Below are 57538 nucleotides of genomic sequence, written 5' to 3' on the forward strand. Positions count from 1 at the left end.
GGCCGGGATAGCCGCGCAGTCAACGGCCAATCCATCAACGCCCAGTAACACTCAATTTTTAAGCAAAAAAAAACGCAGCTTCAAAAGCTGCGTTGACGATTAACGATCAGATCGTTTCGGCCCTACCGAGCGGCGTGTTTTCTGACGCTTAACACGCCGTTCAGCCACCTCCTGCTCTTTCACCGATAACGGCTTATTTCGCTTCTGCTTCATATCCATCATACTGGACAGCATATTAATCTCTTTCTGAGTCAACTCTTTCCAATGCCCCGCCTTCACCTCACTCGGCAAGAAGAACGGTCCATAGCGCACCCGTTTCAAGCGGCTCACTTGCACCTCTTGAGACTCCCACAGACGCCGCACCTCGCGGTTACGACCTTCCATGATGCAGACGTGGTACCACTTGTTAGCCCCTTCACCGTTAAAGAACTGAACATCAGTGAAGCGCGCCATACCATCATCGAGCAGCACACCTTTTTTGAGTCGACCAATCATCGCTTCGTCAACATCGCCCAAAATACGTACCGCATATTCACGGTCGATATTAGCCGAAGGGTGCATCAAGTTATTAGCCAGATCTCCATCGGTGGTAAATAGCAGCAAGCCCGAGGTATTAATGTCCAAACGACCAACCGCAATCCAACGCCCTTGTTTCAACGGCGGCAGGTGATCAAAAACCGTTGAACGACCCTCTGGGTCATGCCGAGTCGCCACTTCACCGAGAGGCTTGTTATAAATAAGCACACGGCGTTCGCTATCACGATCGAACACCATTTTCTTAGCTTCGCCGTCAACCTCTACCTCATCCCGAATCGAGATTCTGTCGCCGAGCGTTGCAACCTGACCATTAACACTAATACGGCCAGCTTCAATCCAACGTTCCATCTCACGACGTGAACCTAATCCGGAACGCGCCAAAACTTTCTGAAGTTTTTCGTCTATCACCGACGCATCCTCTTATCGTTTGTAATAATTAACCTCAACAAGGCTAATTTAAAAATAGTTAATCTCAACATAAACAAAAAAGCTCTTCGACGCGCGCCGAAGAGCTTTTTTAATAATAGCGGAAAGTGCTTATTAAATTAAGCAATCTTCCTTTGTTTTACCTTGAGCAAATGCAGCTTGGAAAGCAGCAGGGGTACGACCACGGCCAGACCACTGATGTACTTCACCGTTTTCATCTGTCACTTGATACTTAGGAGCAACTTTTTTCTTAACCGGCGCATCAACCAGCGTCATTAGATCATCCAGACCAATACCAGCTTCTTGCATGCTCTGCTTAATCGCTTCGATCTTTTCAGTACGCTCACGTTCTTCGGCCTGTCTTTCTTCTTCATACGCTTGCTTCTCTTCCAGTATTTCAGTCAGATCAGCAATTGCCTTTTCAATATCAGAACTTGAAAGCTCGTGACACTGTTTACGCAGTGAGTTTTTGCGGGTAAGAAGTTTTACAAAGTCGGTCATTATAAATCACCAATGAAAAGAAAGTTTAGGAATAAAGGAATTATTGATTAAGTAATACGGTTTTTCAATAAAAAAACCAATTAATTATAATCATTCAAAATCTGATACATCACCAGCACCTTTACGAATAATAACAGGTACATCATCCACTAGGTTAATAACAGAGGTTGCTTCCATGCCGCAATAGCCCCCATCAATCACAAGATCCACATCATGCTGCAGCAGATCGCGTATTTCATAAGGGTCAATCAAAGGTAACTCTTCGCCAGGCATAATAAGCGAAGTACTCATAATAGGCTCACCTAATGCTTCCATTAACTGTAGCGCAATATTATTTTGCGGAATTCTAAGACCAATAGTCCGGCGTTTAGGGTGTAATAAACGTCGCGGCACTTCCGTGGTCGCATTAAGAATAAAAGTATAAGCACCGGGCGTCATTGCTTTAAGCAAACGATAAATTGAATTATCTACTTTTGCATAGGTGCCGATTTCAGATAGATCTCGACATACCAAAGTAAAGTTATGCTTATCGTCTAATTTACGGATCCGCTTAATTTTCTCCACCGCCCCCTTATCACCGAGGCGGCACCCGAGTGCATAGGCACTATCGGTAGGATACACAATAACACCGCCTTTATTGATGATCTCAACCGCCTGACTAATCAGACGCTGTTGAGGGTTATCGGGATGGATCTGAAAAAGCTGGCTCACAAGAAACCCTTCTAGGTAAAGTTATTTAATCTATTCTACTAAAAACGCGGTTAATGCTGAAGCAATTTAGAAAGCACATGGTGATTTACACTGCTGTAACGCGGATATTTCCCAATATCCGTCCAATGAAACTGCCTTTTATGAAAATCACTGCCCGCCGAAACCATTATATTAAATTTTGAGGCGAGTTTATCAAGTTGTAATTGATGACCGGATTCAATCCCGGGGTAACTTATTTCAATCGCATCGCCACCCTGTTCACAAAAACCACCGGTCAATATCCGCACCTTAGTAAACGTCATATTATATTTGGTCGGATGGGCTAATACCGCAATACCACCCGCCTGATGGATTATATCAATCGCTTCTTCCATCGTCGGCCATTCCGCTTTCACATCTCCGACTTTGCCCGCACCAAGATAACGATTGAATGCCTGCACTTCATTTTTGACCACACCCGCCTCAACCATCGCTTGCGCAAAGTGCGGCCGACCAACCTGACCTGTACCGGATAATTCCAACACTCGTGGTAGCAAATCAGGCATATTGCGTTTCATTAGCTTTTCATTAATAAGTCCGGCACGTTGCAGACGCAATTGGTCGATTTTACGTAAATAATCACATAATGCCGGATGATGCTCATCAAAACCTAAACCGACAATATGTACCATATTACGACCCCATTCAGAGGTTAGCTCGATACCGGACAGCACCTTAACGTCATAATCAGCCGCAGCAGTCCGCAGTTCACCAATACCGGCGACCGTATCATGATCTGTAATAGCAAATACGGCTACCCCCCGCTCATGAGCCCCCTGCAACAGTTCTGCCGGGGTCAACTCACCATCGGAGTAACAGGAATGACAATGAAGATCGCTAAAAGGCAATTCATCACCGGTTTCGGGTTTATAACTTAACTGGCTCACTCTATAATCACCCTACTTCCTAAACAAAAAAATGTTGTTATGAAACTACTTTTAGATTTTCTACCGGTCATTATCTTCTTTATTGTCTACAAAAGCACCGATGATATTATTCTAGCCACAGCTGTGCTCATTCCAGCCACTCTATTGCAGATGCTCTATACCTGGCTAAAAACCCATAAAATAGAGACGATTCAACTAGTGACCCTAGCGTTAGTGGTAGTACTCGGGGGCGCAACCGTGATGTTTCAGGATAAAACCTTTATCCAATGGAAACCTACCGTCGTCACTTGGCTATTCGCCGCAGCCTTCTTGGGCAGCCAGTTTATCGGCAAAAAGACCATCATACAGCGTCTCATGAACGGCACCATCGAGCTGCCCGCTTATGCTTGGAAGCAATTAAACATCGCTTGGATCATTTTTTATATTATTCTTGGCGCAATTAACCTGTATGTCGCCTACACTATGAGCGAAGAAACATGGGTTAACTTCAAGCTGTTCGGCATGCTCGGCCTAACAATGGTGTTTATTTTGCTACAGGGCTTTTATATATCGAAGCACATGACCCCTGATAACAACAGTAACCAAAGCGACAACTAAGGATTATAGAATGTTTTACGCCATTATTAGCGAAGACAAGCCTAACTCACTTGAACGAAGACTGGCCGCCCGCGCTGAGCATCTTGCCCGACTCGAAGCATTACGTGACCAAGGCCGGTTATTAGTGGCTGGTCCACACCCAGCGATCGACAGTGAAGACCCAGGCCCAGCAGGATTTACCGGCAGCTTGGTGATCGCTGAGTTCAGCTCACTCGAACAAGCTCAGGCTTGGGCAGATCAAGATCCCTATATAGATGCAGGTGTTTATCAGCAAGTGATAGTAAAGCCATATAAAAAAGTTTTACCATAATGTCGCTTTTTAAGCTTAAATACCCATTATCAGCACACTCTGTTTAACTTAGGTTCAGGTTGAACTGGTATAAATAGATCAAAATTAAAACATAAGGATGTTTACGATGAAGAAATTAGCACTTACAACCGCTCTAGCTCTGGCAATGGGTGTTTCTGCTGTAGCCAATGCTCACCCTAACCATGAGGGTTATGCAACGGATACTGGTGACACTGTTTGGAAAACCAGCTACGGTGAATGCTGGCAGCACGGCTACTGGCTGGAAGAAGACAAAACGGTTGACTGTGGCGCTGAAGCCGCTGCACCTGCTCCAGCACCCGCGCCTGCTCCAGCACCCGCGCCTAAAATGGTCATGAAAATGGTCGATGCTGAAGAAAGCCATATCGTTTATTTCGATTTTGACAGCAGCAAAGTAACAGATGTTAGCGCTATCGTTAACTATGTTGGTACTCTGTCTAAACTGAACAGCATTGAACTGAAAGGCTACACTGACTCTATCGGTACTAACGCTTACAACGATGCGCTGTCTCAGCGTCGTGTTGAAGCGGTTGATGCAGCACTGGCCGCATCCGGTATTGATACTGCGAAAGTTGTTACTTACTCTTTCGGTGAAGCGAACCCTGTTAAAGTTTGTACTGAAACAGGTGCATCACTTAAGTCTTGTTTAGCTGAAAACCGTCGCGTAGAAGTTAACATCGACGGCCAGAAGCAAGTTAAAGTACAACAGTAATACAACCCAAGCTTTATGGTTCTAAACAGCCATAAAGCCTGACATAAACCGGCAATCGCACTAAAGTTAGTGAGAGCGCCGGTTTTTTTATGTCCGTTAATACTCATAACAGAGCCAAAGCATCCACCCACAAGCACCCTAAAACAGCTTACACTATTAAACAAACCTGACTATTTCACGATTATTGAACAACGGCTTTCAGGCAAACAACAAAACGCTTTAGCTATCGCTAAACCACTGAGTAAGATGACCGATGACTCACCATAACGTTTTACCCAACTGGCTCAGCTGGTTACCTTTTGGTACCGTTCCGTGCATAACGCCCACGCTGGCTGCTCAGCACCTTCAGGACTATCTGATTATCGATGTGCGTACCTCACAGGAATACCAGAAAAGCCACGTTCCCGGTGCGATCTCAATACCGCTACACGCACTATCCCAGCAGCGAATAAGGACTCTTCCCAACGACAAACCTATTATCTGTATCTGCTTATCAGCCCATCGAAGCAAACCAGCTACCCGCAAATTAATCAAAGCAGGCTTTAACGTCCAAGAACTCAAGGGCGGCATGCTGGCCTGGTGGAAACAATCACTGCCGCTAGAACACTAACCGCTCATCCCCGCCTTACACTACTTTTCACAACCGTCAGGCAATAAAAAAGCGCCCGCAGGCGCTTTAAAGTAACAATATTGCTATATCGCCAAAGAGTCGCAGAGCAACCCCTAGGCTTGTTTAACCTTTAGTTAACCCAAACTCGGGCATTGCGGAACATTCGCATCCAAGCGCCATCTTCATCCCACTCTTCTGGTGCCCAGCTATTGGTTACCGCACGGAACACACGCTCAGGGTGAGGCATCATAATAGTCACTCGGCCATCGGTGGTAGTGACACCACTGATACCTTTTGGAGAACCGTTCGGATTCGCAGGATAACTTTCTGTTACCTTGCCATAGTTATCCACATAGCGAAGGGCCACGCTGTTAGACGCTTGCAAATTAGCCAGATGGGTTTGATCGGCAAATTCAGCCCGTCCCTCACCGTGAGCCACGGCGATCGGCATCCGCGAACCCGCCATGCCTTGCAAGAACACAGATTGACTCTGCTGCACTTCAACCATCGCCACCCGTGCTTCAAATTGCTCCGACATGTTGCGCACAAAATGCGGCCACAGATCAGCACCTGGAATCAGCTCATGTAAGTTAGACAGCATCTGACAACCGTTACAGATACCTAACGAGAAAGTATCGTCGCGATTAAAGAAGGCCTCAAACTGATCACGAGCACGACCATTAAACAGTATTGATTTCGCCCAACCTTCACCAGCGCCCAAAACATCACCGTAAGAGAAACCACCACAGGCAACCAGACCTTTAAAGCGGTCTAACTCAACCCGTCCAGCGAGAATATCACTCATGTGCACATCAACCGCCGCGAAACCAGCCCGGTCAAAGGCCGCCCCCATCTCAATTTGGCCGTTAACACCCTGTTCACGAATGATCGCCATCTCAGGGCGGCTACCCGTCTGAATGTATGGCGCAGCGATGTTGTCATTCACATCAAAGGTCAGTTCAGCATTCAGGCCTGGGTTTTCTTTATCCAACAGCGCATCAAACTCTTGTTGCGCACAGACGGAGTTATCCCGCAGTGATTGCATCCGATAAGACGTTTCAGCCCAAATACGCTGTAAGGTGGTACGCGATTCCGTGTAGATCTCTTCATCATCGAAATGTACACGCAATTCATCATCCAGATTAACCGAACCGATCACCTTAGTGACTTCAGCAAGGCCTGCGGCATTAAGCTCGGTCAGTACCTGCTGAATATCAGCTCGTTTAACTTGAATAACTGCACCCAGTTCTTCAGCAAACAGCGCCGCTGCAAACTCAGTGCGACCGGTCGCCAACATATCCAGATTAATATCCACACCGGTATGTCCGGCAAAGGCCATCTCTGCAACCGTGGTCAACAAACCACCATCGGAACGGTCATGGTATGCCAGCAGCAGACCTTGCTCGTTAAGCTCTTGAATCGCAGTGAAGAAAGCCACCAACTGATCGGCATCATCAACATCAGGGACATCTTGACCCACTTCGTTATAGACCTGCGCCAATGCAGACAGACCCAGACGATTTTTACCGTTACCCAGATCCAACAGGATCAGGTCGGTTTCGCCAGCGTCAGTACGCAGTTGCGGCGTCAGTGTTTTACGCACATCTTTAACTGCCGCAAAACCGGTGATAATCAGCGAAGTCGGCGCGGTAACCGATTTTTCATCACCGTCATTCCAGACCGTACGCATCGACATTGAATCTTTGCCCACCGGAATCGTAATACCCAGTTTTGGACAAAGATCCATACCGACCGCTTGAACCGTATCGTAAAGTTTTTCATCTTCGCCCGGATGGCCAGCAGCACACATCCAGTTAGCCGAGAGTTTAATATCGATAATATCGCCGATCCGCGCCGCCGCTAGGTTGGTCACGGTTTCACCGACCGCCATCCGACCGGAAGCGGGGGAATCAACCAGTGCCAGCGGTGTACGCTCGCCCATCGCCATCGCTTCACCCGCATTGGTGTCAAAAGAGGCGGTGGTTACCGCACAGTCAGCCACCGGCACTTGCCATGGACCAACCATCTGATCACGAACAACCTGACCGGTAATTGAGCGATCACCAATGGTAATAAGGAAGGACTTAGAAGCCACTGCCGGCAATGTCAGAACCCGCTTCACGGCATCTTTCAGTTCAATAGCAGAGGCATCAAAGGCAGGCACTTCATAGCTAATACGTTCAACTGAACGGTGCATTTTAGGTGGCTTACCAAACAACACGCTCATCGGTAGATCAACAGGTTTGTTGCCAAAGTGAGCATCACTCAGAATCAGGTGTTTCTCATCAGTAGCCGTACCCACGATGGCATAAGGGCAGCGCTCACGAGCACAGATTGCCTCAAAACGCGGCATATCTTCCGGCTGAACCGCCAACACATAACGCTCTTGTGCTTCGTTACACCAGATTGCCAGCGGCGACATACCTGGCTCATCATTATTGATATTACGCAGTTCGAAATCACCACCACAACCGCCATCTTTGACCAGCTCAGGGAAAGCATTGGACAGACCACCGGCCCCCACATCGTGGATAAAGGCGATAGGGTTGGTATCCCCTTGCTGCCAGCACTGATCAATCACTTCCTGACAACGACGCTCCATCTCTGGGTTGTCGCGCTGTACTGACGCAAAATCCAGATCCGCCGATGAACTACCGGACGACATAGAAGAAGCGGCACCGCCACCCAAACCAATCTGCATGGCTGGCCCACCGAGGCAGATCAGCTTAGCACCGACCTCGATTTCGCCTTTATCCACATGGTCGGTACGAATGTTACCGTAACCTCCGGCGATCATAATCGGCTTATGGTAACCACGCATCTCTTCACCGGCAGCCCCGTTAACCTTCTGCTCAAAGGTACGGAAATAACCGTTCAAAGCAGGACGACCAAACTCATTATTGAAAGCCGCACCACCGATTGGGCCATCAAGCATGATGTCTAATGCGGATACGATACGCTCTGGCTTGCCGTAATCAGATTCCCATGGCTGAACAAAGCCGGGGATTTTCAGATCAGAAACCGTGAAACCAGTCAAACCCGCTTTCGGCTTAGACCCTTTACCGGTCGCACCTTCATCACGAATCTCACCACCGGACCCAGTCGCCGCACCAGAATGAGGAGCAATTGCGGTCGGATGGTTATGGGTTTCCACTTTCATCAGGATCTCAATACTCTCCTGATGATAGCTATATTCTTTGGTCTCAGGGTTAGGGAAGAAACGCCCCGCTTCTGACCCCACCATCACAGCGGCGTTATCTGAATAAGCCGATAAGATATTCTCGCCACCCAACTCATTGGTATTACGGATCATCGCGAACAGTGATTTATCCTGCGCTTCACCATCAATATCCCATGAGGCATTGAAGATTTTATGACGACAGTGCTCTGAGTTTGCCTGAGCAAACATCATCAGCTCGACATCCGCTGGGTTACGCCCCAGCTCGGTGAAGCTGCTAACGAGATAATCAATCTCATCATCAGCCAAGGCCAAGCCTAAATCGATATTTGCTTTTGCCAACGCCTCGCGTCCACCGGATAGCACATCTACCAGCGTTAACGGAGCAGGAAGGTCGGTACGGAATAGCTGTGCAGCGTCATCGACACTCTCAAATGTCGCCTCAACCATGCGGTCATGCAGCTCTGCACGTACGGTTTCTAGCTCAACTTCCGTCAAGGGCTGGTCAGAATACACAAAATAGGCAGTCCCGCGTTCCAGTCGCTTAATGCTCTGCAGGCCGCAGTTTCTAGCGATATCAGTCGCCTTAGACGACCACGGTGAGATCGTTCCCGGCCGGGGAACGACTAAAACCAATTGACCTGATGGCTCTTCCGCTTTAGCTTTAGGGCCGTAGCAAAGGATACGCTCCAGCGTGTTACGTTCCTGATCAGACAGGTTTTTTTCCAAATCAGCGAAGTGCATATACTCACCATAAACGCCGGTGATATGAGCAATTCGAGATTTCAGGACAGATAGCAGCTTTTCGTGTCGAAAAGCAGAAAGAGCAGGCGCTCCACGCAGTACCAGCATGTTAGTTTCAAGCCTCTTGAGTCTGTCTAACAGATAGGTTGTATGTAGGAGAAAATTAAGGCCGAATTTTACTGAAATAGCGGAATAGTTACCAGAAAAAGCCCACCATCTTATGCGAATAAATTCATTTCACGTTAAAGAGCTCGTTTTCCTGCTGATTTCAGTGTCCCTGTTTTTGGCTTTATTCCTATTTGATCAGAGCCATCGCACCCAAGTTGAAGCCATTCAGAAGACCGGCACACTGCGAGTGGCTACCCGTAACACCCCGACAACCTATTATCAGGACAACAACGGTAAAGCCACCGGATTTGAATATGAGCTGTTAAATGCCTTTGCTGACTACCTCGGCGTCGAACTCGAACTCATCATCCCAGACAGTTTCGGCGACATTTTCACCTTAGTCAAAAATCGCAGCGCTCATGTTGCCGCAGCAGGATTAACAGTTACCGAAGAACGTAAACAATATTTCCGCTTCTCTCCGGCCTATGCCTACTCCACACCGACACTGATTTACCGTGAAACCCAGGGCAAATCGATCCCGAAAACACTGGCTGATTTAGCAGACAAAAGTATTAAAGTCATTGCGAATAGTAGTCATGCCGAACTCTTACGCAGCTTAAAAGAAACCCATGAGTTTCTTAAATGGCAGGAAACCTCCACCAGCGGCGTGACAGAACTGCTTGAAGATGTTTACGAACAAGAGATCGACTACACCATCAGCGATGACTTTGTGTTTGATGCGCAAAAGTCGTATTTCCCCGGCCTAAAAAAATCGCTGGTGCTCAGCGAACCGAAACCGGTCGCATGGTTGTTAATCAAACAAAACGATCAAAGCCTGCAACGGGCAATGAAACGCTTCTTTGACCGTCCTGACACTCAAGACCTTCTGGTTAAGCTAAAAAAGAAATACCTTACTCGCCAAACCCGTCTTGGTTATGTTGATATTCAAACTTTTCGCCGTGATCTAGATGAGCGCTTCAGCCAACTAGAACAATACTTCATGATGGCCGAACAGGAAACTGATATCGATTGGCGACTACTGGCCTCAATCGCCTATCAAGAGTCTCACTGGAATCCAGAGGCGGTCTCCCCTACAGGCGTTAAAGGCATCATGATGCTCACGAAAGCCGCCGCCAAAGAAGTTGGGGTCGTCAACCGAACCGATCCGGTTAAAAGCGTAATGGGCGGGGCCCGCTATCTTAAAAAAGTGATGGCTAAAATACCGGAACGAATCCAAGGCAAAGAACGCATCTGGTTTGCCCTTGCCTCCTATAATATCGGTTATGGGCATCTTGAAGATGCACGGGTATTAACCGCCCGCGCTAACCGGGATCCTGATAAGTGGAGTGATGTAAAAGAGTTTTTACCCCTGTTAACACAACCTAAGCACTTTTCCACCGTGCGTCATGGCTATGCTCGCGGCTATGAACCAGTGCTCTATGTAAAGAATATCCGCAACTACTATGACCTGCTCGACTGGGAATTACAGAAAGCGCGGATTGAAGCGGCCAAGCCACCGCTTAGTCCAGCCGCAAACGAAGGCGAAATTGTCATCCCCGGCAACGCCTTAGATAACGGTGAAGCAGCGGTTCAAGAGGTTATCGATTCCATCCCTTCAACCCTATAGAAAGCATCGACGCTATATTATATTTCGATGACAAATGCTGATTTTTTCATCAATTACGATGCCAGATCTCCACATCTACAAAAAAGCGCTTTACAATGACTGACTAAATTATCGGCGGGGTGAGTCTGGTCCAATGTTGCGACGCGTTGCTTTTATCTATCTATCCGGACTCAGTCTGTGTATCTCGCTGCCGGTACTCGGTGAACCCGAAGATCCGCTAAGCTACTATTCCAGTGAGCCAAATAGCACCGAAAACCAAGCGATTACCACCCAGCCCGAAGTCGATACAACTTCTCAGGCAAGCACAACCTCACCACTGGATACCCCTAGTCAGCCACTGCCGGAAAAAGCCGTGCCGGTTGTTATCCTTAGCGAGCCTCAATCCGCCAAACCAAGCGATAACGAAACTGATACTACACCGCAAGGCGATACAGCAACCGCGCTCATTGATCTTGAACCTAAGACAAACAACACAGAATCCGTTGTCGATAGCGTAAAATCACAAACAGAGAAAACAAACTCTACCATCGACGAAAAACCCAAGACAGACAACGTCGCTACTGACAGCGTAAAATCACAAACCGTAAAAGCAACCGCGACAACAAGTATCAAACCCGCAGCCGCCCCCGAGTCTAATAAAACAGCTCCCGTGGTAACCCATGTTCAACCACAGTCTGACAACGCCACTAAAACAGCCACCCGCAGTAAACCTCAGATAGAATCCACGCCCACTAAAACAGCCAAAGCACCCAATCAAGAGATCGTGACCATCTGTCATGAAATTGGTAATAAACTCGGCAGCGTTTCCAGTAAAGATTGTCTCGATGCCGCCTTTGATGCCCCTCGCTTCTACTCAAACAAACATCGCCCACTGCTAGAAAAACATTTCCACGCCAATCCAGGGCTAGAAAATGCGCCCCGCATTCTCTTTTTAGGCGGCATCCACGGCGATGAATACTCCAGTGTTAGCCTGTCATTTAAGTGGCTAAAAATACTCGAACAGCATCACAGCGGTATTTATGACTGGCACTTCATGCCACTCACGAACCCTGATGGTCTTTTGCAGAAGAAATCGACTCGGGTCAACGCCAACAACGTCGACCTGAACCGTAACTTTATTCCATCAGAAACATCCGTCGATCCCATTAAGCACTGGCAAACCTATGCCAAAAAGCGCGCCCGCTATTACCCCGGCACCAAACCACTTAGCGAACCCGAAACTCGGGCTATTCATGGGCTGATCAATGAACTTAAACCCGACATTATCGTCTCGGTTCATGCCCCTCACGGCATTCTTGATTATGACGGCAGCATCACACCGCCACAAAAGCTCGGCCCACTGCATCTAAAGCAGCTCGGCACCTACCCCGGATCTTTGGGTAATTATGGCTGGTTTGTGAAGCAAACCCCGGTGATGACCATCGAATTGAAACATGCGGGTATTATGCCGTCGAAAAAAGATATTGATCATATGTGGGCCGATCTTATCCACTGGATCAAACTGCGCACCGAAGGTGACGGCACCCTGCTAGCGCGAAAAGCGAGCAATGAGTAAAGGCCAAAAATAACTCATCGCCAAACAGACGTTTAAGACTCTGGTGCTACAGCCGCTTTCGCGGCTAATTTTTGTGCTTTTTTCTCCGCCCGCCGCCGTCTAAAAAATTGGCTAATCGCATCGCTACACGGCTCTGCCATTACCCCCGCCGTAAATTCGGGCCAATGATTCAGCCAAGACTGATCAAATAGCTGATTATTGCTGACCACCGCGCCCGCCTTTGGCTCAACGGCACCGAACACAACCCGCTTAATTCGTGCATGCACTATGGCCCCGGCACACATAGTACAAGGCTCAATAGTGACATAGAGGGTTGCCCCCGCCAGACGATAATTTTCAGTTTTTGCCGCCGCATCACGCAGGGCCATAATTTCAGCATGGGCAGTAGGGTCATGACCTGAGATCGGCTGGTTCCAGCCCTCACCTATCAATTGACCATCGAGTACCACCACGGCACCTACCGGTACTTCATTCAGCGCCGCCGCCCGCTCTGCTAGCAGCAACGCCTGAGTCATCCACTGTATATCATCATTTTCATTCATAGGATGGAAATATACCAAAAGCCGAACAGAACAAGGAGATTTATCACAGGATAAAGTCGTCACCGCTAAGCCTTTGCGATATCACTCGCCGCTACTTCCATAATGCTTGCACACTGCTTGCTTTTTCTCCAGTTAAGCTAAGTTTAAAATCGATCGGTAATCTAATGTCGAAGACCTAACATCCGTCATAACCGTTTATTGGAGTCATCATATGAAACATCTCCCTCTCACAGTAGCAGCGCTGGGATTACTTTTAACCACCGCCGCCATGGCGGCACCTGAACGTCGCGGCCCACCAAAAGAAGCGATTGAAGCGTGCGCATCGATAAACCAAGGGGATAGCTGTCGTTTTAAGGGGCGACAGGGTGAAACACTCACTGGCGTCTGTGAAAGTAAACGTGATGATAAGCTGATCTGCGCCCCCGAAAACCTTCCGCCACGGGACTAAGCAGGTAAGGCTCAGTAGATAAAGCCCTGACCTTATATCGCCAGACAACGCTACTAATATACCCCATAGAACAAAACTCCCAGAAACAACGTTTTCTGGGAGTTTTTGCTTGCATTCTATACAACCCATTTGGTATCAACTCACCCGAATCACAAAGGTAAAACTTGGTTTAATTAGCACTAATACGGGTTGCAATACAGATCGACATCAAGCCGTTGGATCATATTTATAACCGACCCCATAGACCGACTGAATCACATCCTGCCCCGGCAACAAGCCTTCTAACTTACGCCGCAGTTTTTTGATATGGCTATCGATCGTCCGTTCGCTCACGATACGACGGTCAGCATAAATACGATCCATTAACTGGTCACGGGAATAAATTCGCCCGACGGACTGACTAAGGGTCTGTAATAGATGAAATTCCACCGCAGTTAGCTCTATCGATTGCTGACCAACCACCACCAGTAATTGATCTTCGTGCAGCTGTAGCTGGGGAGTGCTCACCGCAGTTAAAGCGGTTTGCTGCACTCGGCGCAGCACCGCTCGTACCCGGGCAACCACTTCACGGGGACTGTAGGGTTTACAGATGTAATCATCAGCCCCCAACTCCAAACCTAATAGTCGATCAATCTCTTCTACCCGCGCCGTCACCATAATAATCGGCACATTGCTAAAGGCACGTACATGACGACAGATATCCAGCCCATCCATCCCCGGCAACATCAGATCTAACAGAACCAGATCCGGTTTATGTTGCCGAATCCACGGCGACGCCTCGAGGCCATTATGCAACTGCTGCACCTTAAAGCCGCCCTGCTCCAGATAACTGGCCAACAAGCGTGCCAGCTTGGCTTCATCTTCGACAATCAGTATGGTTTCGTTCATGCCGATTCTTCCATGATAAGAGGTAATTCGAGAGTAAAACACAGGCCGCCGAGAGGTGATAGCGTGACCGTTAAAGAGCCACTGTGGGCTTCGGTAATATTCTGACAAATAGCTAGCCCCAGCCCGGTGCCGCCGGTGTTACGATTCCGTGACGTTTCAGCACGATAGAGACGATCAAACAACTTCGCCAATTCCGACTCACTCACTCCCGGTGCCGAATCTTCCAAGGTTAAATAAGCCCGACCGCCCTGTCGTTGCAAACACATGCGCGCGCTCCCATTCGCATCGGTGTAGCGCAGCGTATTCTGCAGCAGATTCGTTAATAATTGATCGATGCGGTCCGGATCGGCAAACACAATTGCACTGACATCATCCAGCCCCGTCGTTGTCATCTGGATCGATTTTTCAGCTAACGCCGGGGCAAACCCCTCCAACGCATCCCGCACCGCCGCACCAAGATCAACCGGAACTTTGTGATAGTCGAGGGCACCAATATCAGACATCGACAACTCATAAAGATCATTAATCAACCGCGCCATCAATTGGGCCTCCTGATGTAACGAATTTAACGAATAAGTATCGAGCGCATAGATACCATCGCGCATGGCATCGATTTCACCGAGCAAGATCGATAAAGGAGTACGCAACTCATGGGATATATCCGCTACCCATCGACGTCTAAGCGTCTCATTCTGACTCAGCGTCAGTGCTAGTTCATTAAAATCCTGAGCTAACTGGCCCAACTCATCATGATTTTTATGGATAATACGTGGGCTATAATCACCCGAGGCTAAACGTCGAGTGGCGAGTGTTAACGCCTTAATCGGCCCCACTAAATGATGCGCCAATGGCAGCGCCACCCCGGCCGACAACAGCAACATAACCAAGGCGATAATAAAATATGCTTTAGTTTGCTGTTGAGAAAACTGAACATCCCGCGCCGCTAAAAAACCACTATTGTCTTTTTGCATACCGAGATAACCAACAAGATCCCCTTGGCGAGTTTGAATAGGATGAAGCTCAAAATCAGTCAATGGCTCATTCGCAGCTCCATAGATCATCCGCTGCTGCTGATCCAATAACCGAATACGCCACTCCAGTGGTCGAGGCATCCCAGCCGGCGGCTGCATCAATTTGCCCGGTGGCCAACCTTCGCGTCTCACCTGCTCCACATGATCCTGCAAACGCTTGCCCTTCATCGGCAGCGCTACAACGGAGGTAATCAGCTGCAACCAACGTGTGGGGGAATCGGCCAAAGCATCCCACCCCTCGTCCACCTCATAAACGGCGGCTAACTCATCGACCAGACGTTCAGTCACCTGATTCTCACGCTCTTCAACATAGCGAATAAAACCCGCATCGAAAGACCATTGCACGAACAGATACATCCCCCCCACCAGCAACAACGCAATCGATAACTGCGCAACAAAAATCTTTCGGGTAATGGTCATATTCAATCATCTAGGCTTGGCGAAAAAGTTAATCACTAGTATGCATTGAAATGGGCAAAAAAAAGGAAGCAGCCACGAGAGCTTAGCATCAATCTACGAATTTTAAGGCAGCGTAAAATCCTGGTCAGATCTACTCAGCCAACCTTTTGCCCATGCCCTGTGTCCACCTCAATCAAAAGATACCTCCCTAATAAATTATCTAGGAAATACTAAACAAACCACCCTGCAAGCTTGCAAGGCATAACAGCCACCATTATAGTTGTCAGTAACAACATAAATCATCGAGGTTTACCTCTATGCCCGCTAATTTAGAGCGTGCTGAAGCGCTATATGAAGCCGTCAACCAGCTTATCCGGGTTCACCAATTCCGTGACCGGGATTACATCTGTTCCCACGATGTATCAGTAGCACAGTGTTATGCACTTGAAACCTTATTCAAACGTGGCCCTTTAAGGCTGCAGGCACTCGCCGATGAGATGTATCTAGACAAAAGCACCACTAGTCGTGTGGTCGATTCGTTATTGCGTAAAAAGTATGTGCTCAAGCTGTTAGATCCATTAGACCAGCGGGCGGTCCAATTATCTCTAACATCGACGGGGGAAGCGCTCTACCATACCATTCACCAAGACTTGATCCTGGAAGAGGCCTCGCTAATTAAAGATATTTCGCCAGAGGTTGTTGATGGAACCCTAACCCTTATTCGACAGCTAACCAAAGCGGCACGCGCGCGCCTGGGTTCATAGCTTAGTTTTTTTAACTTATTAGTTGTTACTAACAACATAAATCATGGAGGACAGACTTATGCACGATCAGTTAACCCATCTCCCAGTGGCCATTATTGGCGCAGGCCCCATAGGCTTGAGTGCCGCCGCCCAACTACTCAAGCGAGGCTTCACTCCCACCCTGTTTGAAGCGGGTAATCAAGCAGGCGCCAACATCGCTCGCTGGGGACATGTGCGGATTTTTTCCCCTTGGTCTTACAACATTGATGACGCCGCTGCCACATTGTTAAAGCAGCAGAACTGGCCTCAACCCGCAGCCCATGAGTTTCCCACCGGCAGCGAACTACTTGAGCAATATGTGACGCCATTAGCCGCTCACCCTGAGATCAACCCTCATCTGCATCTTAATACGCAAGTTCAATATGTAAGTCGACTCAACCATGATCTGTTACGCACCGAAGGTCGAGATCAAGCGCCGTTCGTGCTGCGAGTATCAAGCCCTGAAGGTGAGCAGGATATAATTGCCCAGGCTGTTATCGATGCCTCCGGCACCTATCAAACGCCTAATTGGTTGGGTACACACGGCGTCCCAGCGTTAGGTGAAAGCGAGTCTACCGAGGCCATTGCCTACGGCGTTCCCAATATTCTCGGATCGGCGCGGGCACAATATATAAACCGCTCGGTACTGGTCGTCGGTGGCGGTCATTCCGCTTTTAACGCACTACAGGATTTAGTTAAGCTCGCCGATGAGCATCAAGATATGCGCGTGCTTTGGGGGGTAAGAAGCACCTCCGTAACTAACGTTGTTCGTTCACCCGAAAATGATGAACTGCAAGAGCGCCGACGCCTTGAAGTGCGAATTCAGGAGTTACTTGAACAGGGACGTATCGAAGTATTTACCGAACTTGAGATTGACACGATTCAACGTAAAAACGGTAAGTTAATGGTACAAAGTGGATCAAAAGCATTGCCGCCCGTCGATCGCATCATCGCCGCCACCGGCTTCCGACCAAACCTTAACCTACTTGCCGAGTTACGCACCTCGTTGGACCCCGCGACTCAAAGCCCCATACGATTGGCGCCATTGATCGATCCAAACTTACATAGCTGTGGCTCAGTGCCTGAACATGGTTTGGCTGAACTGTCGCATCCAGAACCCGGCCTATTTATCTTAGGCATCAAGAGTTATGGCCGTGCACCAACCTTCCTGCTGAGAACCGGTTATAAACAAGTTGCCGCTGTTGTCTCTGCGCTGGGTACACCCGAAGCATTGACCGTTAGTCAGACATTTACAGCAGCGTCCGCAGTTACTACTTGCCAAGGATGAATAGATTAACAGCCAAGCGCGGATTTATTTCCGCGCTGGGCCTCAGTCAACTCGTCTCTTGGGGAACGCTGTATTACAGCTTTCCTCTTATCGCCGAAGCCATGGCCGCTGAGTTGGGATGGCGCCGCGCCGATATTTACGGTGCCGCAACACTCGGCTTAATAGCCTCGGCGTTGGGCGCCTATCCAATTGGTGCAATGATTGATCGCGGCTATGGACGTAAGATAATGGTCGGGGCAACCGTCGCAGCCTCTTTAGTTTTGATAGGTTGGTCTTATATAGACAGCATACTGTCACTTTATGCCATCATCATAACATTGGGTGTGCTGCAAGCTGCGCTATCCTACGAGCCGGCCTTTGCCGTTACCGTGCAGCAACTGGGTACGCAGCAAGCACGTTCAGCGATCACCGCCATCACGCTATGGGCTGGGTTTGCCAGCACCATATTCGTCCCCTTGCTGCAATTCATGCTCGATAATTGGGGTTGGCGTGATGCACTGTTAGGCTTAGCCATTATCAATATCAGCATCGCTGCACCACTCTATCGCTGGGCCATCTGCCCGGCCAACGCTGACAGTCATCCTCTACAGCAAACACAAAACCCAGAAGAAAGCCCCATTAGAGCGGTATTATGCAGCCCTCGATTCTATCTACTTACCGCCTCTTTCTGTGCTTACATGGCACTCTTTTCCGGTTTCACCTATCACATCTATCCACTGCTTATCGCTCTGTCTAGCGATACTCAGTCAGTTGTTTTTGCCATTGCCTTGATTGGCCCCGCCCAAGTTGGCGCACGGACGCTGCTACTATTGTTTGAAGAGATCAGTATCAAGCGGCTTGGCTTACTGGCGGGTATCGCATTTCCACTGGCAATCTTGATGCTCAAATTACCGCCCTCCGCCTTCACCTTGGCAGGTTTATGTATTCTCTATGGCGCAGCCAATGGTATCTTCACCATTGTGCGAGGTATGGCCGTTCCAGAACTACTTTCACGCCACAACTACGGCACCATCAACGGTATTATGCTGGTGCCGATGTCACTGGCTCGCGCCGCCGCACCATGGACTATCGCCGCATACTGGACCCATTCAGGCACACCCCATAGCGCCATACAGTTGCTACTTATTTTGGCAATATTAGTGCTTCTACTCTTTGGTGCAGCGATTTACGTAAAGCGCACTCGTTAGCCAGACTCTCACTACCGGTGGCCTTTTAGATACTCAAATTAATGGCGTTCAACCGAGAATTTTTAATTCATCTGCTGTGGGTAACGATTAAAAACGCTATCGACATGGCTAGCGATAAAAACAAAAAAGCCCGCAACAATGCGGGCTTAGCGGTTTCTAGCTGGTTAGTACTGGCGAGCAGTTATTCCCACTCAATAGTCGCCGGTGGCTTAGAGCTCACATCATAGGTCACCCGGGAAACATGGGCGATTTCATTGATGATTCGGCCTGAAACCGTTTCCAGCAACTCATAGGGCAGGTGCGCCCAACGAGCGGTCATGAAGTCGATCGTTTCAACGGCACGCAGTGCGATAACGTATTCATAACGACGACCATCACCCACAACACCTACCGATTTAACCGGTAGGAAGACGGCAAAGGATTGGCTGGTTTTATGATACCAATCGGCTTTGTGCAGCTCTTCGAGGAAGATCGCATCCGCTTCACGCAGAATGTCGGCATACTCTTTCTTCACTTCGCCCAGAATACGCACACCCAAACCCGGACCTGGGAACGGGTGACGGTAAACCATATCGTATGGCAGACCCAGCTCTAGACCGATTTTGCGCACTTCATCTTTAAACAGTTCACGCAGAGGCTCAACCAGATCCATCTTCATATCGTCTGGCAGACCGCCAACGTTATGGTGAGATTTGATCACATGGGCTTTACCATTTTTAGAGGCTGCCGATTCAATCACATCCGGATAGATAGTACCCTGCGCTAGGAAATTAACATCTTTCAGTTTAGTGGCTTCTTCATCAAATACCTCGATAAAGGTATTACCAATAATCTTACGCTTAGCTTCTGGATCACTTTCACCTTTCAAGCGTCCGAGGAACAGGTCTTCCGCATCAACACGGATCACTTTGACCCCCATATTGCGAGCAAACATCTCCATGACTTGGTCGCCCTCTTGCTTACGCAACAGGCCGTTATCCACAAACACACAGGTCAGCTGTTCACCGATCGCTTTATGCAGCAATGCCGCCACCACGGAGGAATCAACACCACCGGATAGACCTAACAAGACTTTCTGACCGCCCACTTGCTGTTGCACTTTTTCAATCAGGTCAGCAATAATGTTAGCCGGGTTCCACAGAGCATCACATTCACAGATTTCACGAACGAAACGCTCTAGAATACGACCACCCTGCTTGGTGTGTGTTACTTCTGGGTGGAACTGCACACCGTAGTAATTTTTGCCCGGGTGGCACATAGCCGCGACCGGTGCACTGGCGGTGCTGGCGATGACATTAAAGCCTTCTGGCAGATCACCCACTTTATCACCGTGGCTCATCCAAACATCCAGCATCAGCGAGCCATTATTAGCAATCTGATCTTCGATACCTTCCAATAAACGGCTAGGGCTATCTTCTAAACGCACTTTGGCATAACCAAACTCACGTAGATCAGAAGAGACGACACTGCCGCCCAGCTGTTCAGCCATGGTCTGCATACCGTAGCAGATGCCCAACAGGGGAACATTCAGTTCGAATACTACTTCAGGTGCGCGAGGCGAACCAAACTCGGTAACCGATTCAGGTCCACCGGCAAGAATAATACCCTTGGCGTTATATTCACGGATCGCAGAGTCATCCATATCCCATGGATGAATCTCACAGTAAATTCCGATCTCACGTACCCGTCGGGCGATCAACTGAGTATATTGTGAACCGAAATCTAGAATCAGAATTCGTTGAGCATGAATATCTTGTGACATTTCGATGACTCCGAAATCATCGCCGGTACCTGTTCAGGTTAACCTCAGCGATTGGCTGTTTAGCCGCGTGTTAAAAAAGAAAAAGTGGGAGGGCCGAAGCCATCCCACCTGTTTTAGTCATTTAAAAAGGATTATCCAACGCGATAGTTTGGCGCTTCCTTGGTGATGCTAACATCGTGTACATGGCTTTCCGCCATGCCTGCACTGGTGATACGGACAAACTGCGGAATAGTCCGCATTGCCAAAATATCTGGGCTGCCAGTGTACCCCATGGAAGAGCGCAGTCCACCGATTAACTGATGCACCACACCACCCATCGGCCCTTTACAGGCAACGCGACCTTCGATACCTTCCGGCACTAATTTTTCAGCGCCTTGTGAAGCATCTTGGAAGTAACGGTCAGACGAACCAGAGCTCTGCGCCATTGCACCAATAGAACCCATACCACGGTAAGACTTATACGCCCGCCCTTGATACAGTTCAACTTCGCCCGGCGCTTCATCGGTACCGGCCAACATAGAACCGATCATCACCGCTGACGCACCCGCCACGATCGCTTTAGATAGGTCGCCGGAGAAGCGTACACCACCATCGGCAATACAAGGGATATCATAGGCTTTCAATGCTTCGGCAACATTCGCTACCGCAGTAATCTGTGGAACACCAACACCGGCAACGATACGGGTAGTACAGATAGAACCTGGACCAATACCCACTTTAACACCATCAGCACCGGCTTCGGCCAACGCAATAGCCGCGTCAGCTGTCGCGATATTACCGCCAATGACCTGAACATCTGGGTACGTTTTCTTCACCCAAGCAACACGATCAATAACGCCTCTTGAGTGACCATGAGCCGTATCAACGATAATTACATCAACACCGGCCTTAACCAATGCATCAACACGATCTTCCGTTTCAGGACCAGTACCGACAGCGGCACCAACAATCAGACAACCGTCGCCATCTTTAGCTGCATTCGGGTGTGTTAGCGCTTTGTTCATATCTTTTACGGTCATCATACCGCGCAGACCAAAGGCTTCATCGACTACCAGAATTTTTTCAATACGGTGCTTGCGGAGCAAATTGCGAACATCATCTGGATCGGCGCCTTCAAGCACAGTCACCAAACGATCTTTAGGGGTCATAATAGAGGCTACAGACGCTTCCAGTTTCTTCTCGAAACGAGCATCACGGCCAGTCACAATACCGACTAACTCACCTTTATCAATAACGGGGAAACCAGAGAAACCAAGACGGGCTGACATCGCATTCAGCTCACCGACGGTCATATCAGGACTACAGGTAACAGGATCGCTAACGACACCTGCTTCATATTTCTTAACTCGGCGGACTTCTTCAGCCTGCTGTTCAATCGTTAAGTTTTTATGAATGATACCAATACCGCCTTCCTGGGCCATTGCGATAGCCAGGCCAGATTCGGTAACCGTATCCATTGCAGCAGAGACCAGAGGGACGTTTAGCGCGATACCTTTTGTTAGGCGTGTCTTCAACGAAACGTCTTTAGGCAGAACCTCGGAGTAACCGGGAACCAGTAGAACATCATCAAAAGTGAGGGCTTCTTCAGCGATTCGCAACATGAGTGAGATTGCCTGTAGTGTCTAAAAAAATAAGACGCGGGATTATAGCCTTTTGTCGCACGTCCGACAATCAAAATGCTGTTATTCCCAACCATTTTTATCCATTTTGTTAATTCTACCAAACAGTCGTTACAAACCGATGTTCGCTTGGTTTAAGATGCGCACTATGCAATCGTACTCACACAGCCCAAATTTATCCCGCACTAGCGCTACACCACTGGCGCTGAGCGTTACCGAACTGAACCGTCAGGTAAAGTCGCTATTAGAGAGCTCCTTCTTGACCATTCATGTCGAAGGTGAGCTGTCGAACGTCGTCAAAGCCAGCTCAGGCCACTGGTATTTCACACTGAAAGACCGTGGCGCTCAGGTGCGCTGTGCGATGTTCCGTAACCGTAATCAATATCTCAAATACCAAGCCAAAAATGGCGATAAGGTGGTCGTCCGTGCCAAAGTCAGCCTTTATCCTGGCCGAGGTGATTACCAACTCATCTGTGACTATATAGAAGAGAGCGGCATCGGCTCACTACAACAAGCCTATGAAGCACTGAAACAGAAACTGCTTCAGCAGGGCCTATTCGATCCCGCCTTTAAAAAGCCAATCCCAACTCACCCGCAACACCTCGGGGTGATCACCTCCCCCACCGGCGCAGCGGTGCATGATATTCTAACGGTACTAAGAAGACGCTTTCCATCTCTGCCGGTGACCTTATTTCCAACCGCCGTCCAGGGGGCTGAAGCCGCCACGCAAATCGCCAACGCAATACAATTGGCCAATGAAGATGGCCGCTGCGATGTACTCATCGTCGGCCGAGGCGGCGGTTCACTGGAAGATCTATGGCCTTTTAATGAAGAAGTAGTCGCCCACAGTATCTTTCATAGCCATATTCCGATTATCAGTGCTGTCGGTCATGAAGTCGATGTCTCGATCGCCGACTTCGTTGCCGATCTACGGGCCGCAACACCTTCGGCGGCTGCCGAACTGATTAGCCCCGATCAACAACAAATACTGCTACGACTGCAACAGATACAACAGCGACTGATACAGGCTTGGAAACGCAATCATCAGCAGCAACAACAGCGACTCCAATGGACTCGCTCGCGGCTTCGTCATCCCGGTGACAAACTAAAAGAGCAGGCTCAGAAACTCGATGATCTTGAACTACGCATGCGCCGTGCGGTCAGACATACCATTGAGCGTCAGCAACAGCAGTTCAGCCAGTTGCAGCAACGCTATCAACGCTGCTCACCTAGCCCGCGTATCGTCGCTGGACAGCAACGCAAAGATGAACTGGAACACCGCTTAGTTAGCCTTATGCAGGGGCTGCTAAAACAGCAGCAACTAAAACTTAGTGGGCTTGCGGCAACGCTCAACAGTGTCAGTCCGTTGGCAACACTTGATCGAGGCTATGCCATTGTTCAGGATGACGCAGGCAAAGTAATACAGGACATCAACCATATCGTCATGGATGGCAGCGTTGAAACCCGACTCAGCAATGGTCGCTTTCTCAGCACCGTCACCCAGATCATCAAGGAATAAGGACACCCTATGCGTTTCATCAGTTTTATGTTTACCCTATTATTCAGCCTTTCAGCGGCAGCGATCGACCTGCCAACAGAGTCCAGAGTACCGGGGGGTGTCGCCCTCATACCACTCAGCGGGCTAGATACTCCGGCGGCTCCGTCAGCTTGGTATCGTGGCAACCGCGTTATGGTTATTCCTGCCCAAACCACGCCCTATGCAGAACAGGCCACTTGGCTCGCCGTGATTGGCATCCCACTATCAGCCAAACCCAGCCAAGAACAGTTAATGAAAGCCGACGGCAAGCGCTATCCTTTTAAGATTCAAGGTAAAGCCTATAAAGAACAGCGCCTGACCATCACCAATAAGCGTCATGTGAATCCCAATACCCAAGACCTCGCGCGCTATAAAAGAGAAAAAGAAGAGATGGTTGCTGCGTTTAAATCTTGGAGCACACCCGCTATATCTACTGCCCAATTCAAGCTGCCTGCTACCGGTCGTTTTAGTAGCCCGTTCGGCCTAAAGCGTTTTTTTAATGACCAACCTCGCAACCCTCACAGCGGCCTCGATATCGCCGGCGGACAGGGCAACCCTATTCACGCCCCCGCACCGGGAAAAGTCGTTGCTGTCGGTGAGTATTTCTTCAACGGCAATACCGTCATCGTGGACCATGGCTACGGCTTGACGACTATGTATTGCCATATGAGCAAAATCAAAGTCAATATCGGCGATCAGCTCAATACCGGTGACACCATCGGCGACATCGGTAAAACCGGTCGAGTGACCGGCCCCCATCTGCACTGGAGTGTTAGTCTCAATAATACCCGCGTTGACCCACTGCTGTTTGTACAACAATAAATGTACAACATAGTGCAACTGAGGCCGATGTAAACAAGCTATAAGCGGGCGAATATGATAGGCTTCGCCGTTCTTTAAAACCGAACCGACAGAGTACTCATGTCTGATATTAAATTTGAAACAACTGAACAGATCGCCAGCTACGGTATCGGCCGTCAGATGGGCGATCACTTGGCGACCCAAAGCTTCGACGGCGTAGAATTAAATGCTGTTATTGCCGGTATCCAAGAATCATTTGCCGGTGAAGCACTGAGCATTGAAGGCGAAAAGATCCAGGCTGCATTTAACGAGATTCAAGCTCGCATGCAGGAAAAAGCTGAACAGCAAGCGAAAGAAGCTGCTGCTGAAGGCGAACTGTATCTCGAGAAGAACGCTCAGCGTGAAGAGATCTTCGTTACCGATTCAGGCCTGCAGTACGAAATTATTACAGCGGGTGAAGAAGGCGGCGAAAGCCCAACAGCTGAATCAACTGTACGTACGCATTACCACGGCACATTCACCGACGGTAAAGTATTCGACAGTTCTTACGAGCGCGGTCAGCCTGCAGAATTCCCAGTCGGTGGCGTGATTGCCGGTTGGACTGAAGCCCTGCAATTAATGACTAAAGGTGCCAAATGGCGTCTAACAGTACCGTATCAACTAGCATACGGTGCTCAGGGTTCTCCCGGTGGCATCCCTCCTTACTCAACACTGGTCTTTGATGTAGAGCTGCTGGATATCCTATAAGCCGCTAGTCACATCTGATGTAACACAAAAGACCGGTCGCATATGCCCCGGTCTTTTTTATGGAGCGCTATAATGCAATTGAACGTTCAGATCTCCGGTGACGGAGCCCCGCTTATCATTATCCACGGCCTGTTCGGCACCCTGTTAAACTGGAGTGGACAAACCAAAGCATTGGCCGAGCATTTTACCGTCTACGCGGTAGACTTACGCAACCATGGCCGCTCCCCCCACACCGATGACATCAGCTACCCTCTGATGGCCAATGATATTATCGAACTGATGGATCAACAGGGGCTGACTAGCGCTCATATCTTAGGCCACTCCATGGGCGGCAAGGTCGCGATGCAAGTGGCGATGAACAATCCCGAACGGGTCGACAAACTGGTTATTGTCGATATCGCCCCAGTACAATACCCCAATCATCATGGCGATGTATTCAAAGGTCTTAACGCCGTTGACTTACAGCAGCTAAAATCTCGTAGTGACGCAGATAAACAACTAAGCCAATATATTCCAGAATTAGCGGTCCGCCAGTTTCTCCTGACGAACCTTTACCGTAACGAAGAGAAGCAGTTCGCCTGGCGCATGAATCTCGCGGCACTGGAGGCGGGTTATGACAATATCAGCGCGGCCCCTAGCGGCACGACTTTCGACAAATCCGTACTGTTTATTAAAGGGGAAAACTCCGATTACATCACCCCCGAGTATCGTGAACCTATCTTATCACTCTTCCCTAAAGCCGATTATCGAATGATCCAAAACTCAGGCCATTGGCCCCATGCGGAAAAAGCTGCTATTTTCACCAAACTGGTGTTAAATTATTTACTTAAATAGACCGACAGTAAGTTAGGCCGTACAGGCATGGGAGCGACCCAAATGCTCCCCACAAAAATAACAATATCCCTGCCTTAGTTGCACCACTAACCACTTAACTTTATCTGTTCCACGGCGAGCGCTAAAAACTGAAAAACAATTCTTCTCATGGATTGGTTATACCCTCAAGCGCCCCTATATAGACAACGAGATAAACCACAAGCAGTATGATTCGAGCAACGGTGTGTTGAACTCCACCCCGCTTATTCGGACTAATAGATAGCAGGTAAGCTGGCAGGTCCTCATACAATTCGCAGGATTTTAGCCCCTTCACACTAAAGGACGCCTAATGTTCCCCATTGACCATCAAATTCTTATTGCGGCGGTATTACTGTTTGCCGGTGTAATCACCAGTAAACTTTCCCCCGCATCGGCCTACCGGTACTGGTTATCTTTCTCGGTATTGGCATGCTGGCAGGTGAAGATGGTATTGGTAGAATCCAGTTTGATGATGTGGATACCGCCCATGCACTGGGCACCTTAGCACTGGCGATCATCCTCTTTGATGGTGGCTTACAAACCTCACTGTCCTCAATTAAGCTCGTCTGGAAACCCGCCAGCGCACTAGCAACCTTAGGGGTTGCCATTACCGCCGGAATAACCGGTGCCGCGGCGGCTTTTATATTAGACCTGCCCCTGCCCGTCGGCTTTCTGCTAGGTGCCATTGTTGGCTCAACCGATGCGGCAGCGGTATTCACCATCTTACGTAATGCAGGCATCCACCTAAGCCCCCGGCTTAAATCCACTCTAGAAATAGAAAGCGCATCCAACGATCCGATGGCAATCTTTCTCACCATCGGCTTGCTGCAACTGGTCACCACCAATGCAATGCCCGGCACTGAGTTATTAATACTCTTCATCCAGCAGATCGGCGTTGGCTCCATTATCGGCTTAGCGATCGGCTATCCTGCGGTGAAACTGTTTAACCGCATATCGTTACAGGCACCGGGGCTTTATCCAGTGATGGTATCGGCCTGTGGATTACTCTCCTTTGGTGTTTCAGCTACCCTTGGCGGCAGTGGTTTCTTCTCTGTTTTTATTACCGGCGTCATTATTGGTAATGGTCGCTTTGTTTATCAACGGGCCACTTTCTTGTTCCACGACGGGCTCGCTTGGTTAAGCCAAATCGGCATGTTTGTGATGCTCGGTTTGCTAGTAACCCCCACCTCGCTGATCCATGTTTGGCGCGAAGGATTACTGATCGCCTTGGTGTTAATCTTTGTCGCCCGTCCGCTAGCGGTTGCGCCCTTATTGGCCTTCTTTGGCTTCAACAAACGCGAAATAGGCTTAGTATCCTGGGTTGGCCTACGAGGCTCAGTGCCAATTATTCTAGCCATCTTCCCACTCATCTTTGGCTTGCCTCAAGCCCCCCTGCTGTTCAACGTGGTCTTCTTCGTGGTGTTAATCTCCGCCACACTGCAGGGTTCAACGCTGCCCTGGATGGCAAGAAAATTGAAACTGATTGTGCCACCTCCCGCGACCCCCTCGGCAACATTGGAAATCGCGGCGCTGGCCAACGTTGACACCGAAATTGTCAGATATACCTTAGGGCAAAATGCCAAAGTGCTCGACCTGACGATCTCTCAGTTAGCCTTACCAGAAGGCGCTGTCATCGCGATGATCACCCGTGGCAGCGATGTATTTCCGCCTAGAGGCTCAACCAAACTAGAGGCCGAAGATCATCTCTTTATTGTCTTAAAACCCGGCCTGCGCCGATTCGTAGACTGCATTTTTTCAACTATATCTCCGAGCTTGGCAACCGACCTGCCCGATGCCGAATTACTGCTGAAAGGCTCCGCTACGCTAGAAGATGTCTTCAGATCCTACGGTATCATCATCGGCCCCACCGATAGCACCAGCCTGAGTGACTTTGTAAAGCAGGAGGTTAAAACCTTACAGGTCGGCGGCCAAGTCATCATTAACGCCGGCACCTTGACCATACAGAGCCTACAAACCCACGACGTGGCCACCATTAGCTTTGTGCGCAATCCGTTGATTCAACCAAGCGACAGCTAATCATTAATAATCAGGAGAGGTCATCAGTTGACCCCTCCTGACCGACATAACGCACACACGACGCTCAGCCATACAATGCCACCATCAACGCGACGCCTCTGTTTTAACACTATTTTTAGCGCTCAAACAAAAATAGCACCAACTTGGTTCGCTTATTGCTTAATAGATAAGCATTAATATTGAGTTTTCGACTATCAGGGTTACCACAACCCGTACCAGCAAAAATCCACTGTAACAATTTGGATAAAAAGGGGAAGAATATGAGCAGAAATGAAACACGTTTGAGTGCGGTTAATGAAATCACTAACGCAGCACCATACACAACGACCATGACAGCCCCGCTGACTCAAATCTGGGCGTCAGATGTTTTTGGTCTGCAGCAAATGGAAGAGTCGCTTTCAAAATCTGCTTTTAAATCCATCAAACAGACAGTACAAACCGGTTCTGAACTAGACCCTGCCGTGGCTGACGCAGTGGCTGCAGCCATGAAAGACTGGGCCATGTCCAAGGGTGCTAAGTTCTTCTCTCATATCTTTTACCCAATGACCAATGCTACCGCAGAGAAGCACGACGGTTTCGTTGTAACTAACTCAGATGGCGGCGCTATCACCGAATTTACTGGAAGTTTGCTGATTAAAGGTGAGCCGGACGGTTCATCTTTCCCGAACGGAAGCCTGCGAATGACTAACGCAGCACGCGGCTATACCGCATGGGATCCAACCAGCCCAGCCTATATGATGCACACCGCTAACGGTGCTGTATTGATGATTCCAAGCGTCTTTATGTCTTGGACCGGTGAAGCGCTGGATAAGAAAATCCCACTACTACGCTCAAATGCCGCCATGGACAGCGCCGCACAGAAAGTACTGTCATTGATGGGCGAAACAGAGATCGCAACCCTGAACTCAAGCTGCGGCGCTGAGCAGGAATACTTCCTCATTGATGAGAAGTTTGCCAACGCCCGCCCTGACCTATTGCTCGCAGGCAGAACACTGTTTGGTGCATCGCCGGCCAAGGGCCAAGAGTTCGACGATCACTATTTTGGTGCAATCCCTGAAAGAGTGCAGGTTTTCATGCAGGATCTGGAAGATAGACTCTATCGTCTCGGAATTCCGGCGAAAACACACCATAATGAGGTAGCTCCGGGCCAATTCGAGATCGCACCGTACTTTGAATCGGCTAATATTGCCTCCGATCATCAGCAATTATTGATGACTTTGCTGAAGAATACCGCCAAACGTCACGGCTTTGTCTGCCTGTTACATGAAAAGCCTTTTGCAGGTATAAATGGCTCAGGCAAGCATGTTAACTGGTCTGTAGGCAATTCGACCCAAGGTAATTTGCTTGATCCTGGCTGCACTCCGAATGAAAACCTAAACTTCCTGCTCTTTTGTGGTGCAGTAATTCGTGGCGTGCACAAATTTGGACCGCTATTGCGTGCAGTTATCGCTTCCGCTGCCAATGACCATCGCTTAGGAGCGAATGAAGCACCTCCAGCGATCCTATCTGTTTACTTGGGTGATCAGCTGGAAAAAGTTTTTGACGATATCAGAACCGGTGCACTTCACGTACCAACAACCGGCGGACAAATGGATCTAGGTCTGTCCCAGATTCTGAAGTTTGATCGTGATCCGGGCGACCGTAACCGCACCTCTCCATTTGCCTTTACCGGTAACCGCTTCGAATTCCGCGCAGTAGGTTCTTCTCAGTCTGTTTCTGGCCCTCTCGTGGCAATGAATACTATCCTAGCTGACTCCCTAGAATGGATCGCCGAGAAGTTGGAAGTTGCACTGGCGGAAAATTCTGACAAAACAGCGGCGGTATTTGTTGTTTTACAAGAACTGATGACAGAGCACGGCAAAGTAATCTTTGGCGGTGACGGTTACTCTTCCGAATGGCATAAAGCAGCGGTTGAAGAACACGGTCTGAAAAACATCCCAACGACTGCTGACGCTTTACCCGCCTTCAAATCACAGGACGTTATCGACCTCTTCGCTAATACCGGCGTATTTACACCGGCAGAGCTGGCGAGCCGCTTCGAAGTCTATGCAGAGCAATATGTGCTCTCTATTGAAGTAGAAGCTAAATTGGTTGTCGAAATGGCCACCACCATTATCTACCCAGCGGCGATTAACTACCTATCGAATATTGCCGCAACCGGTGTAGCACTGGCATTCTCGCCGGCGGACAAGATTACCGAAGCCGCCAATGCGATGATGGCCTCTGTTGAAGCACTCAGCAGCGCGCTGGAAACTGAAAGCTTTGATTCTACCGAAGCGCATATGCAGTTCCTTGCCACTGAAGTCTGTGACCTCATGCTTAAAGTTCGCGCCGCAGCCGATAAACTGGAAATGCTGGTTGATGACCGCCTATGGCCACTGCCTAAATACCGTGAAATGTTGTTTATTAAATAACAGCTCCGGGCTACCCCAGTCAGCCGCTGCGCTCAATCGGGCGCAGACATAAAAAAGCACGGGCTAAAAACCCGTGCTTTTTTTATCTAACAGTATTGAGCGCTAATTAGGCTATAAATAGAACCTTCAGGCGAGTCGTCCTAACCACGCTATCAGACAATTTCATCGAAGATAAACCCTTCATCGAAGAGCTTTTTAAACACCCCGGCATCAATCAACTTTTGGTTGATCTCTGCAAGTTTAAGATTCACTTCCGTTAGCTGCTGATTAAATTCCTGTAACGTTTCCGCTTGGCTGTTTTCCTGCTCTTCCAACGCCTCTCGCTGCTTTTTCAGCTCTTCTGCTCGACGCTCATCATTCAGTTGCTCCGTATCGCCATCCACTTGACCCGCATCGCTATCATTGGTTTCCCGGCTCTCTCGGGCGAGTTCCGCTCTTGCCTCAGAAGCCATTGCCGCCGCTTGGGCCGCTACAGAGCGATCTTGAGGCGAAGGATCAGCCACTGCCAATGCCGCCCGCATAATAATTTCAGCCTTCTCTAAAGTCGCTTGCGGGTCATCAGGCACCGACGAGGTATCAATACTCACTTCGCCACCCACCGCATAGAGTCGGCCATCAGGCCCTCGTTCATAGTCAAACGTCGGCGCGCCAGCGTATTGACCACCTGCAGCCGCATGGGTTAACTCATGCTGTCGCACTTCCATATCACGGGAGGCTAGTTCATTTATCAGTTGTTGCGATGCACGCTCTTCTTCAACGGCGTTGGGCGATTGATTTTGTTCACCGGATTGCGGTGGGTCACCGGTACGCGCATTAGGGTTACTATCGATGGACGCGCCAGCAGCCGAAGGTTGCACGGGTGACGTTGCAGTAGAGGTAGATAAGGGGTCAGAAACAGATAAAGACAACGGGAGTGCACTACCTGTCGCTGCGGATTGGTTACGGCTCGCAGTATAGGGTGACTCATGAGTATTCAGAGTAAGTGAACTGGCCGTCAGCTGTAACTGCATCACGCCTACCTCCTGTCACTGATCCCGTCTTACGGATATAAGTCTTAAAATAGCAAATACTTAGATTAGCTATACACGCTAGCGAACGAACCGAGCAAACAACCACAGGTTAGTAGCGACGGCTAAGGCTCATATCTCTTCAATAGATGAACGGTACGCTGGTTATATCAGGCGCGAATATCAATCAGGGTGCCTAAGGTTTCATCCACTGATTGCACAACTTTAGTGGACGCCGCCACGGCATTTTTTTCAACGGCTAGATCAGCCAATGACTGATTCAAGTCGTTGCCGGTACCCTCTTCAGGCGTATCTGATTTACCTGCACCGGCGATATCAGACGCGGCTTTTTGCACCCCATCCAAACCACGGTTTAATCCTAAAACCCCAGTATTCAGTGCTGATGAAACATTCATAAAAACACCTGCTGCATCCTTTGTCCGACGGCTTGTTAACCTGCGCGACCGACAATTATCCTATTAACAATTGATCATATTACATTGCTATGTAGGATGATTATAGACCACTCTAGCGAATAGTTCATTTATTGATCAGCTAACAGCGGCCCTAAATCAATATATTCAGCGATATTTTCAGGCGAGCAGTCCTCAATATGAGGAATTTCCGCCAACAACGGCGCTGACAGCATCCCCTTCAATGTCTCTAGGTTTTCGTCATAACAACTCATCTGCGGCTCGGCTCGGTTAGCAATCCAGCCGGCTAATCGCAAACCATCTTTAACAATCGCCTCGACGGTTAGCAGGGTATGGTTAATACAACCGAGTTTCATCCCCACGACCAAAATCACGGGAATGCGCAACAATTTGGTCACATCCGCCAAGGTTTGCCGGTTATTCAACGGTACCCGCCAACCACCAGCGCCCTCAATGACCATAAAATCGGCGGGCTGCATCATTGCACCACGGCACAATGCAGCGATACGATCCGCATCCAACCGACGGCCCAATAATTGCGCCGCGATATGAGGCGCAATAGGTGGCTCTAGAGCGATGGGGTTAACCTGTTCATAACTCAGTTTGATGGAGGCCGTCTGTTGTAATAATAATGCATCACTATTACGCAACCCCTGCTCGGTTTTCTCACATCCAGCAGCTACCGGCTTTAGCGCGATAGTCGATAATCCACGCTGATTCACTGCGGCTAATAAGCCCGCCGACACCACGGTTTTACCCACATCGGTATCGGTTCCAGCAACAAAGAAGGTCCGTTTAGCCATTGATATACTCGCCATAAAATACTTGATAGGTTGCCGGTAGTTGCCCATCCGGCCGTCTGAACTGCTCATAAGCGGCTTTAAACGCCACGATTCGCGCCTTTCCCGTCAAACCACTGGGCCGTCCGGCACTGATATTATGAGCACCAATCCCCTTTAACTCAGCGGTTAGTTCGCGCAACTGATCATACAGCAGCACTTTGTGTCTCTGCTGCAAACGGACTTGCCGCAGCTGTTTTTCTGCGCTCACCTGCAGACAACTCAAACTAATAAAACGGTTCACATGTTGAAAACAGTCAACGACTGACCAAGAGTCCCGTAACTCGTAGAGTGTCTCGGGCCCTAGCGTGCTAAACAGAAAACGGCCACCAGGTTTCAATACCCGGGCAACTTCGCTAAACAAGGCCGGCAGGTCCTCGCACCACTGTACCGCTAAACTGGAAAAAATTAGATCGACAGACCCATCAGCCAACGGCAGCTTTTCTGCATCCCCACACAGCCAAAGTGTATTAGGGGTCGCCCTGTGCTGGCGGGCGTATTCCAACATGCCCAGCGCTAGATCTAAGCAGATCAGTTGCTGTGGTTTAAGGTGTTCAGTTAATAAGGGGGCAAAATAACCGGTGCCACAACCAAGATCCACCACGACATCGGCGGATGAGGTGGGCAGTTGGCTGAGGAGTTCATGGCCTATCTCCCGCTGCAACTGCGCCACACTGTCGTAGCTTACCGCAGCACGACTAAATGATTCAGCGATCTGGGGCTTCAGAAACTGAGCACTCATGGGCAAAACTGCCTAATTCTATCAGCTAAGCACTGTGGCGCGGCCAGAAAGCCTACATGGGATTGCTCGGCAAGCACCGTAATATGAGCATCGGGCTGCAGTTGCGAGAGAGCATCGGCCATAGCTGCCGGCGCGAGCGTATCCAGCTCGCACAGTAGGTGCAACGAAGGTATGTCGATAGCCCGATACAGCTCCCGATAGTCCTGTCGTAGTAACGCCAAACTAGCAATTAAACCACGATCACTCGGTTGCACATCCGCCACAATCTGTTTGAGTATTTTTAGATCCGTGCGGGCGGTGGCGCTACCATGCACTTGCAAGCGATTAAAACGCTGCAGGGTTTTCGTCGGATTCGCTTGCAGGTCGGCTTCAAACTGAGCGTAAGTCGTCTCATCCATCCCGAAAGACCAATCATCACGGGCAACAAAACAGGGGCTGCTCCCCAGCGTAATCAACCGCGAGACTCTGTCGGGATAACGCCGAGCAAATGCCAATGCGATAATGCCACCCAACGACCAACCCAGCCAAATGGCCGAGGCGGGAGCCGCATCAGCGATAGCGGCCACCACCGCTTCGAGATCATAATCTTGGGGTAGACACTCAGCACTGCGCCCCAATCCGGGTAGATCTATCACCGTAATCTGATAATGTTGCTGCAGTTCGGGTATCAATGTTTGCCAGATATCGCTCTGCATCCCCCAGCCATGCAACAGTACCAAGGGTTGAGTGTTAGACGTCGTGGAGACGTCGGTATCCGTATGAGAAAAGAGTGATTGCAGGCCAGCCGCTTGAGAGGGTTGCATTAACTCGCCGCTCCGTTCATCACGTCATCTAGCGCATCCAACAAGCGGTCAAGCTGCTCATCGGTATGGGTCGCACTGAGTGTAACCCGTAATCGTGCAGCCCCCTGAGGAACCGTTGGCGGTCTGATGGCGCCGATAAAGATCCCTTTGGCTTCTAAGGCGGCACTGATCGCCATGGCCCGATCAGCAGCGCCCACGAGGATCGGCTGAATCGGCGTCGGCGAAGCCATCAAAGGCAAACCTAACTGCTCACAACCCTGACGAAAACGCTGAATCAGATGGTTGAGTTGTTCCCGACGCCATTCATCTTGCCGTAACAATCTCAAACTAGCATGGGTGGCTGATGCCATTGCCGGTGACATACTGGTGGTATAGATATAAGTTCGGGCATGCTGAATCAAGGTCTCGATCAGCTCTTCTGAGCCAGCAACAAACGCGCCGGAAGTGCCAAAGGCTTTACCTAGAGTACCAACGAGTACCTGTACCTGATTGCTGCCTAAACCAAAATAATCAACCGTGCCACGCCCCTGTTCACCAAGACAACCAAAGCCATGGGCATCATCCACCATCACCCAAGCCTGCTGCTGTGCAGCGGTATGACAGATCGCCGGTAAATCCGCCAGATCGCCGTCCATACTGAAAACACCATCGCAGACCACTAACTTACGTCGCGCCTCGGTCCGCTGTAGTCGGGTATTTAGATTATCGGCGTCATTATGCAAAAAACGCTGAAAGCGCGCACCACTGAGCAGCCCCGCATCCAATAACGAGGCATGATTGACCCGGTCTTGAAATACCCCATCCCGTTTATCCAACAACGCCGTGATCGCGCCAATATTGGCCATATAACCGGTAGAAAACAGCAATGCCCGGGGACGACCGGTAAAGTCAGCCAGTTCCTCTTCGAGAGCGTGGTGAGCCTGACTATGGCCATTTACCAGATGGGATGCCCCACCACCGACGCCATATCGATCGGCGCCGGCTTTGAGCGCGGCAATGACTTCAGGATGATTCGCTAAGCCGAGATAATCATTAGAGCAAAAAGCCAGACAAGCCTTACCGTCGACCATTACTTGCGGTGACTGCGGGCTTTGTAATATACGGCGCTGACGATACAGAGACTGCGCCTTACGCGCCTGCAGCTCAGCCTGTAGCTGATCAAAAGACATAGTCAGATCCTCGATGGGCTGTCAATGACAGCCCGGCGGGTAAACGCGAATCAAGCTTCGTAGAAAAACGATTCGTCTTGCTGTTTTTGCAGATTGTTAATGATCGCCTGCTCCTGAGTAGCATCGGCTTCAGAAATACGCTGCTCTGGATTAATGCCCAGACGTTTAAATAGCTGTAGATCGCGGTGGGTCTCAGGGTTTGGCGTAGTCAGCAAGCATTCACCATAGAAAATGGAGTTGGCACCGGCCATAAAGGTCATCGCCTGCATCTCATCGCTCATATTTTCACGACCTGCAGAAAGACGGACATGAGATTGAGGCATCATGATCCGCGCCACCGCGATGGTACGAATAAAATCGAGGTTATCTAAGGTTTCTGCATTTTCCAGCGGTGTGCCTTTCACTTTAACCAACATATTGATCGGCACACTTTCAGGCTGTTTTGGCAGATTTGCCAATTGGCGCAACAGGCCGATACGATCGGTGGCGGTTTCACCCATGCCTAAAATACCGCCAGAGCAAATTTTCATACCGGACTCTCGCACATGATGCAGGGTATCAAGACGGTCTTGATAGGTACGGGTGGTAATGATATTGCCGTAGAACTCTGGTGAGGTATCGAGGTTATGGTTGTAATAATCCAACCCCGCATCGGCCAATTGACCGGCCTTGTCCTCATCTAACATACCCAAGGTCATACAAGTTTCTAGCCCAAGCGCTTTCACCCCTTTCACCATCTCAACAACGTAAGGCATATCCTTATCGGCAGGATGTTTCCAAGCAGCCCCCATGCAGAAGCGAGTGGAGCCTGATTCTTTCGCTTGCTTTGCCTTTTCCAGCACCGCATCAACCTGCATCAAACGCTCTTTCTCAAGTCCGGTATTGTAATGACCACTTTGCGGACAGTATTTACAATCCTCAGGGCAGGCACCGGTTTTAATCGATAACAATGTACTGACCTGCACCTCATTCGGATTAAAAAATTGACGATGCACCAGCTGAGCCTTAAATAGCAGGTCATTAAATGGCAGTTCGAACAACGCCCGTACTTCTTGCTCGCTCCAGTCGTGTCTGATCTCTGTCTGGTTTTGTTGCATCGCTGTGTATATCCTGTAATAGATCCGAATGATAAGGATTTCATGAAAGGCTAATTTTAATCGGACAGAAGGATCTGTCAACCTATGATTACACATTACAAAAACAGCTGGTTATTACTTAACCAAAACAGCCATTGCATACTCTGCGGTTTACAACCCGCTGACGACCGCCAAATCTGCCAGGCCTGCCTGGTCGATCTACCTTGGATAGGCAATGCCTGTCAGCGTTGTGCCGAACCCATGCACCACGCGAGCGGTTCATTTATCTGCCCTCAATGCCAGCAGAAGCCACCACCCTATGAGCAGGCCATCGCACCATTTGAGTATCGTTTTCCTATTGATCAGTTAGTCCAACTCGCTAAATTCAATGGCCAGACACACTATCTAAGACCATTAGCCGAACTGCTCAGTCTACGCCTGCAAACTGAGCCTCGTCCCGAGCTAATCATCCCGGTGCCGCTGCATCGAAAACGTTTACAGGAGCGCCAATATAATCAGGCCGCTATCGTGGCAAAACACCTAGCCCGGCGATTAAACATCCCTTTCAGTAACAAATTACTTCTGAAAACCGAAAACACCCAACATCAAGCCGACCTCAACCGTAAAGCTCGGCGGAAGAATCTGCGCAACAGTTTTCAATGTGTCGGCGCACCACCTACCTCGGTTGCGATTGTCGATGATGTCATGACCACCGGCACCACCGCTGCAGAAATCAGCCGAGTATTAAAGCAAGCAGGTTGCCAACAGGTGTATATCTGGATCATTGCGCGCACTGCAAAAGAGTTGCATTTATCGTAAATTGACGCTTTTATTATTGTGTTATCGAAACCTGAAGACGATGTTTTATAGGCTAACTGATTAACCGCAAGACGTTGATAATAATAAATCTATCCATTATCCCGCCGTAAGGAGCCCAGCATGGATCTGAGTAATATTGGTGACCTGATCGGAGGCATAGGACTTTTTCTGCTCGGCATGCAATTAATGACCAGCGGCTTAAAACGGGCTGCCGGTCACTCGCTACGAAAAGCGCTAGAAGCGGCAACTCGTTCTCGCTTTAGAGGACTCATTTCCGGCGCGGCCATTACCGCACTGGTGCAGTCATCCACCGCGGTCACAGTGGCCACAATTGGCTTCGTCAATGCGGGTTTGCTTAATTTAGGGCAATCGATCGCCGTTATTTATGGCTGCAATATTGGCAGCACCATGACCGGCTGGCTGGTTGCCACCATTGGGTTTAACTTTAATATTAGTGCGTTTGCACTGCCCATGATCGGCATCGGTATGATCATGCGTCTGATCGGCGGCGAAAAACGCTATGCTCACTTAGGCACCACACTTACCGGCTTCGGCTTGTTTTTTGTTGGTTTATCGTTTCTTAAAGACACCTTTAACGGTCTTGAGAACAGCATCCCCTTTGAAGCGATTAGTCAGACCAGCTATGGTTTGGCGCTGTTTGTGCTGGCAGGGTTTATTCTCACCGTACTGATTCAATCATCCGGTGCCGCCATGGCCATCACGCTATCGCTGGCGGCCAGCGGCGCAATTCCACTCGCAACCGCCGGTGCACTGGTGATTGGTGCTAACCTCGGGACAACCTCTACCGCCGCCCTATCAGCTATCGGTGCCACTTCCAATGCTAAACGAATTGCCTGCGCCCATGTTTTTTTCAACCTGATTACTGGCGCTGCGGGTTTACTCTTACTGATCAGTTTATCCAGTATCATTAACGGCTCAAATCTCACCCGGTACTTTGATCTGGTTATTCTGCTGGCCCTATTCCACACGCTATTCAATGTCGCAGGCGTGCTGATCATGTGGCCTCTAACGAATCCGATGGTGGCGTTTTTGGAGAAACGTTTTCGTCGCGGTGATGAAGATTTGGCCAAACCCCGTTATCTGGACAATAACATTCTAGAAACCCCCGCTCTGGCCACTGAAGCGATGGCCAGAGAGTTAAGTCGTGTCGGACAGATGGCCATCACACTGGCGAAACAGGCACTCAGCTCTGAAGTGTCGGACAGCGCCCATATTCGCTCGCAAGCACTCATCGTGAATCAACTAATTGTTGAAGTCGGTAAGTTCAGTCAAAAGTTAGGCCAGCAACCGCTCAGTGAAGAGATTGCTCAAATATTACCCAGCAGCATGCGAGTCGCTCGCTATTTCAATGAGATCGCCCGCCTTTCAAGTTTAATCGTGGAATACAGTGAACGTTTCCATCAGATCAGTGATAGCAATACCCAGAAAGATATTTATGAACTGAAAAAAGTGACCAACAGCATGTTGGATGCAGCCAATATCGATAACGACTCATATACCTCTTCCGACGACAGCCGCAAGCTGCTGCATCAATTGGAAAAGAAATACCAGAACATCAAGCTACATGTGCTGGATGCGATGATCGCCGGACGTCTGAGCCCCGATGAAGGCACTGATTTACTTGATTCGCTTAGCCATGTGCACCGTCTCGGTCAACAGGCGGAAAAAAGTGCACGCTACTGGAGTAGCCTGACCCCCATTGAGCACCGCTCTCCTCTTATCGATAAAAAAACCGATAGAGAGAGCGATCGCAAAGCCGATAAAACGGATAGTTCAGATAATATCGCGCCGCCTCAAGAGGCAAGCTCACAAGAGAAGGCCGCCAACGCCAAAGAACCACTGGCAGTTAACTAGCACAGGAGGCAGAATAGCCGCACCCCACACAGCGGATCGTATAGCCGATGCGCTGTTATTGCTCACCCTGCGACTGATATATCAACATGAACTCACCTCTAATATTTGAACCTATCGCCATTATTCACAGCGGCTACAAGGAAAAGTTTGGCATTCCCCGCCAACCAGGATTGGCCCGTTCAATGGCGGCGACGATCGAACTACTCCCTCCCTATAACGGCGCAGATGCCGTCAGGGGCTTAGAGCAGTGTAGTCATATCTGGCTGCTATTTATCTTTAGCACCTGCGTCGGTAAAGGTTGGTCGCCGTTGGTCAGACCACCAAGGCTCGGTGGCAATGAAAAACTAGGGGTACTGGCCTCTCGATCCCCTTTTCGTCCCAACCCGATCGGTTTATCCCCGGTAAAACTAGAAGGCATTCGCTGCGAAGGCGGTCAAGTGTTGCTCGATGTTAGTGGTGCCGACCTACTGGATCAAACCCCCATTGTGGATATCAAACCCTACCTACCTTATGCCGACAGTATTCCAGAGGCTCATTTTGAACTGGCCAGCCAGAGCGAAACACTCGACCTGCCGGTGGTATTTTCTAGCGAAGCGCAGACTGCCCTGAATCAACACACTGCTCGGCTGAAGCAACCGCTGAAACAGCAGATAGAAGAGGTATTACTCTGTGACCCTAGGCCCGCCTACCATAAACAGAAACCCCAACAACGAGTCTATGGCATTCGCCTACATGACCTAAATATCCGTTGGGAAATCAGTGATCAAGCGGTTCTGGTTAAACAGATAAATATGGAACCAAGCCATGATGTCCAATAAGACAGGCTCTAAAGCAACGTTTCTCGAGGCGTAACAGCGTTCCCTTGGGCCTATGTTCACTATAAGATAGCCCGGTAATCCCAATCGATAATGAGCAAAAAACATTCGATTTTAATGTATGAATAATTTATTATATTAGAACATTCTAATTTAATAAATTAGCACTTAATTTTATAAGCTGGCGATTTAACCAGCTTGTCAGTGAACCTTCGGGAATCATCACATGAGTAACGTGTTAGAACAGACCGCCGCATCAAAGCTGCAACACTTTCCTATTACCTTTTTTGCCATGATTATGGGAATGACCGGATTAACACTAGTCTGGGAAAAAGCTAGTAGCGTGTTTTCCACTCCGCCCATTATTGGCCACATCTTACTGACACTCACCGCTTGCTTGTTTTTAATACTGGCGGTCATTTATCTTTTAAAAATCATGCTTAAAACGCCAGCCGTATTAGAGGAGTTTGCTCACCCGATTAAACTCAGCTTCTTCCCTGCGTTCAGTATCAGCATGATCTTATTGAGCGTCGCCACACTGACGGTATCCAAGCAGTTATCCTTTATACTCTGGAGCTGCGGTAGTGCTATTCACCTAATGCTAACTGTCTATATTTTGAATCAATGGATCCACCATCCAAAATTTCAAATTATTCATATGACTCCCGCTTGGTTTATTCCGGTTGTGGGTAATATTCTGGTGCCGATTGCGGGTGTAGAACATGGTTACCCTGAAGTCAGCTGGTTCTTTTTCTCAATCGGGATCACCTTTTGGGTTCTATTAAAGACACTGGTGCTCAACCGGATGATGTTTCACGACCCCATCCCCCATAAGCTACTGCCAACCATGTTTATTATGATCGCCCCACCAGCGGTCGGGTTTATTTCCTATATAAAACTCAATGGAGCACTGGATAACTTTGCCCACATCCTCTTCTACACAGCGATGTTTCTGGTCATCCTCTTATTGGCTCAAGCACCACGCTTTACCCGCATTCAATTCTTTATGTCTTGGTGGGCGTATTCGTTCCCTCTCGCGGCGGCCGCTATTGCCGCTCAGTTGATGTATAGCATCCAAGGGCAAGCATTTTTTTACTATCTATCCTTGGCGCTTATCGGGCTATCCAGTGTCGTGATTATTTTACTGCTGTTACGTACCCTACTGGCGGTTATTCGAAATGAGTTCTGCCAACCGGAATAAAGCATCGGCGGTTATTTGCTTTCTCCTTAAAACCGGGCTGTAATAGCCCGGTTTTTTTATTGATATTGTTTAATCACCGCCATTAACAACCTCGTTAATCAGCGAGTCTATGGCACGTCTTCGGAGTATCAGCATGAATATTGCCAGCGAACAGATCCGTTTTGACCAACAGCATATTTGGCATCCGTACTCGTCCATGATCAATCCACCGGCCGCTTATCCAGTGGTTTCCGCTGAGGGCGTAAGGCTAACCTTGGCGGATGGTCGCGAGCTGATCGACGGCATGGCCTCTTGGTGGTCGGTGATCCATGGTTACAACCACCCGGCACTCAATGCCGCCGCCCATGCACAGATCGATCGGGTATCCCATGTGATGTTTGGTGGGCTGACCCACGAGCCGGCCATTGAGTTGTGCCGGCAGTTGGTGGAAATGACGGCAGAACCACTACAAAAAGTGTTCCTAGCCGATTCCGGCTCGGTGGCCGTAGAGGTCGCGCTAAAAATGTCGATTCAATATTGGCATGCCAAAGAAAAACCAGACAAACACAAGTTTCTCACCATTCGTAACGGCTATCATGGTGATACCTTTGGTGCGATGTCCGTCTGTGACCCGATCACCGGTATGCACGAAATCTTTAGCGGCGTACTGCCCCAGCAATTTTTCGCTCCCGCTCCACAAGTAAAGTATGGTCAGCCCTGGGATCCGCGCGACTGTGATGAACTAAGCCAGTTGCTGGCGAAACACCATAACGAGATAGCCGCATTAATCCTCGAACCCATCGTTCAGGGTGCGGGTGGCATGCGTTTCTACCACCCCGACTACCTAAAGCAAGCGAGAATCTTGTGTGATCAATACGATGTATTACTGATTGCCGATGAGATTGCCACGGGGTTTGGTCGTAGCGGGAAGTTATTTGCTTGTGACCATGCGGATATCACTCCCGATATACTCTGTCTCGGGAAAGCCATAACTGGTGGCTATATGACCCTCGCCGCCACCCTCACTACCACCGACGTCGGCGAAACCATCTCCGCTGGCGGGGCCGGTTGCTTTATGCATGGACCGACCTTTATGGGCAACCCTCTGGCCTGTGCGGTGGCTAATGCCAGCCTAAAACTGCTACGTCAATCCGACTGGCAAAGTAATATTGTCCGTATTGAGCAACAGCTAAAAGCCGGATTAGCCCCCTGCGCTGAGCTCGATACCGTTGCCGAAGTACGCTGCCTTGGCGCTATTGGTGTAGTTGAAATGAAACAAGCCGTTGTGACTGCCGATATCCAGCCCCTGTTTGTTGAACGTGGCATTTGGATTCGACCATTCGGTAAACTGATCTATGTGATGCCGCCTTACATCATGTCCGATGAAGACCTACAGGCACTGACAGCGGGCATCTACGCCGTTATTTGTGCTCACTCTTCCACTGTCTAGGACAGACTGTGCATAAGTCGCGCATAACTTAACGGATCACTAAGAGTGGGATAACGCAGCCAACCCATGTTATCCACTATCGTAATCAGCATCCTCATTAACTAGGCGGCCCTCAGGCGTTACAGACGCTTTGGTCGCGACACCCGAAATAAGCTGCCCGACTAAACGGGGGAAAGAGTGATGCTGATAACGTTCATAGTACTGCAAACTGAAACCGGCTTGCTGGATCAGTTCCGCGGTCTCCCGGTTTAGCTGGCAACCACCAGCACAGCGGTGCCAAAAGGGATTTAAACCATGCTGCCAACGTTGCACTTTTGGGTCATCCGCCAACACATGTTCAAAAAACAGCAACTGTCCATCCGCTTTTAGCACCCGGTGCATCTCGGCCAAGGCATGTTGCGGTTGCGGTACGGAACAGAGCACTAAAAAAGAAACCAACGTATCAACACTGTTATCCGCTAACGGAATAGACTCTGCATCGGCAAGCAATAATTTGGTTTTCACTTGGGTTGTTAAAGACATTTTGCCTAGCTGCTGACGTGCTAAACGCATCACCGAAACATCCGGCTCTAATGCGATTAAAGTATCCACAGCCGCACTATAGCAATGAAAACTGCTGCCCGTTCCCGCACCAATTTCTAATACCACCCCCTGCGCTTGAGCTAACAGGTCACGCCGCTCATCGGCAACTGCCGCAGACACGCGATCTAGCAGCCAAGGAAACAGCCAACGATAATAGGGGTTGTATCTACGTAGACTCATCACTCGGCTTCCACTATTCTGTTGTATGTTGCAACTGCGTACTTTATTTTGTTTTACAGGAGTTTTACCTATGGCACGTATCAAAATTGATATGCCCGAGAATTATAGCTTTACCACTGAAATTCCCGTTCAGATTCGGGATATTAACTACGCGGGTCATCTCAGCAACGATTCGGTGTTATCAATCGTACACGAAGCCCGCCTACGCTACCTAAAATCACGTAACTACACCGAGCTAGATATCGAAGGAAGAGGCATTATTATGACCGATTCCGCCATTGTATATAAGGCTGAAGGTTTTCATGGCGATCTGGTGCAGATCGATGTCACCGTAGGTGATTTTAATAAATATGGCTGCGATATCTATTATCTACTGAGTAATAAGAAAACTGCGGTCGAGATGGCCCATGTGAAAACGGGGATTGTCTTTTTTGACTACAGTGCCGGAAAAGTCGTGCCGGTTCCTGAGAAATTTAAAGACAGCATTATGAAAGTCGTCGAATAACTGTTTAAAAAATACTCAAAAACATCGTTATAAGCGTTTGAAAAATATACACAAACGCTACACTGAACGAATTTTAACCCACCGACGGAAAGCCCCGTACAATGGGGCTTTCAGAGAGTTATCCTCGAGTTACACACAGTCTTGTGACACTATTTCTGTTTATAAGATACAACATGACACCTGCGCTACACCTGTGCGTAATCCAGCGCTCAAGGCTGGTTCTTTTTATCTTGGCTAAACACCTCATCCCGCCACTCAGGCCCTAGCTTTGCTTCGATATACTCTCGTATCAACTTACGCACCATCTGTGATGGGGTGACATCGTCCGCACTACAAAGCTTCTCAAACGTCGCTTTCTTTTTTGGATCGATCAGCAGTGTTAATCGTGCCGTTCTCTGCTCCATTACAGCTCCTTAACTTAGTTTATGTTAATCATATTAACATTGATTTATATAGCAGTTAACATGTAATGTTACATCTCTATAGTAACGACCCCACTCAGCAGAGTCAGAGGCCACTTCTCATTTCAGGCCGGAAAGCCGTCCGTCAGCTGCCGCGCCTCAGCAAGAGCAATTGTTCATGTCGCATCGTTTACATCTGCATAGTATTCGGCCCTTTAGTGCCTTACGTGAAACCTTTCAAGAGGGCTACGGTCTCGCCGATCTTTATCGCGATATCATGGCCGGCATCACCGTAGGCATTATTGCCATTCCCCTGTCGATGGCCCTCGCCATCGCCAGTGGTATTCCCCCTCAATACGGCCTCTATACGGCGATCATCGCAGGGATATTAATCCCACTGACCGGTGGTTCTCGCTATAGCATCTCAGGGCCTACAGCAGCCTTTGTCGTGATTCTCTATCCGGTGGCTCAACAGTTTGGCTTGAGTGGTCTGCTTATCGCCTCGCTGATGGCGGGTGTGATGCTGATAATCATGGCGGTCAGTCGCTTAGGTCGACTCATTGAATATATTCCAGAACCGGTCACCCTCGGGTTCACCTCAGGGATTGCAGTGGTGATTGCTACCCTGCAAATGAAAGATTTTCTAGGTCTGCACCTTGAGGAGATGCCAGAAAAGTATATCGATAAGGTCGCGGCACTCAGCCACGCTCTGCCAACCCTGACGTTGTCTGAATTTGCCATCGGCGCGACCACCCTGCTCGTATTAATTTTATGGCCACGCTTACGCATACCCGTGCCGGGACATCTGCCGGCAGTAGCGATCGGTGTGATCTTGTCTTTAGTACTCACCTCTACCGGTGCCGATATTCAAACCATTGGTTCGCGCTTTAGCTATGAGCTGCTCGATGGCACCGTCGGCCAGGGTATCCCGCCCGCACTCCCCGAATTTAACTGGCCGTGGCTGCAACCCGGCCCGGACGGTGAATTGATCGATTGGGATTTCCATAAACTGGCAGAGCTGATGCCGATCGCCTTCTCTATCGCGATGCTTGGTGCCATTGAGTCACTGCTTTGCGCCGTGGTACTCGATGGTATGAGTGGTACCCGTCATCACTCCAATGTTGAATTGATGGGACAGGGAATAGGTAATCTCATCACCCCTTGGTTCGGCGGCATCACCGCCACTGCGGCTATTGCCCGCTCAGCAGCCAACTATCGCGCCGGTGCTAAATCACCTATCGCCGGGGTGATACACGGTTTAGTGGTACTTGCCAGTTTGTTAATTTTAGCCCCTTGGCTGGCCTACATTCCAATGGCATCGATGGCGGCAATGCTGTTGATGGTGGCTTGGAATATGAGCGAAGCACCGAAGGTGGTCGAACTGCTCAAAAAAGCACCGACTGGCGATATTTTGGTGCTGCTCACCTGCTTTTCGCTGACTGTGATGATCGATATGGTCGTCGCCATCTCCTTCGGTATTATCCTCGCATCAATCCTGTTTATGCGTGATATTGCGCAGATGACGCGTGTCACCGAGGTGAGTGATAACCGTAAACACGTGCCCGAAACGTTACCCGCCGATTGGGGAGTCTATAAAATTAGCGGACCGCTGTTCTTTGCCGCCGCCGACCGGATTTTCTCGGAGATACTGGAGATCTCTAAGGATAAACGTCATATCGTACTCTACATGGATGCAGTGCCGATCTTAGATGCCGGTGGATTATCGTCGCTCAACCATTTTCTGGACGAAAAATTTCAAGCAAACACCTTTGTGATTATTGCTGACCTGCAGTTTCAACCATTGAAAAATATCGCCAAAGCGGGACTCAAACCGATCGACCAAAAATTGGTCTTCACGCCCACGCTGGCAGAAGCGGTCGAATTGGCTAGCGCCAAAGTGATTAGTGATAATACGACACAACAAGCGGTCGTATAGTCGCCTATCGTAGGATGCGGTGAGCTGTGCGAACCGCATCATAGGCGCGTTGATAAAGGCAATATCGCCGCCAAAGACGGCTCCTACAGGGAAATTTGGTGCCGTAATTGACAGTCGGTGTAGGAGCCTCTTTTAGAGGCGATAAGACGCAGTCCCGTAGGATGTAATAAGGAACAAACCGCACCGATACAATCAAACAGTTATCGCCGCCAGAGGCGGCTCCCACACCAATCACATGGCGACGCTAGCCGCTTATTCGTACTCTTGATAACCCATCGGTGCTAGGTTTTCAAACTTGGTAAACTGACCAATAAAGGCCAAGCGGTTACTACCGATAGGACCGTTACGCTGCTTACCGATAATAATCTCAGCGATACCTTTATCCGGCGAGTCTTCGTTATACACCTCATCCCGATAGATAAACATGATTACGTCGGCATCCTGCTCGATTGCACCGGATTCCCGTAAGTCAGAGTTAACAGGTCGTTTATTAGGCCGTTGCTCCAACGCACGGTTGAGCTGCGACAACGCAATCACCGGACACTCAAGTTCTTTCGCCAATGCCTTAAGCGAGCGGGAGATCTCTGAGATCTCAGCGGTACGGCCTTCACTATTACCGCCTTTGAGCTGCATCAATTGCAGGTAATCGACCATGATCATAGCGATATCACCATGTTCACGCACGATTCGTCGGGCGCGGTTACGCATCTCCGTCGGGCTGATACCAGCAGTATCATCGATAAACAGAGGCTTATCCCGCAGCATATTCACCGCCGTGGTGAGGCGAGGCCAATCATCCTCTTCCAACTTACCGGAACGTACTTTGGTCTGGTTAATCCGCCCTAAGGATGACAACATCCGCGTCACGAGCTGATCGGCGGGCATCTCCAAACTAAACACCAAGACAGGCTTATCCTGCGCCATCAAGGCGTTTTCCACGAGGTTCATCGCAAAGGTCGTTTTACCCATCGATGGACGCGCAGCAACGATGATGAGATCCGAGGGTTGAAGTCCACCGGTGGCTTTATCAAGCTCATCAAAACCGGTGGTTACACCGGTCATGGCCCCTTCAGAGTTGAACAATTCATCAATCTTATCCACAGCCTTCTTCAACAATGGATTCACGCCGATAGGCCCACCTTCATTCGGTCGGTCTTCAGCGATCTGAAAGATCTTCTGCTCGGCTTCACTTAGAATATCGGTACCGGCACGCCCCTCGGGCATAAAGGCATTCTCAGCGATCTCATGGGCCACAGTGATCATCTTGCGCAGTAATGCACGGTCCCGGACGATCTCGGCATAGGCGCGAATATTTGAAGCACTGGGCGTATTTCGCGCCAGCTCGACCAAGTAATCCAGCCCACCCGCAGCATCGAGATTACCGGTGCGATCCAATTCTTCAGAAATGGTTACCACATCGATCGGCTGCATATTACTGACGAGCTTCTCAATCGTGCGGAAAATCAGCCGGTGATCATGACGATAAAACTGATCCTCCAGCACAATCTCTGAAACCGTATCCCAGGCATTGTTGTCCAGCATCAGGCCGCCGAGCACCGATTGCTCTGCTTCCTGTGAATGGGGAGGGATTTTTACACCTTCCATATCGGCAGCATTGGGATCCGGATAATCCATAAACTCTTTTACCTCAGCAAACAAAACACCAGTATCACAATCGCACTGGCCTAAAACGAAAAAAGCACTGCGCAGTATAATACTACGCAGTGCTTTTTAACTCATCTCTGACTTACGCCAGATTAGAGCAATACTTATTCGCCAACAACAATGATGCCGACAACTGCAGTAACTTCAGGGTGAAGCTGAATAGAAACTTCGAATTCACCAGTCGTGCGCAATGCACCTTCTGGCAAACGAACTTCACTTTTCGCAACTTCAATACCAGAAGCACTGATCGCATCAGCGATATCAGAAGTACCGATAGAACCGAACAATTTGCCTTCTTCGCCAGCTCTCGCAACGATAGACAGTTCGATTTCATTCAGTTGATCAGCACGAGTCTGAGCACTGTTCAGTTTTTCATTTGCAGCGGATTCCAATTCAGCACGACGTGCTTCAAAGGTTTCCAGGTTAGCTGCAGTAGCAGGAACCGCTTTCCCAAAAGGAAGAAGATAGTTACGACCGTAACCACGCTTCACGGTAACCTTGTCACCCAGGCTACCCAGTTTGCCAATTTTCTCGAGCAGGATAACTTCCATCTCGCAAACCTCTATTTTTTACGCTTGCCCACCGATGCTAAACATCTATGGGCTGAAACTTGTTTAATCACCTACCACATCGACTTAATTAGTCACAATGTGCAGTAAGTTAACCGTTATTACTGGTGGCTGTCAGTGTATGGCAGCAGTGCTACGTAACGTGCACGTTTGATAGCAGTCGCCAGCTGACGCTGGTAACGAGCTTTAGTACCAGTGATACGGCTAGGAACGATTTTACCGGTTTCAGTGATGTAACCTTTCAGGGTATCCAGATCTTTATAATCGATCTCAGTAACACCTTCAGCGGTAAAACGGCAGAATTTTCTACGACGGAAAAAACGAGCCATGGTATATCTCCTCTAAATAAATGTTAAACCGATTACTCGGCAGCAGCTTCTTCAGCAGCCGGTGCATCTGCAGCAGGCGTTTCTGTAGCAGCAGGTGCTTCAGTCACTTCAGCAGCAGGCTTCTCAGAACGTTCTTCACGACGTGGACGACGCTCTTCACGGCCTTCAGCAGCTTTAATTGGAGATACATCAGTAACAGCATCTTTACGACGTACAACAAGGTTACGGATAACCGCATCGTTGTAACGGAAGATGTTAGTTAACTCGTCCAGTGTTTCCTGAGCACATTCAACGTTCATCAGAACGTAGTGAGCTTTATGGATTTTGTTAATTGGGTAAGCCAGGTGACGACGGCCCCAATCTTCTAGACGGTGGATTTTACCTTCAGATTCTTCAATTAGCTTGGTGTAACGTTCAACCATAGCTGGAACCTGTTCACTCTGATTCGGGTGAACCAGAAAAACGATTTCGTAATGACGCATTAATTGCTCCTTACGGGTTATACAGCCTTCAGCCGCATCGAAAAACGGTAGAAAGCAAGGAGTTAAAGTGAGTTCCCTCAATGGCATAGCCAACGGGAGCCGAAATTATACGCGAAGATAGATAAAACACAAACACTCTATACTATTTGGCCGGTAATAATGTCTGGCTCATTTTAGCGCAATACAGTTTGCGGCTATGTTTGTCTGGGTCTTGACGAATAGCGGACCAACAGCTGTTGGTATCTGGATAGCGAGTGAAACGCTTACCGCCACGCAAGTCGATGAGGTACACCTTGTCGTAAAAATCATACTCATTCCACTCACTGATCTTAAGAGTCGTCTCTATACAGGTGTAATGAGGAACAATATTCAGGCCTTTTTTATGAAACCGCTCATAGCCACGGAAATACTTTTTACCCTGCTCGGAGCCTCGAATCTGATAACGTACAAAATCACGGCATTGCTCTAGCTCAGTAACTCGCTTATCGGACAAGATGACCGCCTTACTTACCGGCGTACCCTTGTAAGTAAAACGCCCCAATAGGTAGACATCTGAGCCCGCCGCAAAGGTCAATTGAGACACCAGTAGTAACCCCAGTAAAATTCCCTTAAGTAGCATTTCGATCCTCCTGAAAAACAGGGATACCCATCAAATATCGACAAGTATTCAGTAATAATGAAGCAAGTAAGCTATCTGAGCGGTTTCAAACGTTACAACCCTAAGTCATCAGCCTATCGTATCATCTCACTGTTGCAAACCTTGAATCCCTTTTTAGCGACTAAAACGAGCACGAAATTCACGTGGCGTAAGACCGATAATCTGAATAAAGACTTTCCTAAAAGCACTGACATCGTCATAGCCCACCGCCAAAGAGATCGTTTCAACGCTGTCTGGAGACGCTTCAAGCGCTTCACAGGCTTTACTGATGCGCAATTGCTGTATGTATTCTTTGGGCTTATAACCCGTTGCCCTAACGAATCGACGGAGAAAGGTCCGCTCGGTCAGATGACTATCGAACGCCAACTGCCTTACCGTGAGCGAATGCTGATAGCCATTTTGCAAACGATGCTGCACCGCTAAAATCACCCGATCACCATGATCGAATGGCGGTATAAAACAGCGATAGTAACGCTGCTCACGGGGTGCAGTATCAACCACCAACTGTTTACCCAACCGCCGCATCAGTGCTGGACTGGCAAATTGTGCCACCAACTCCAGCCCCAGATCCAACCAAGCCATTAACCCACCGGCAGTAATCAGGTCTCCATCATTAACCAGAATCTTGTTACCGTCGACCAGCACCTCAGGGAACTGCTGCGCTAATCGCTCGGTTAGCAGCCAATGAGTGGTCGCCGGCCGCTGATTTAACAGCCCCGACTGCGCCAAGATAAACGCCCCCGCACACACCGAACAAAGAAGCGCACCGGCCCCGTGTATCTCACGCAACCACGCAGCCAGTTGCGGCTGTTCCGTCAGGTAAAACTGATCGGTAATACAGGGCGGTAAAATAACGATCTGTGGATTATCTAATACCGCCGGCGTTGTTAACGCTTCAGCTTGGACTAGCTCGGAATAATCCAAGAGATGAACAGCAAACTGAAGTTCTGATGGCTGCGCTTGGCCTAAACGATTAGCCAGTTCGAATAACTCACGCAGGCCTTCCACGGCAGACCTCATTACCCCCGGGTACAACAGGATCACAACCTTAATGGTTTTCATCTACAGCACTACGCCTTGTCAGTTATTGCCTTAATTATGTCAAATACGACTGCAGTATAAGAAGTTTAGCTGCTTGATAATAGCCCTATCAACTGAACAACCCGAGGACATACCCATGAGCAAGACACACACAGATACAGCACTACTATTAATTGATTTCCAAAATGACTATTTTCCCGGCGGTAAGTGGGAACTCGACAATATTGATAATGCGGCGGCTAATGGCGCCAAACTACTGGCGGCGTTTCGTCAGCAGGGTTTGCCCGTAATTCACGTTTATCATGAGTTTGAGAGTGCCGATGCACCATTCTTTTTGGCCGCGAGCGATGGTGCCAAAATACACCCGACCTTTACCCCCCAAACGGGCGAGCCGGTGATACTAAAACATGCAGCCAACTCGTTTAAAAATACCTCATTACAAGCCGACCTCGATTCATTGGGCATTAAAAACCTAATCGTCGTAGGTGCTATGAGTAATATTTGCATTGATGCGGGGGTAAGAGCGGCGGCGGATATAGGCTATAACGTCAGCGTGGCACAAGATGCTTGCACCACTCGGGACCAAGTTTTCAACGGAGTCACCGTGCCAGCACAACAGACCCATGCCGCATTTATGGCATCACTTTCCTTTGCCTATGCACGGGTTGAAGAGACAGAGATTTTGTTGCATGAAATAAAATAAATCATTGCTCGTTGTAACCGTTCTTCGGCCAATACCACAATGTTCTTACCAAGCGCCGACGTTACGCGCTTGGTAAGAGATCAATCGAGGAAGGTTTTTGGACAACGAGCAAGCGACACGCCTTGTGACGTTCGAGTTCGAACGGCGGTTCTACATTTACGCTACTTCAATAATTTCAAAGCTATGCGTAATTTCAACGCCACCTTTTTCCAACATTAACGATGCTGAGCAGTATTGCTCCGCCGATAGTTTCACCGCCCGTTCGACTTTTTTCTCATTCAAGCCACGCCCAGAAACAATAAACTTCACGTGAATTTTAGTGAAAACAGCCGGTACTGTATCAGCACGTTCAGCATCAATTTCAGCCACGCAGTCGACAACATCTTGACGGGTTTTCTTGAGAATACCAATCACATCATAAGAAGTGCAGCCGCCTAGCCCGAGCAGTAACAACTCCATCGGCCGAGGGCCTTGCTTCTGCTCCGCATCGATGGTGACATCAAAACCCGAACCGGTGGTGCCTTTGAAACGAACATCGCCGTCCCATTTTACTTTTGCTTGCATAATCGCAGTATCTTCTTCAAATCGTTATTAGTGAGCGAACAGTTCGGCTAATTTAGCGCCGGGATCGGCTGCCCGCATAAAGGTTTCACCGACAAGGAAGCTATCCACATTGTGCTCTCGCATAGCAATCACGTCCGCACGGGTCTGAATACCACTCTCCGTCACCACGATCCGGTCATCGGGAATCATATCCAGTAGCTCAAAGGTATGATCGAGGGAAACATCAAAACTGTGCAAGTCCCGGTTATTAATGCCGACAAGGCGATTACCTAACGGCAGTGAGCGTTCCAGCTCCTGCTGATTATGCACCTCAATCAATACATCCATCCCTAGCTCAGTGGCAAGCGTATTGAGTTCGGCCATCTGCGTATCCTGTAATGCTGCCACAATCAACAGGATGCAATCGGCCCCCATCGCGCGGGCTTCATACACCTGATAAGGATCGACAATAAAGTCTTTACGGATAACGGGTAATGAACAAGCCGCTCGGGCTTCCATCAAATAAGCTTCACTACCCTGAAAAAAATCAGCATCGGTCAGCACGGATAAACAGCTCGCACCACCGGCCTCATATGAGCGGGCGATCTCAGCCGGCACAAACGGGTCACGGATAACCCCCTTAGATGGACTGGCTTTCTTCACTTCAGCGATGATGGCAGAGCGCCCCTCGGCTAATGTGCGACCGAGACTCGCAGCAAAGCCACGCGGATCAAAGGCCGATCCCTGTTGACGCGCAATGGTTGCCTGCAAGTCATCAATACTCACCTTTGGCTTACGCTCAGCAACTTCTTCGTGCTTACGGGCGATAATCTTCTTTAAAATAGTTGGGGTATCAGTCATCGTTACTCAGCTCTTCAGCGACTGACTCATGTCAGCCAACGCTTGCATTTTTGTCAGTGCGGCACCGGATTTAATCGCCTCCAAGGCAAGGGCAACACCCTCTTTATGACTGGCTGCTTGGCCGCTTAGGTAAACCGCAGCACCGGCATTCAGGGCGATCATCGCCGCCGCTTTTTTAGCCGTGTTATCCTCGGCACCGGAGAACGTTTTACGAATCAACGCCAGCGACTCTGCCGGGCTATCGATCACCAAGCCGATCAGACTTTGGCTCTCAATCCCCAGATCTTCAGGGGTAATCCGATATTCAGTAATGTCACCATCTTTCAACTCAGCCACATAGGTATGGGTGGCTAGGCTGATCTCATCCAGACCATCCTCAGCATGCACCACCATAATATGTTCGCCACCCAGTTGTTGCATGACTTCCGCCATGGGCCGACAGAGTTTCTTGCTGAACACACCAATCACCAAGCGCTGCGCGCCGGCTGGATTGGTCATAGGCCCCAAGATGTTAAACAACGTTCGAGTGCCCAGCGCACGACGGGCACCAATGGCATGTTTCATCGCACCATGAAAACCCGGGGCAAACATAAAGCCGACACCGACTTCATCGATACACTTAGCAACAGCATCGGCACTCAGATCTAAATTAATACCCGCTTGCTCAAGCAGATCAGCACTGCCACTGCTTGAAGAAACACCTCGGTTACCGTGCTTAGCCACATGTACGCCACAAGCCGCAGCCACAAATGCACTGGCGGATGACACGTTAAACAGGTTTGCGCCATCGCCACCGGTGCCGACAATATCGACCAACGGTGCGGCCATAGCCCTGACTGGCGTGGCCAGCTCTCGCATTACCTGAGCGGCACCGGTGATCTCATCAATCGATTCACTCTTCATGCGTAGTGCGATCAGAAAACCGGCAATCTGTGATTCCGAACATTCACCCGTCATCACTTGACGCATAACGTCAACCATTTCATCGCGGCTCAGATCGATATGATCGACCACCCGCGCCAGCGCTTGTTTGATATCCATTGTGTCGTTGTTATCCTCGATTCAAAAAGTTTTGCAGCAGGTCATGACCTTGCTGAGTCAGGATCGACTCGGGGTGAAACTGAACCCCCTCTAAATCCAGCTCTTTATGTCGCACGCCCATAATCTCATCCATCGAACCATCATCATTCTGGGTCCAGGCGGTGATTTCAAGGCAGTCTGGCAGAGTATTTTTATCAATCACCAGCGAATGATAACGGGTAACGGAGACCGGATTTTCCAACCCTTTAAAAACCCCCGTATTATGGTGATAAACCGGTGACACTTTGCCGTGCATCACTTGGCGCGCACGTACCACATCGCCGCCAAACGCCTGCCCCATACTCTGATGACCCAAACAGATACCAAAAATAGGCAGTTTACCAGCAAAATGCTTAATCGCCTCGACTGAGATACCCGCTTCATTTGGCGTACAGGGCCCCGGAGAGATCACCAACTGATCCGGCTTAAGTGCCTCAATCTGTTCAATCGTAATTTCATCATTACGGTACACCTGAACATCAGCGCCCAGCTCACCCAGATATTGCACGACGTTATAGGTAAACGAGTCGTAGTTATCGATCATCAGTAGCATACAAGTTTTACCTCTTTGACAATGTGGCATAGGCTAGTGACGTGATCATGGCCATATCCACACGCATACTCTCAATTGGAAACTGTAAACAGGCCAGAGAACAGGCCTAGAGACATGTGAGCAGTCGTATATTGGTTTAATGTAGAGTCAGCTTAGCGATATTAACAAGCAAGCGAGGCCAGCGATAAAAACAAAGTAAAATCTCTACAATTTATGGGCTCAAATTCTATCACAGCTTATAACAGCACTACCAAAATTCGATGCACGTTTCACATAGCTAATACTTTATGGCTGGGTGAACAACACACTTAAACGCTAACGCTCAGCCCTGTCAACGCAAGACGAATATGATGAACGCTACAACTCTTTTCCTATATGACGGTAGTGCTTTAATACAGTACCGCCTAGGTTTTACTCTTAGAGCAAAAAACAGGCAAGACGCTTAGCCGAGCCGTCAATCAACAGCAATGTTTTTCCAGCGTCAAGGAGACCGAATCAGCAAATCGCAGTGCATGAGGCTTATCAATAGTAACGCTAGCAAAGGTTACCCAAGGATGAGCGCTAGCGATCTCCAATACATCACCCACCAGCTTCTCTAATAACAGAAAGTGACCTTCTTCCACATGCTGAATAATATCCTTACAGACAACCTTATAGTTCAGCGCTTTTTCAACATCATCACTGATGGCCGCTTTCGCCGCCGGGTAATGAATTTCAATATTGATCACCACATCTTGCAGTTTTTCACGTTCTTCAGGGTTAAAGCCTATATAGGTACGCAGTCGCAGGTTTTTGATGCGGATGATAGCGTTGCTGACTGATGGCATATGAATCCTTTTCAATTATTTTTATCACTGACCGGTTCCTAGTCTAACAGAACAGAATGAAGTCGCCAGATGACAATAGGGCCAATAACCCCAAGGTAAAATCATCAATATTAAGCGGTTTATTGAATACGTATTATCATCGAAAAAGGTTCACTGTCTCGGCAATGGACGACGGTTGGCTGATAAATGGGCTTGAATCACGGCTTTAGGCTAGGTTGTCTGGACGCTGACAGGTATGATGCCCATACTTATCTATACTCAAAACATCCACAGGCCGCTATTGCCGGACATTATTATGACTGACGAGATCAATTACCAAAACAACCCACTACACGGTCTCGGCTTAAAAGAGTTATTAACTCAGATAGTCGATCACTACGGCTTCGAGATTCTGTATGCCTACCTGAACATCAACTGCTTTAAAACCAACCCAAGCATTGAGTCCAGTGTGAAATTTCTCAAGAAAACCGATTGGGCGCGGGAGAAGGTAGAAATCTTTTACCTGTATAAATTTAAGAACCTACCTCGGGTTTCATCTGAGCAGTTTGCCCTATCCCCTAGAGACCGTATTATCCCCGAAGGCCAAACGCCGCGAGAACCTGCAGAACTCAGCCTCGAAGATGCCGAACGGATGCGTGAAAAACAGGCGCTGAAAGCGGCTGAGCATGGCAAAACCAAAAGCTACCGCAGCAGCCGCTCTAACGGCAAGCAGGGCTATTCGAGTAAAGAGGAAAATGCTCGGGACAAACAAGAACGCTGGAAGCCGGAACGAAAAACCACAACACCAACCCAAGCTTCATCCGATAACGATGATGACCCATGGGCCAAATGGCGTAAATAAAAAACGGCATCAACAAAGCTACAACTAAAAAAACCGCCATAAGGCGGTTTTTTTAAGGCATATCACAAGCACAGAGCAACGCTCGATTCAAACGCTAGGCACCGCCGCATAGGCGACTATTTCACACAGCATCTCTTCCCGCGCGAGCCCCGCAACCACCATCGCAGCACGATTCGGATAAGGGGCAGCGAAATAATCTGCATACACTCGATTAAAGACCGGTAACAGATCGCGATCAGTCACGTATATCAGTACTTGGGTCACATCATCCATCGTCAGCTCAGCCGCTTCAATGGTGTGTTTAAAGTTGTCCATCGTCTGACGTGCTTGAGCTTCAATCCCGCCGTCCACCACTTGCCCTTGCGCATTGATCGGAATCTGCGCGGTGGACAATTGACCATTGGCGATAACAGCCCACTCAAGCGGCGCTTTCGAGGCGAACAGATCGGTTTTTACAGCGTGTTTCATAGCAATTCACTTTTAAATATATCAATTAAATCGGTGCCTCACATAATGCTTGCCTAGCGATATTAATCACTCAGGCAAACCTTATGGTTGATCCCCTTAAACAGTCGAGTTCAACCGCATTACAAGCCTTGCTCGTCCGCCATCTTGCGGGCGATTTGCGGAGCCGTCCAAAGCGAGGGCAACAGAACAAGCGATACTGGCACGGCGGTGA

The 57538-nt window shown here is 49.1% G+C and carries 58 protein-coding genes (2 of these 58 running past the window's edge); 26 read left to right on the forward strand and 32 right to left on the reverse strand.

The window, feature by feature from the left end; all coding sequences use genetic code 11:
• Positions 1–48, forward strand: partial view of a YciK family oxidoreductase gene (locus AC0L4K_RS15125; RefSeq protein WP_473266979.1) — the 3' portion only. It extends 693 nt beyond the left edge of the window; 48 of the gene's 741 nt are visible here — the last part of the coding sequence; the start codon falls outside the window, past its left edge; it ends in the stop codon at positions 46–48.
• A gap of 51 nt (positions 49–99) precedes the next feature.
• Here the strand turns inward: AC0L4K_RS15125 and rluB are convergent, their stop codons facing one another.
• The 4 genes from rluB to AC0L4K_RS15145 form a co-directional block, all read right to left on the reverse strand.
• Complete coding sequence (gene rluB / locus AC0L4K_RS15130) at positions 100–945, reverse strand: 23S rRNA pseudouridine(2605) synthase RluB (RefSeq protein WP_417228115.1); 846 nt, start codon at positions 943–945, stop codon at positions 100–102.
• 132 nt (positions 946–1077) lie between these two features.
• Positions 1078–1464, reverse strand: a complete 387-nt coding sequence (locus AC0L4K_RS15135) for an H-NS histone family protein (RefSeq protein WP_417228116.1) — start codon at positions 1462–1464, stop codon at positions 1078–1080.
• A gap of 90 nt (positions 1465–1554) precedes the next feature.
• Positions 1555–2175 (reverse strand): L-threonylcarbamoyladenylate synthase, encoded by a 621-nt coding sequence (locus AC0L4K_RS15140; protein ID WP_417228117.1) that lies wholly within the window; start codon positions 2173–2175, stop codon positions 1555–1557.
• A 50-nt stretch (positions 2176–2225) separates the two neighbouring features.
• Positions 2226–3101 carry a PHP domain-containing protein gene (locus tag AC0L4K_RS15145; protein ID WP_417228118.1) on the reverse strand — a complete coding sequence of 292 codons (876 nt, stop codon included), beginning with the start codon at positions 3099–3101 and terminating at the stop codon, positions 2226–2228.
• Positions 3102–3140: 39 nt separating this feature from the next.
• Between AC0L4K_RS15145 and AC0L4K_RS15150 the strand changes: the two genes are divergently transcribed.
• From AC0L4K_RS15150 to AC0L4K_RS15165, 4 genes are all read left to right on the forward strand, one after another.
• Complete coding sequence (locus AC0L4K_RS15150) at positions 3141–3698, forward strand: septation protein A (RefSeq protein ID WP_417228119.1); 558 nt, start codon at positions 3141–3143, stop codon at positions 3696–3698.
• Between the two features lie 10 nt (positions 3699–3708).
• Positions 3709–4008: a YciI family protein gene (locus AC0L4K_RS15155; protein ID WP_473266982.1), complete on the forward strand. Its 300-nt coding sequence runs from the start codon at positions 3709–3711 to the stop codon at positions 4006–4008.
• 106 nt (positions 4009–4114) lie between these two features.
• A complete protein-coding gene (locus tag AC0L4K_RS15160; RefSeq protein ID WP_417228121.1) occupies positions 4115–4738 on the forward strand; it encodes an OmpA family protein in 624 nt (207 codons plus the stop codon).
• 253 nt (positions 4739–4991) lie between these two features.
• A complete protein-coding gene (locus AC0L4K_RS15165) occupies positions 4992–5348 on the forward strand; it encodes a rhodanese-like domain-containing protein (protein WP_417228122.1) in 357 nt (118 codons plus the stop codon).
• A gap of 130 nt (positions 5349–5478) precedes the next feature.
• Here AC0L4K_RS15165 and purL read toward each other — a convergent pair whose 3' ends face one another.
• Positions 5479–9378 carry a phosphoribosylformylglycinamidine synthase gene (purL, locus tag AC0L4K_RS15170; RefSeq protein ID WP_473266984.1) on the reverse strand — a complete coding sequence of 1300 codons (3900 nt, stop codon included), beginning with the start codon at positions 9376–9378 and terminating at the stop codon, positions 5479–5481.
• 112 nt (positions 9379–9490) lie between these two features.
• On the opposite strand from purL, the gene mltF reads away from it, so the two are divergent.
• Together mltF and AC0L4K_RS15180 are read left to right on the forward strand one after the other, a co-directional pair.
• On the forward strand, positions 9491–11005 hold the full coding sequence (gene mltF / locus AC0L4K_RS15175; RefSeq protein WP_417224007.1) for a membrane-bound lytic murein transglycosylase MltF: 1515 nt from the start codon (positions 9491–9493) through the stop codon (positions 11003–11005).
• Between the two features lie 133 nt (positions 11006–11138).
• The gene (locus AC0L4K_RS15180) at positions 11139–12560 is read left to right on the forward strand and encodes a M14 family zinc carboxypeptidase (RefSeq protein ID WP_473266986.1); all 1422 of its coding nucleotides are present in this window, start codon (positions 11139–11141) and stop codon (positions 12558–12560) included.
• A 32-nt stretch (positions 12561–12592) separates the two neighbouring features.
• Here the strand turns inward: AC0L4K_RS15180 and tadA are convergent, their stop codons facing one another.
• A complete protein-coding gene (gene tadA, locus AC0L4K_RS15185) occupies positions 12593–13102 on the reverse strand; it encodes a tRNA adenosine(34) deaminase TadA (protein ID WP_473266988.1) in 510 nt (169 codons plus the stop codon).
• A gap of 211 nt (positions 13103–13313) precedes the next feature.
• On the opposite strand from tadA, the gene AC0L4K_RS15190 reads away from it, so the two are divergent.
• Entirely contained in the window at positions 13314–13550 is a 237-nt protein-coding gene (locus AC0L4K_RS15190) for a hypothetical protein (protein WP_417224001.1), read from the forward strand.
• A gap of 207 nt (positions 13551–13757) precedes the next feature.
• Here AC0L4K_RS15190 and AC0L4K_RS15195 read toward each other — a convergent pair whose 3' ends face one another.
• A complete protein-coding gene (locus AC0L4K_RS15195) occupies positions 13758–14438 on the reverse strand; it encodes a response regulator (protein ID WP_473266990.1) in 681 nt (226 codons plus the stop codon).
• On the reverse strand, positions 14435–15889 hold the full coding sequence (locus AC0L4K_RS15200) for an ATP-binding protein (protein WP_473266992.1): 1455 nt from the start codon (positions 15887–15889) through the stop codon (positions 14435–14437). Before AC0L4K_RS15200 ends, AC0L4K_RS15195 begins: the two co-directional genes overlap by 4 nt.
• A gap of 296 nt (positions 15890–16185) precedes the next feature.
• On the opposite strand from AC0L4K_RS15200, the gene AC0L4K_RS15205 reads away from it, so the two are divergent.
• From AC0L4K_RS15205 to AC0L4K_RS15215, 3 genes are read left to right on the forward strand one after another with little or no spacing between them, the layout of a single operon-like run.
• Complete coding sequence (locus tag AC0L4K_RS15205) at positions 16186–16632, forward strand: MarR family winged helix-turn-helix transcriptional regulator (protein ID WP_417223996.1); 447 nt, start codon at positions 16186–16188, stop codon at positions 16630–16632.
• A gap of 58 nt (positions 16633–16690) precedes the next feature.
• Positions 16691–17938: an FAD-dependent oxidoreductase gene (locus AC0L4K_RS15210; protein ID WP_473266994.1), complete on the forward strand. Its 1248-nt coding sequence runs from the start codon at positions 16691–16693 to the stop codon at positions 17936–17938.
• A complete protein-coding gene (locus tag AC0L4K_RS15215; RefSeq protein ID WP_473266996.1) occupies positions 17935–19125 on the forward strand; it encodes an MFS transporter in 1191 nt (396 codons plus the stop codon). Before AC0L4K_RS15210 ends, AC0L4K_RS15215 begins: the two co-directional genes overlap by 4 nt.
• Before the next feature lie 181 nt (positions 19126–19306).
• Here AC0L4K_RS15215 and guaA read toward each other — a convergent pair whose 3' ends face one another.
• Both guaA and guaB read right to left on the reverse strand, forming a co-directional pair.
• Positions 19307–20887, reverse strand: a complete 1581-nt coding sequence (gene guaA, locus AC0L4K_RS15220; protein ID WP_473266998.1) for a glutamine-hydrolyzing GMP synthase — start codon at positions 20885–20887, stop codon at positions 19307–19309.
• 131 nt (positions 20888–21018) lie between these two features.
• The gene (gene guaB / locus AC0L4K_RS15225) at positions 21019–22488 is read right to left on the reverse strand and encodes an IMP dehydrogenase (RefSeq protein ID WP_473266999.1); all 1470 of its coding nucleotides are present in this window, start codon (positions 22486–22488) and stop codon (positions 21019–21021) included.
• Between the two features lie 166 nt (positions 22489–22654).
• Between guaB and xseA the strand changes: the two genes are divergently transcribed.
• The 6 genes from xseA (at position 22655) to AC0L4K_RS15255 (ending at position 30894) form a co-directional block, all read left to right on the forward strand.
• A complete protein-coding gene (gene xseA / locus AC0L4K_RS15230; RefSeq protein WP_473267001.1) occupies positions 22655–24025 on the forward strand; it encodes an exodeoxyribonuclease VII large subunit in 1371 nt (456 codons plus the stop codon).
• A gap of 9 nt (positions 24026–24034) precedes the next feature.
• Positions 24035–24865 carry a peptidoglycan DD-metalloendopeptidase family protein gene (locus AC0L4K_RS15235; RefSeq protein ID WP_473267002.1) on the forward strand — a complete coding sequence of 277 codons (831 nt, stop codon included), beginning with the start codon at positions 24035–24037 and terminating at the stop codon, positions 24863–24865.
• 99 nt (positions 24866–24964) lie between these two features.
• A complete protein-coding gene (locus tag AC0L4K_RS15240; RefSeq protein WP_417223979.1) occupies positions 24965–25591 on the forward strand; it encodes an FKBP-type peptidyl-prolyl cis-trans isomerase in 627 nt (208 codons plus the stop codon).
• Between the two features lie 72 nt (positions 25592–25663).
• On the forward strand, positions 25664–26425 hold the full coding sequence (locus AC0L4K_RS15245) for an alpha/beta fold hydrolase (protein ID WP_473267004.1): 762 nt from the start codon (positions 25664–25666) through the stop codon (positions 26423–26425).
• A gap of 447 nt (positions 26426–26872) precedes the next feature.
• Complete coding sequence (locus tag AC0L4K_RS15250) at positions 26873–28480, forward strand: potassium/proton antiporter (RefSeq protein ID WP_473267006.1); 1608 nt, start codon at positions 26873–26875, stop codon at positions 28478–28480.
• Between the two features lie 260 nt (positions 28481–28740).
• Entirely contained in the window at positions 28741–30894 is a 2154-nt protein-coding gene (locus AC0L4K_RS15255; protein ID WP_473267008.1) for a glutamine synthetase III family protein, read from the forward strand.
• A gap of 152 nt (positions 30895–31046) precedes the next feature.
• Here AC0L4K_RS15255 and AC0L4K_RS15260 read toward each other — a convergent pair whose 3' ends face one another.
• The 7 genes from AC0L4K_RS15260 to bioB all read right to left on the reverse strand — a co-directional run bounded on the left by AC0L4K_RS15260 (position 31047) and on the right by bioB (position 36985).
• On the reverse strand, positions 31047–31904 hold the full coding sequence (locus AC0L4K_RS15260) for a putative metalloprotease CJM1_0395 family protein (protein WP_473269232.1): 858 nt from the start codon (positions 31902–31904) through the stop codon (positions 31047–31049).
• Positions 31905–32071: 167 nt separating this feature from the next.
• Complete coding sequence (locus AC0L4K_RS15265; RefSeq protein ID WP_417223972.1) at positions 32072–32317, reverse strand: hypothetical protein; 246 nt, start codon at positions 32315–32317, stop codon at positions 32072–32074.
• 128 nt (positions 32318–32445) lie between these two features.
• Positions 32446–33138, reverse strand: coding sequence for a dethiobiotin synthase (bioD, locus tag AC0L4K_RS15270; RefSeq protein WP_417223970.1), 693 nt, complete (start codon positions 33136–33138; stop codon positions 32446–32448).
• On the reverse strand, positions 33131–33916 hold the full coding sequence (bioC, locus tag AC0L4K_RS15275) for a malonyl-ACP O-methyltransferase BioC (RefSeq protein ID WP_417223968.1): 786 nt from the start codon (positions 33914–33916) through the stop codon (positions 33131–33133). Before bioC ends, bioD begins: the two co-directional genes overlap by 8 nt.
• The gene (bioH, locus tag AC0L4K_RS15280) at positions 33913–34719 is read right to left on the reverse strand and encodes a pimeloyl-ACP methyl ester esterase BioH (RefSeq protein WP_473267010.1); all 807 of its coding nucleotides are present in this window, start codon (positions 34717–34719) and stop codon (positions 33913–33915) included. The genes bioC and bioH overlap by 4 nt, the downstream gene beginning before the upstream one ends.
• Positions 34719–35888 (reverse strand): 8-amino-7-oxononanoate synthase, encoded by a 1170-nt coding sequence (bioF, locus tag AC0L4K_RS15285; protein WP_473267012.1) that lies wholly within the window; start codon positions 35886–35888, stop codon positions 34719–34721. The genes bioH and bioF overlap by 1 nt, the downstream gene beginning before the upstream one ends.
• A gap of 50 nt (positions 35889–35938) precedes the next feature.
• Positions 35939–36985, reverse strand: coding sequence for a biotin synthase BioB (bioB, locus tag AC0L4K_RS15290; protein WP_417223963.1), 1047 nt, complete (start codon positions 36983–36985; stop codon positions 35939–35941).
• An 84-nt stretch (positions 36986–37069) separates the two neighbouring features.
• Between bioB and AC0L4K_RS15295 the strand changes: the two genes are divergently transcribed.
• From AC0L4K_RS15295 to bioA, 5 genes are all read left to right on the forward strand, one after another.
• Positions 37070–37783 carry a double zinc ribbon domain-containing protein gene (locus AC0L4K_RS15295; RefSeq protein ID WP_473267013.1) on the forward strand — a complete coding sequence of 238 codons (714 nt, stop codon included), beginning with the start codon at positions 37070–37072 and terminating at the stop codon, positions 37781–37783.
• A 120-nt stretch (positions 37784–37903) separates the two neighbouring features.
• Positions 37904–39658 carry a Na/Pi cotransporter family protein gene (locus AC0L4K_RS15300; RefSeq protein WP_473267015.1) on the forward strand — a complete coding sequence of 585 codons (1755 nt, stop codon included), beginning with the start codon at positions 37904–37906 and terminating at the stop codon, positions 39656–39658.
• A gap of 86 nt (positions 39659–39744) precedes the next feature.
• Entirely contained in the window at positions 39745–40476 is a 732-nt protein-coding gene (gene tsaA / locus AC0L4K_RS15305) for a tRNA (N6-threonylcarbamoyladenosine(37)-N6)-methyltransferase TrmO (RefSeq protein WP_473267017.1), read from the forward strand.
• Positions 40477–40699: 223 nt separating this feature from the next.
• Positions 40700–41674, forward strand: coding sequence for an SLAC1 anion channel family protein (locus AC0L4K_RS15310; RefSeq protein WP_417223957.1), 975 nt, complete (start codon positions 40700–40702; stop codon positions 41672–41674).
• 133 nt (positions 41675–41807) lie between these two features.
• Positions 41808–43103: an adenosylmethionine--8-amino-7-oxononanoate transaminase gene (gene bioA, locus AC0L4K_RS15315; protein ID WP_473267019.1), complete on the forward strand. Its 1296-nt coding sequence runs from the start codon at positions 41808–41810 to the stop codon at positions 43101–43103.
• A 69-nt stretch (positions 43104–43172) separates the two neighbouring features.
• On the opposite strand, the gene AC0L4K_RS15320 is transcribed toward bioA, so the two are convergent.
• A complete protein-coding gene (locus AC0L4K_RS15320) occupies positions 43173–43865 on the reverse strand; it encodes a class I SAM-dependent methyltransferase (protein WP_473267020.1) in 693 nt (230 codons plus the stop codon).
• Positions 43866–43935: 70 nt separating this feature from the next.
• Here AC0L4K_RS15320 and AC0L4K_RS15325 point away from each other — a divergent pair, with 70 nt between their 5' ends.
• The gene (locus AC0L4K_RS15325; RefSeq protein ID WP_126159213.1) at positions 43936–44370 is read left to right on the forward strand and encodes an acyl-CoA thioesterase; all 435 of its coding nucleotides are present in this window, start codon (positions 43936–43938) and stop codon (positions 44368–44370) included.
• Between the two features lie 209 nt (positions 44371–44579).
• Here AC0L4K_RS15325 and AC0L4K_RS15330 read toward each other — a convergent pair whose 3' ends face one another.
• Positions 44580–44774: a CopG family transcriptional regulator gene (locus tag AC0L4K_RS15330; RefSeq protein ID WP_417223951.1), complete on the reverse strand. Its 195-nt coding sequence runs from the start codon at positions 44772–44774 to the stop codon at positions 44580–44582.
• Between the two features lie 175 nt (positions 44775–44949).
• Here AC0L4K_RS15330 and dauA point away from each other — a divergent pair, with 175 nt between their 5' ends.
• The gene (gene dauA / locus AC0L4K_RS15335; protein ID WP_473267022.1) at positions 44950–46707 is read left to right on the forward strand and encodes a C4-dicarboxylic acid transporter DauA; all 1758 of its coding nucleotides are present in this window, start codon (positions 44950–44952) and stop codon (positions 46705–46707) included.
• Positions 46708–46959: 252 nt separating this feature from the next.
• On the opposite strand, the gene dnaB is transcribed toward dauA, so the two are convergent.
• The 6 genes from dnaB to AC0L4K_RS15365 all read right to left on the reverse strand — a co-directional run bounded on the left by dnaB (position 46960) and on the right by AC0L4K_RS15365 (position 51472).
• A complete protein-coding gene (dnaB, locus tag AC0L4K_RS15340; protein WP_417223948.1) occupies positions 46960–48342 on the reverse strand; it encodes a replicative DNA helicase in 1383 nt (460 codons plus the stop codon).
• Between the two features lie 134 nt (positions 48343–48476).
• Positions 48477–48923 carry a 50S ribosomal protein L9 gene (gene rplI / locus AC0L4K_RS15345; RefSeq protein WP_473267024.1) on the reverse strand — a complete coding sequence of 149 codons (447 nt, stop codon included), beginning with the start codon at positions 48921–48923 and terminating at the stop codon, positions 48477–48479.
• 119 nt (positions 48924–49042) lie between these two features.
• Complete coding sequence (gene rpsR, locus AC0L4K_RS15350; RefSeq protein WP_019622438.1) at positions 49043–49270, reverse strand: 30S ribosomal protein S18; 228 nt, start codon at positions 49268–49270, stop codon at positions 49043–49045.
• A gap of 32 nt (positions 49271–49302) precedes the next feature.
• Entirely contained in the window at positions 49303–49752 is a 450-nt protein-coding gene (gene rpsF / locus AC0L4K_RS15355; RefSeq protein ID WP_417223945.1) for a 30S ribosomal protein S6, read from the reverse strand.
• Positions 49753–49894: 142 nt separating this feature from the next.
• Positions 49895–50371 (reverse strand): hypothetical protein, encoded by a 477-nt coding sequence (locus AC0L4K_RS15360; protein ID WP_417223944.1) that lies wholly within the window; start codon positions 50369–50371, stop codon positions 49895–49897.
• A 153-nt stretch (positions 50372–50524) separates the two neighbouring features.
• A complete protein-coding gene (locus AC0L4K_RS15365; RefSeq protein ID WP_417223942.1) occupies positions 50525–51472 on the reverse strand; it encodes a GlxA family transcriptional regulator in 948 nt (315 codons plus the stop codon).
• A 115-nt stretch (positions 51473–51587) separates the two neighbouring features.
• Between AC0L4K_RS15365 and AC0L4K_RS15370 the strand changes: the two genes are divergently transcribed.
• Positions 51588–52154, forward strand: a complete 567-nt coding sequence (locus tag AC0L4K_RS15370) for a cysteine hydrolase family protein (RefSeq protein ID WP_417223940.1) — start codon at positions 51588–51590, stop codon at positions 52152–52154.
• Between the two features lie 156 nt (positions 52155–52310).
• On the opposite strand, the gene AC0L4K_RS15375 is transcribed toward AC0L4K_RS15370, so the two are convergent.
• From AC0L4K_RS15375 to folX, 5 genes are all read right to left on the reverse strand, one after another.
• The gene (locus tag AC0L4K_RS15375) at positions 52311–52718 is read right to left on the reverse strand and encodes an OsmC family protein (protein WP_417223939.1); all 408 of its coding nucleotides are present in this window, start codon (positions 52716–52718) and stop codon (positions 52311–52313) included.
• A 27-nt stretch (positions 52719–52745) separates the two neighbouring features.
• Positions 52746–53558 carry an indole-3-glycerol phosphate synthase TrpC gene (gene trpC, locus AC0L4K_RS15380; RefSeq protein WP_473267026.1) on the reverse strand — a complete coding sequence of 271 codons (813 nt, stop codon included), beginning with the start codon at positions 53556–53558 and terminating at the stop codon, positions 52746–52748.
• Between the two features lie 6 nt (positions 53559–53564).
• Positions 53565–54599, reverse strand: a complete 1035-nt coding sequence (gene trpD, locus AC0L4K_RS15385) for an anthranilate phosphoribosyltransferase (RefSeq protein WP_473267028.1) — start codon at positions 54597–54599, stop codon at positions 53565–53567.
• A 10-nt stretch (positions 54600–54609) separates the two neighbouring features.
• Positions 54610–55191: an aminodeoxychorismate/anthranilate synthase component II gene (locus tag AC0L4K_RS15390; RefSeq protein ID WP_417223935.1), complete on the reverse strand. Its 582-nt coding sequence runs from the start codon at positions 55189–55191 to the stop codon at positions 54610–54612.
• Between the two features lie 458 nt (positions 55192–55649).
• On the reverse strand, positions 55650–56018 hold the full coding sequence (folX, locus tag AC0L4K_RS15395) for a dihydroneopterin triphosphate 2'-epimerase (protein ID WP_417223933.1): 369 nt from the start codon (positions 56016–56018) through the stop codon (positions 55650–55652).
• A gap of 295 nt (positions 56019–56313) precedes the next feature.
• Between folX and AC0L4K_RS15400 the strand changes: the two genes are divergently transcribed.
• Positions 56314–56859 (forward strand): VF530 family protein, encoded by a 546-nt coding sequence (locus AC0L4K_RS15400; protein ID WP_215951468.1) that lies wholly within the window; start codon positions 56314–56316, stop codon positions 56857–56859.
• A gap of 87 nt (positions 56860–56946) precedes the next feature.
• Here AC0L4K_RS15400 and AC0L4K_RS15405 read toward each other — a convergent pair whose 3' ends face one another.
• Positions 56947–57327, reverse strand: a complete 381-nt coding sequence (locus AC0L4K_RS15405) for a RidA family protein (protein WP_417223930.1) — start codon at positions 57325–57327, stop codon at positions 56947–56949.
• Between the two features lie 119 nt (positions 57328–57446).
• Positions 57447–57538, reverse strand: the 3' end of a protein-coding gene (locus tag AC0L4K_RS15410; RefSeq protein WP_473267030.1) for a BCCT family transporter. The gene runs 1489 nt beyond the window's last position; 92 of the gene's 1581 nt are visible here — the last part of the coding sequence; its start codon lies off the right edge, out of view — the gene reads right to left on this strand; it ends in the stop codon at positions 57447–57449.

It is taken from the genome of Amphritea sp. GJ51-11 (assembly GCF_055808735.1).

Excerpts from the sequence above, each read along its gene's own strand:
- AC0L4K_RS15135 (WP_417228116.1), bottom strand. The coding sequence starts at position 1,464 with ATGACCGACTTTGTAAAACTTCTTACCCGCAAAAACTCACTGCGTAAA.
- AC0L4K_RS15150 (WP_417228119.1), top strand. The coding sequence starts at position 3,141 with ATGAAACTACTTTTAGATTTTCTACCGGTCATTATCTTCTTTATTGTC.
- AC0L4K_RS15155 (WP_473266982.1), top strand. The coding sequence starts at position 3,709 with ATGTTTTACGCCATTATTAGCGAAGACAAGCCTAACTCACTTGAACGA.
- AC0L4K_RS15160 (WP_417228121.1), top strand. The coding sequence starts at position 4,115 with ATGAAGAAATTAGCACTTACAACCGCTCTAGCTCTGGCAATGGGTGTT.
- AC0L4K_RS15165 (WP_417228122.1), top strand. The coding sequence starts at position 4,992 with ATGACTCACCATAACGTTTTACCCAACTGGCTCAGCTGGTTACCTTTT.
- purL (WP_473266984.1), bottom strand. The coding sequence starts at position 9,378 with ATGCTGGTACTGCGTGGAGCGCCTGCTCTTTCTGCTTTTCGACACGAA.
- mltF (WP_417224007.1), top strand. The coding sequence starts at position 9,491 with ATGCGAATAAATTCATTTCACGTTAAAGAGCTCGTTTTCCTGCTGATT.
- AC0L4K_RS15180 (WP_473266986.1), top strand. The coding sequence starts at position 11,139 with ATGTTGCGACGCGTTGCTTTTATCTATCTATCCGGACTCAGTCTGTGT.
- tadA (WP_473266988.1), bottom strand. The coding sequence starts at position 13,102 with ATGAATGAAAATGATGATATACAGTGGATGACTCAGGCGTTGCTGCTA.
- AC0L4K_RS15190 (WP_417224001.1), top strand. The coding sequence starts at position 13,314 with ATGAAACATCTCCCTCTCACAGTAGCAGCGCTGGGATTACTTTTAACC.
- AC0L4K_RS15195 (WP_473266990.1), bottom strand. The coding sequence starts at position 14,438 with ATGAACGAAACCATACTGATTGTCGAAGATGAAGCCAAGCTGGCACGC.
- AC0L4K_RS15200 (WP_473266992.1), bottom strand. The coding sequence starts at position 15,889 with ATGACCATTACCCGAAAGATTTTTGTTGCGCAGTTATCGATTGCGTTG.
- AC0L4K_RS15205 (WP_417223996.1), top strand. The coding sequence starts at position 16,186 with ATGCCCGCTAATTTAGAGCGTGCTGAAGCGCTATATGAAGCCGTCAAC.
- AC0L4K_RS15210 (WP_473266994.1), top strand. The coding sequence starts at position 16,691 with ATGCACGATCAGTTAACCCATCTCCCAGTGGCCATTATTGGCGCAGGC.
- AC0L4K_RS15215 (WP_473266996.1), top strand. The coding sequence starts at position 17,935 with ATGAATAGATTAACAGCCAAGCGCGGATTTATTTCCGCGCTGGGCCTC.
- guaA (WP_473266998.1), bottom strand. The coding sequence starts at position 20,887 with ATGTCACAAGATATTCATGCTCAACGAATTCTGATTCTAGATTTCGGT.
- guaB (WP_473266999.1), bottom strand. The coding sequence starts at position 22,488 with ATGTTGCGAATCGCTGAAGAAGCCCTCACTTTTGATGATGTTCTACTG.
- xseA (WP_473267001.1), top strand. The coding sequence starts at position 22,655 with ATGCAATCGTACTCACACAGCCCAAATTTATCCCGCACTAGCGCTACA.
- AC0L4K_RS15235 (WP_473267002.1), top strand. The coding sequence starts at position 24,035 with ATGCGTTTCATCAGTTTTATGTTTACCCTATTATTCAGCCTTTCAGCG.
- AC0L4K_RS15240 (WP_417223979.1), top strand. The coding sequence starts at position 24,965 with ATGTCTGATATTAAATTTGAAACAACTGAACAGATCGCCAGCTACGGT.
- AC0L4K_RS15245 (WP_473267004.1), top strand. The coding sequence starts at position 25,664 with ATGCAATTGAACGTTCAGATCTCCGGTGACGGAGCCCCGCTTATCATT.
- AC0L4K_RS15250 (WP_473267006.1), top strand. The coding sequence starts at position 26,873 with ATGCTGGCAGGTGAAGATGGTATTGGTAGAATCCAGTTTGATGATGTG.
- AC0L4K_RS15255 (WP_473267008.1), top strand. The coding sequence starts at position 28,741 with ATGAGCAGAAATGAAACACGTTTGAGTGCGGTTAATGAAATCACTAAC.
- AC0L4K_RS15260 (WP_473269232.1), bottom strand. The coding sequence starts at position 31,904 with ATGCAGTTACAGCTGACGGCCAGTTCACTTACTCTGAATACTCATGAG.
- AC0L4K_RS15265 (WP_417223972.1), bottom strand. The coding sequence starts at position 32,317 with ATGAATGTTTCATCAGCACTGAATACTGGGGTTTTAGGATTAAACCGT.
- bioD (WP_417223970.1), bottom strand. The coding sequence starts at position 33,138 with ATGGCTAAACGGACCTTCTTTGTTGCTGGAACCGATACCGATGTGGGT.
- bioC (WP_417223968.1), bottom strand. The coding sequence starts at position 33,916 with ATGAGTGCTCAGTTTCTGAAGCCCCAGATCGCTGAATCATTTAGTCGT.
- bioH (WP_473267010.1), bottom strand. The coding sequence starts at position 34,719 with ATGCAACCCTCTCAAGCGGCTGGCCTGCAATCACTCTTTTCTCATACG.
- bioF (WP_473267012.1), bottom strand. The coding sequence starts at position 35,888 with ATGTCTTTTGATCAGCTACAGGCTGAGCTGCAGGCGCGTAAGGCGCAG.
- bioB (WP_417223963.1), bottom strand. The coding sequence starts at position 36,985 with ATGCAACAAAACCAGACAGAGATCAGACACGACTGGAGCGAGCAAGAA.
- AC0L4K_RS15295 (WP_473267013.1), top strand. The coding sequence starts at position 37,070 with ATGATTACACATTACAAAAACAGCTGGTTATTACTTAACCAAAACAGC.
- AC0L4K_RS15300 (WP_473267015.1), top strand. The coding sequence starts at position 37,904 with ATGGATCTGAGTAATATTGGTGACCTGATCGGAGGCATAGGACTTTTT.
- tsaA (WP_473267017.1), top strand. The coding sequence starts at position 39,745 with ATGAACTCACCTCTAATATTTGAACCTATCGCCATTATTCACAGCGGC.
- AC0L4K_RS15310 (WP_417223957.1), top strand. The coding sequence starts at position 40,700 with ATGAGTAACGTGTTAGAACAGACCGCCGCATCAAAGCTGCAACACTTT.
- bioA (WP_473267019.1), top strand. The coding sequence starts at position 41,808 with ATGAATATTGCCAGCGAACAGATCCGTTTTGACCAACAGCATATTTGG.
- AC0L4K_RS15320 (WP_473267020.1), bottom strand. The coding sequence starts at position 43,865 with ATGAGTCTACGTAGATACAACCCCTATTATCGTTGGCTGTTTCCTTGG.
- AC0L4K_RS15325 (WP_126159213.1), top strand. The coding sequence starts at position 43,936 with ATGGCACGTATCAAAATTGATATGCCCGAGAATTATAGCTTTACCACT.
- AC0L4K_RS15330 (WP_417223951.1), bottom strand. The coding sequence starts at position 44,774 with ATGGAGCAGAGAACGGCACGATTAACACTGCTGATCGATCCAAAAAAG.
- dauA (WP_473267022.1), top strand. The coding sequence starts at position 44,950 with ATGTCGCATCGTTTACATCTGCATAGTATTCGGCCCTTTAGTGCCTTA.
- dnaB (WP_417223948.1), bottom strand. The coding sequence starts at position 48,342 with ATGGATTATCCGGATCCCAATGCTGCCGATATGGAAGGTGTAAAAATC.
- rplI (WP_473267024.1), bottom strand. The coding sequence starts at position 48,923 with ATGGAAGTTATCCTGCTCGAGAAAATTGGCAAACTGGGTAGCCTGGGT.
- rpsR (WP_019622438.1), bottom strand. The coding sequence starts at position 49,270 with ATGGCTCGTTTTTTCCGTCGTAGAAAATTCTGCCGTTTTACCGCTGAA.
- rpsF (WP_417223945.1), bottom strand. The coding sequence starts at position 49,752 with ATGCGTCATTACGAAATCGTTTTTCTGGTTCACCCGAATCAGAGTGAA.
- AC0L4K_RS15360 (WP_417223944.1), bottom strand. The coding sequence starts at position 50,371 with ATGCTACTTAAGGGAATTTTACTGGGGTTACTACTGGTGTCTCAATTG.
- AC0L4K_RS15365 (WP_417223942.1), bottom strand. The coding sequence starts at position 51,472 with ATGAAAACCATTAAGGTTGTGATCCTGTTGTACCCGGGGGTAATGAGG.
- AC0L4K_RS15370 (WP_417223940.1), top strand. The coding sequence starts at position 51,588 with ATGAGCAAGACACACACAGATACAGCACTACTATTAATTGATTTCCAA.
- AC0L4K_RS15375 (WP_417223939.1), bottom strand. The coding sequence starts at position 52,718 with ATGCAAGCAAAAGTAAAATGGGACGGCGATGTTCGTTTCAAAGGCACC.
- trpC (WP_473267026.1), bottom strand. The coding sequence starts at position 53,558 with ATGACTGATACCCCAACTATTTTAAAGAAGATTATCGCCCGTAAGCAC.
- trpD (WP_473267028.1), bottom strand. The coding sequence starts at position 54,599 with ATGGATATCAAACAAGCGCTGGCGCGGGTGGTCGATCATATCGATCTG.
- AC0L4K_RS15390 (WP_417223935.1), bottom strand. The coding sequence starts at position 55,191 with ATGCTACTGATGATCGATAACTACGACTCGTTTACCTATAACGTCGTG.
- folX (WP_417223933.1), bottom strand. The coding sequence starts at position 56,018 with ATGCCATCAGTCAGCAACGCTATCATCCGCATCAAAAACCTGCGACTG.
- AC0L4K_RS15400 (WP_215951468.1), top strand. The coding sequence starts at position 56,314 with ATGACTGACGAGATCAATTACCAAAACAACCCACTACACGGTCTCGGC.
- AC0L4K_RS15405 (WP_417223930.1), bottom strand. The coding sequence starts at position 57,327 with ATGAAACACGCTGTAAAAACCGATCTGTTCGCCTCGAAAGCGCCGCTT.